We start from the raw sequence: 57671 nt of genomic DNA on the forward strand, positions 1-57671 counted from the left end.
CAACGACTCCGGCCACGACGTCACGATGACGATATCGGCCCAGTCGACGGTGCTGGGACCCGCGATTTCACCGATCGGAAACCCCTCCTCGGTGCGGATCGCGCCTGGTTTGTCGGACCATACTCGCGTCTCCCAATCCGGGGCGAGTCCGAGTCGGGTCACCTCGCCGAACACCATCAGCGGCGCGGCGAGGTGAAACATCGTGATGCCGTCGAACACGTAGAGCGCTATTCGCATGGCCGGCTCCGATCTCGAACGTTGGCGCAAATCAATCGAAAGTGTGCATCCGTGCCACTCGTGAATGCAAGGTCGGTGCCGAAGTATGAGTCTCGACCGAGAACGCCACTTGAAGGAGAACGCCCATGACTGCACCGCGTAGAGCCCTCATCGTCATCGATGTCCAGCAGGAATACTTCGAGGGAGTGCTGAAGATCCAGTACCCGCCTCGCGACGAGTCGTTGGCCAACATCGTTCGCTCCATTGAAGCTGCTGTAGCGCACGACGTTCCGGTCGCAATCGTGCAGCACGAGATGCCCGAAGGTTCGCCCGCGTTCGTCAAGGGCACCCCGACCTACGAGCTGCATCCCGACATTCAGGACGTCGTGCAGCCCTCGTTCGAGCGAGTCGAGAAGCAGTACAGCAGCGTGTTCGTTGGAACCGGTGTCGCGAAGTGGTTGCAGGGCAACAACATCGACACTGTCACGATCGTCGGCTACATGACGAACAATTGCGACCTTGCCTCCAGTGCCGACGCCGAAGCGCTGGACCTGACGGTCGAGATTCTGTCCGACGCCACCGGTGCGATCAACCTCTCCAACGAGGCGGGCACCGTCTCTGCCGAGCAGCTACATAAGGCGCTGATGGTGCTCTACCAGTCGAACTTCGCAGCAGTGGCGTCCACCGACCAGTGGGTCGACGCAGTCAAGGGCGGAAACGAGCTGACAGCAAGCAATCTGGTGGTTTCGGCAGCGCAGGGCAACGACGCAGTGGCCTGACGCTCGGTACGCTGGCTGCCGTGACGGCACGGGTGATTACGGACCAGACACTCGGTGCGTGGGTGATCAAGTGCAATCCGCACAAGACCGATCTCGCACCGATGGTCGAAGCCGGACGTGCGCACGAGAACTGGTGCGTTGCCGACAATTACCGAACACGTCTGATGGCACCCGGGCAGCCAGTGCTGTTCTGGGTCAGTAGCCATCCGCGACGCGGGATCTGGGGTGCGGGTCGGTTGAACGGCACCCCGGTCTCCGGCCCGCAGTGGAAGGTCTCGACGAACATCACGCTGTTCGATGAGCCGATCCTCGCGTCGAGCATCCAGTCCATCGCAGCACTGTCGACACTCGAGGTGTTTCGATCACCGCAGCAATCGAACCCGTCTTGGGTCGACGCGTCCGCGTGGGAGATCATCAGAACCCTGCTCCCGGACTGACGGCCAGTGGTGCATGATCGAGAGGTGACTTCTTTCCCGATTGTCGATCTGACTCCCGACGAGCTGCTGACCACGACGCGGACCGTCCGCAAGCGTCTTGACCTCACGCGGCCGGTTCCAATGGAGCTGATCAAGGAATGTCTGGAGATCGCTCTGCAGGCACCGTCCGGCTCGAACAAGCAGGGGTGGCAGTGGATCGTCGTCACCGATCCCGATCTTCGCGCCCGAATCGGCGCGATCTACGGCGAGCTGTTCTCGGCGTACCAAGCGTCCAAGCATTCGGCATCGGCTCTCTTCGCCGACGATCCGGAACGCGCATCGGTGCAGAAGCGCGTCGGCGACAGCGCAGGCTGGCTCGGCGAGCACATGGGTGAGGTGCCGGTACTGCTGATTCCGTGCATCCAGGCCGGTAAGACGCTCCCGGCAGGGAATCAGGCCGGACTGTGGGGCTCACTGCTGCCGGCGGTGTGGAACTACGCCCTGGCCGCACGCGCCCGTGGCCTCGGAACAGCCTGGACGACAATCCATCTCGCCCGTGAGGCAGAGATCTCCGAGCTACTGGGTATCCCCGAGGATTTCCATCAGGGTGCGCTGATCCCCACGGCGTACTACACGGGTGAGACGTTCAAGGTCGCTCCGCGGGATCCGATCGAGACCGTGCTGCACGTCGATCGCTGGTAGTCGAATCGGCCCGGCGCATCGGCTAGACAATCGTGTCCACGTGGATAATTTCAGTCTTGGCCACTGCACTGCGATGCACCTCGGCGAGCGCGAGACGCTCCGGGTCCACCATGTAGTCCTGCAAGGCCGAATCGTCCGGCAGGTGGATGACCTGCACCTCGAGCGGTCCGTCGCCCGGGTCGACCCGGCGAACCCGGCTCACCACTTCGCCGCCATACTTCGGAATCAGGTCCAGCACCGTGTCTTCGTATCGGGTGAGAGCTTCTTCCTGTCCGGCCGTCGCCCACAGCAGCACACACAGTTTCAGGTTCATGACGCGCGAGAGTACCGGGCGTTCGACGCTGCAACCCAGACCTGCTCGGTGGCGGGTACGTTAGCCGCATGTCCCCGATCGACATTCAACGATGGACGGCGTTCTCCAGTGAGCCGTCAGGCGGTAACCCTGCAGGAGTCGTTCTCGACTCTCGCGGCCTGGACGACATCGAGATGCTGAGGATTGCGGCGGACGTCGGCTATGCCGAGACGGCTTTCGTCACTCCCGGAGATGGCGACCGGAACCGCAATATCCGATACTTCTCACCGGTCGCCGAGGTGCCGTTCTGTGGGCACGCAACGGTCGCAACAGCCGCAGCGATCAGCGCGACCGAGAGCGTCGGCTCGATACGCTTCGCGACACAGGTGGGGGACATCGAAATCGAGACGAGCATCAACGCGAATGGTGCTCCGCTGGTGTCGTTCACGAGCGTGGAGCCTCGGACGGCCACGCTGTCCAGCACTGCCCTCGCCGACGTCCTCGGTGCCCTCGGCTTGACCGCGGACGACCTGCACCCCGACCACGTTCCAGCTGAGGTGTTCGGTGGTAACTGGCACCCCCTCCTCGTCCTCGCCGATCGGGGCGTCTTCGACGGGTTCACACCCGATCTCGGTCGCGCTCGTGCAGTGCTCGACGAGCACGGGTGGCCCGCGACGATCATCGTTCTCTGGCCGCAGGGCACCGAGCAGTGGCACGCACGCAACGTGTTCCCGGTCGGGACCATCAGTGAGGACCCGGCGACGGGTGCGGCAGCGGCGGCGACCGGCGGGTACCTTCGTGGCTCGCACGCGGTTCAGCCACCTGCGAGCATCGTCATCCACCAGGGAAGCCATGTCGGCAGGCCAAGCACGCTTCTGGTGGACATCCCACCGTCCGGCGGGATCATCGTGTCGGGTTCGGCTGCCCGCATCGCCTGATCACGTACGCAGGTAGGCCACCACAGCCATCACGCGGCGGCTCATACCGGTGGAGTTCGCCAACCCGAGTTTGTCGAACACGGCGTTGATGTGCTTCTCGACCGAGCTCACCGAGATGTACAGATCGGCTGCTATTCGCGCGTTGGTGAGACCTTGCGCCATCAGCTCGAGAACATCGCGTTCGCGCGGCGTGAGTCGTTCGAGGGGATTGGATCGGGTCGTGCGAGACAGCAGCGCTCGCACCACTTCCGGGTCGAAAGCGGTTCCGCCGTCGGCAACCCTGTTCAAGGCGTCCAGGAATTCTTCGACCTGCGCGACGCGGTCCTTGAGCAGGTAGCCGACCTTGCCGCCGGATCCGCTGATCAGCTCTGCTGCGTAACGGTTTTCGACGTACTGGGAGAGTACGAGCACCGCCACCTCCGGCCATCGAGCACGAATGGTCAGTGCCGCTCGCAGTCCCTCGTCGCTGTGATCGGGAGGCATGCGGACGTCCGTGACGACAATGTCGGGACGATCCTGTTCCACCGCGGCGAGGAGCGCGTCGGCGTCGCCCACGGACGCGATCACGTCGTGGCCCTCGTCGACGAGCAGGCGCACCAGACCCTCACGCAGCAGCGTGGAGTCCTCGGCGACGATCACCCGCACGGGACGCTCGCCTTCACGACAGTCGGCCCGCCGACTGGGCTGTGTACGGTCAGGGTGCCGTCCATCGCCGCGACACGACGGGACAGCCCGGACAAGCCGGTGCCGTACGGGTCGGCCCCGCCGGCCCCGTCGTCGGTGATGGTTGCCAGAACGCGGTCGAATCTCTGATGGGTGACGGTGACCTCCACCAGACGCGGGGAGGCGTGCTTGGCTGCGTTGGTCACCGCCTCCGAGATGACGAAATAGAGGACCGTCTCCACAGGCGGACGTAACGTCTCAGTCAGTTCGTACGTGAATCGGACAGGGACACTTGCCCGTTCGGCCATTGTCTCGACCGCTGTGTGCAGACCTGCCTGATCGAGTGCGATCGGATACACCCGGTTGGCAACCTCGCGCAGCTCGCTGATCGCCTCTTGGGATGCGACGTGTGCTTGTGCAAGGAGCTCGTGCACCTTCTCGGGCTCCTCGGCGCGGCGAGCCCGGCCGATCAGCATCCCCACCGCAACCAACTGCTGCTGGACACCGTCGTGCAGGTCGCGCTCGATGCGCCGGCGTTCGTCGTCGATGGCGTCGACAACGTGATCGCGGCTGCTCGTCAATTCGGCAACCCGCTGGTGCAGCAACCGATCCGACTGCCGGCCCAGTACCTGGACGACGAACCAGCGGTCCAGCGATCCCACCCCTGCCACCCCGACGATCGCGACGAAGATCAAGAGGATCCCGGGCAGCGCCGCCATCGCGATGAGTCCACCGTCGACCCGGTCGGAGTTCTCGATCAAGCCCCAGCTGCCGTCGAGGATCCATGCCGAGACCATCGAGCCGGCCACGACGAGACACAGAGTCAGGAAGAGGACCACGCCGGTTCCGAGCAGTCCGATCGTCCACCGCAAAGCGAGATACCAGCGACAGCGGCGAGGGGTCAGTACATCCGTATGGAGCGTGCCGTGGAAGTGGGTGATACGTCGAATATCCCACTCGCTCAAGCGAAGTGTACCTTCATCGACTGAAGCCCTCAGTGGCTCTCCCCACCGGCCGAGGCGGCGCGACGAGGCGAGAACGAGGAGCGCCACGACAGTGAACAGCACGGCCGAGACTGCCGTGACGCTGCCGAGTAGAACTCCGGCAAGTGCCATCAGCCAACGCCGAACAAGCGAGCTGACGGCAATCCGATCCGCCAAGTCAGGTGGATGTACGACGTCGTTTCCGGGCACTCGAGCAGCGTAGCGGGGAATGCGGCCTCTGATACTGCGGTAAACCGCAGGGTTTCGACGGGGTAGTCCCTATGAATGGTCGACGGCTTTCCTCGATGTCCCCGATTCGGGAAGTTCGTAGCGTTTTCAGCGTCCGTCCGGACAATTGACACCAGCGAACAGGGGAATTGCAATGTCCGACTTACTGATTGCTGCAGCTGCCGAGACCGAGCAACTCGACGGGCTTGCCGGGTGGGCGGTCGGCATCATGGATGTGCTCAACGGCCCCGGTGCCGCCGTCGTCGTCGGTGCCGACAATCTGTTTCCGCCGATCCCGAGCGAACTCGTTCTGCCCCTTGCCGGGTTCTCGGCCAGTCAGGGAGTGTTCTCCTTCGCTGCCGCGCTCTTCTGGACCACACTCGGCTCGGTCCTGGGCGCGGTCATCGTCTACGCGGTCGGAGCGCTCATCGGACGCGAGCGCACGCGGGCACTGGTGGCGAGAATCCCTCTGATCAAAGCCACTGACTTCGACCGCTCGGAGGCGTGGTTCGCCAAGCACGGCTCGAAGGCGGTGTTGCTGGGCCGGATGGTCCCGCTGTTTCGCAGCTTCATCTCCCTGCCCGCCGGAATCGAGCGGATGGGAATGACGAAGTTCCTGGTACTCACCACGATCGGAAGTCTGATCTGGAACACCATCTTCGTCACCGCGGGATATCAACTCGGCGAGAACTGGCACCTGGTCGACGCGTATGCCGAAATCCTGCAGAAGATCGTGATCGTCTCGGTCGCAATCACTTTCGTTGTGTTCGTAGCGATGCGGCTGCGGTCTCGCCGCCAGGCCGGTCGAACCGATCACACCGGACACCGAGCGCGATGACGAGGGGGCCAAAGATGAACCAAGCGAATTTCGATCAGACCACCAGTGAGCAGGCCGCAGTCCGCGTGCGTGCCGCGCGTCGCCGATACGACCTGGGCGACGAGACCGTCAACGCCCTGAACGATCTCAGCGTGGATTTTCATCGCAAAACTTTCACTGCGGTGATGGGCCCATCGGGATCGGGCAAATCGACTCTGTTGCAGTGCGCTGCGGGGCTCGACAGATTGGACGGCGGGGAGACCTTCATAGGCGACGTGGAGGTGGGATCCCTCAGCGAGCAGGCACGGACCCTCCTGCGCCGATCCAAGGTAGGTTTCGTCTTTCAGTCCTACAACCTCATCGATTCGCTGACAGCGATCCAGAATCTCGAGCTGCCTCTGCGGCTTGCCGGCCGCAAGCCTGAGCGTTCCAGAATCACCGCAGGACTGACGAGGGTCGGTCTGGGGGATCGGATGCATCATCGGCCGTCTCAGCTATCCGGCGGCCAGCAGCAACGGGTGGCCGTCGCTTGAGCCCTGGTGTCCGAGCCTGAAGTGGTATTCGCGGACGAGCCCACGGGCGCATTGGACTCTGCCGGCTCGCGGTCAGTCCTGGAGCTACTGCGAAGCGTCGTCGATCACGAGGGCCAGACCGTGGTGATGGTGACCCACGATCCGACCGCGGCTTCGTTCGCCGATCGAGTGCTGTTTCTCCGTGACGGGAAAGTGGTCGACGATCTACAGCACCGCCGGGGCCTGCCGGGCGACAACCGGACCGCCGCCCAGATCGCAGCTCGGATGGCCGAGGTCAGAGCATGATCACCTGGGCATTGGCGTCGTTCCGACGCCGGATCACGGCCGCACTGGGGGTACTGCTGGCGGTGTTCGTCGGCGTTCTGATCACCACTGCCACAGCACAAGTCATGGGTTCCGCGCGGCCGCAGCCACCCGAGCGGCTACAAGGGGCGTCGTTGGTGGTTGCCGGCGAGCGAGCTACGAACGTGCTGGGACAGGCGGGTGACCGCAGCGCGTGGGGCGGAGACCGGCTCGCCCAGCTGACGCAGCAGATCCGCTCGATCCCGGGCATCACCGATGTTGTGGCGGACCGCAGCTTCCTTGCGCAGATCGTCACCCCGTCCGGAGCGCTGCCGAGTGCTGATCCCCAGGTCGCCGGGCATGGGTGGTCGAGCACGTCGCTGGCTCCCTACCGACTGACTTCCGGCGAGCAACCGCAGCAGGCGTCGGAGATCGCGCTCGGGCCCGAGTTCGGTGCCTCGGTTGGCGAACGGGTCACTCTTCGGACCGCACAGGGCGACATCGAGGTGACAGTCGCCGGTACCACTGACGGTCCTGGCGTCTACTTCGACGACGCCACCGCCGCGCAGGTGGCCCCCGCCGCCAGCCTCCTCGGTATCGAGGTCGCCGATCAGTCGGCAGAAGCCTCGGTGCAGGCGGTCGCGGCGCAGCTCGGTGGTGAGGTGGTGACCGATCGCAGTGCCCTGCAGGATGACTCGATCGCGAAAGGCCGCTACCTGAGCAGTCAGTTCCTGACGGCGCTGGCGCTGGCGTCGTTGGTTGTGAGTCTCTTCGTCGTTGCGGTCACCTCGAAGTTCGCGGTCGACGAGCGCACCCAGGAATTCGGTCTCCTTCGCGCAACCGGAGCGTTGCCGAAGCAGTTGCGCCGCGTGGTGCTGCTGGAAGCCGCGCTGCTGGGAACGGTGGGATCGGTCGCGGGAGCTGCGGCCGGGGTGCTGGCGACGGTGCCGTTGGCCGCCATGTTGCGATCGTGGGGGATTTTGCCGGCCGAGCTCAGCGTGACGGTCGACGTGCCCACGGTCTTGGCAACGACCCTGGGCGGTATCGCGATCGCCGTGATCGGGGCCGCCATCTCGGCGGTGAGCGCTTCGCGGGTGAGCCCGCTTGCCGCAATGCGCCCCGAGTCGACTCGTCCACGCAAAGGCCACGGGCGCTTACGAACAATCAGCGGAACCGCATTGGCCGCACTCGTCGTGATCGAAGTGATCGCTGGCCGCACGGTGCCGGGTCTGGACTCGGTATTGATGGCGATCGTCATCACTCTCACTGCTGCTATCGCTGCCGCTTGTCTCGCTCCGGTATTGGTGCCTCGACTGGCACGAATCTTGTTGTGGTTGCCGTGGCGGATCCGGCCGTCCGCCCCTCTCATGGTCGGCAGCGCCGAGGTCACCACCAACCCGCGCCGGTCTGCCTCGATCGCTGCTCCGGCGATCATCGCGGCCGCTCTCGCCATCCTGACCAGTGGATTCATTCCTACGATGCGAATCGCCTACCCTGCGGAAACCGCAAATCAGATACAGGGCCAGTCCGTGGTGGTGGCCGATGGCGATTACCTCACGGCTTACCAAGTGTCCCAAGCGTTCGAGAAGTACGACGTCATCGAGGTCGGGATCTCCAGTCGCGCCCGTCTTGTCGTTCCGGGATCGACTGTCGCGCTTCCCGTCACGGCACTTCCGAGTGCGGCCGAGCCCTCTGCCTTCGAGGTGCCCAGATATCTGGCCGACGAGAACGGCTGGCAAACAGGGGATTCCGTCGCGCTGGTAATGACGGATGGGACCGACCTCAATCCGACGATCACGTCGATAGTGGACGAACCGAGGGGTGAGCATCCTGGCGTGGCCCTGTCCGAAGGCATCATTCGTCTCCATGACCCCTCGGCCGTGGCGGACGAGGTGTTCGTGCGTTCGTCATCTGTCCAGACCTCCGTCGAGCCCCCCGCAGGCACCCGCGTCACGGATGCGATCACCTGGTCTTCGACCCGCTACGACAAGGACCTGACTCTGCTCAACCGCTACGTCATGACCTTCATCGCAGTCGCTGTCAGCTACGCCGTACTCGCAGCCACCATCACAATCGCGATGTCCATGCGGCATAGACAGACCCAAGTGCGCACACTGGTGCGCTCCGGTGCCACCACACGGCAAGTCAGCGGAATGGTCGTCATCGAGGCGATCGTCGCTGGCGCGTGCGGGGTGCTGCTCGGTGCGCTATGTACGCTCGTGCCCCTGCACGAGATGGCGGCCGGTCTGTCGAACACCACTGGTAGCCCGGTAGGTGTTCACCTCGACTGGGCGCAGGCCCTGCTGGTGCCGCTGGGAATTGCATGCATGATGGGCGTGACTGCATTGGTGGTGAGTTTCCGGCGCGGCCCGACGACCTGACATGGAACTACCGCGGCAGTCCTAACTTGTACTGCAAGGCATATGCCAGCTTGCCCGGCTTGTCGCCCGAGTACGGCGCCGAGAGCTTTCCGAACTCACCCTTGGTGGCTGCCTTCCCATCGTTCCAGGCGTCCAGAGCCCCGAGTTCCGCTGCGGTACGGCCACTGTCGATCACAGTGTCTTTCGGGACTGCGACCTGAGCGCGCGAGACCGACTCGACGGTGCTCAGGTAGCTCGTCAGGTTGTTGCTGTCCCATCCGCTGATGTCGACTTCCGCCGAGTCGCGAACCCATGCACCCCAATAGAATTCCTGGAAGGGGATCGTGCCGGGGGTGAAGCCGATGTCGCGGGCGAAGTACATCAGGCTGCGGTACTTGTCGTTCTGGAACTTGGCGAGGCCGACTCCCGACGGGAGTTGCTCCACCGGAACCTCGTTGCCGTCGACGTCGTAGTTCCACACCCACTTCTCGGCCTTCATTCGCGCCCAGAAATCGGCGGTGCTCAGGTCACTGAGGTTCGCGACCACCCGCAGACGGAGATGCAGATTCGGTCCACCGTCGGCTGTTTCGTAGAACGAGGTGAGCGTGTGGTGCCCGTCGGTCAGGTACGGCACACCACCCGGCCCGATGACGACCGTCTTCACGGGCGCGATGGTGTCGGGCGTTTCCTGGCCGACGGGAACGGTGCAGGTGAACGACGACGGATTGTCCAGTCGTGCATCGGGTAACGCGGAGGCGGCCTTCTCCTGGCCGTTGGCCTCGCACCAGTCGTCGAACTTCTTGTTGATCTCGTCCTTGCCGAGGGTGTATCGACCGAGCTTGTAGTACACCTCGTCGTACCCGAGCGACGGTTGCGTCGCGTGTACATCACCGATTGGGAGGTCGAGAAGCTCACCCGCTTCGGCACATTGGTAACCGAGGCCTGCGGACGATCCGGTGGGGAGCAGGTCTGCGACCTGACACAACGGCGACGCCGTCCGTGCCGGCGCGGCAGTGGCAACGCCGCCCATCGACGCGGACACGACAGAGATCAGAGCGAGCGTGCCCAGCAGGGCTGCTCTACGACGCGAGGTCATCTGTGAAACTCCTATGAATTCGAGTGAGGTTCCCCGGAGACTGTCGCACTCCGGTCACCGGCCGATGTCGCAGAACTGAACCGAAGGTGTTCGAGAGGTGAACGCAGTATGCGGGTCAGCGAGCTTCGCGCAACATCGCGAACACTAGGGTGTCGGTCCATTCACCCTTGCACCACCAGTTTTGGCGAAAGTGCGCTTCCTGGCGCATTCCGACCCGCGCTGCCAGACGAGCGGATGCGTCGTTGCGTCCGTCCATCTGTGCGGTGACTCGGTGGATCTGGGGTAGCGAGAAGACGTGCTCGATCAACGCGTCGACCGCTTCGGTCGCGTAACCGCGGCCGGCCACGGCGGGGGAGAACGTCCAGCCGAGTTCGACGAGGGAGGGTGAACCGTCGATCAACCACGCCTCGACGTTGCCCACTACAGTGCTCTCGTGCTCGACGACCATCGCGAGTGCCTGTGTGTGCAGCCCTGATCGCTTCATCCGTTTGCCCACCGCTGCCACAGCGTCGGCGTGCGTCCACGCTTTGTGCAGAAGGTAGCGGCAGACTTCGGGATCGCTGTAGTACGCGAGAATCCCGTCCGCGTCGGCAGGTTCGTACAGACGCATCGTCAGGCGTTCGGTATGGATGGGCTCGACCGTCATGAGACCAATCTTGCCCGACCTAAATTCACGCTGATTCGAACCCTGGTCTCGGACCCGCATCGTGACAGATGGTGGTGAGTCGAACCAGCTCGTCATCAAGTGGAAGGCACGTGAACATGGTCGTGACGTCGTACGCCGCTCCTGCGGGACCCGTTGACACGCGCGTCAGCGACGTCCAAGGCGTCGGCCCGGCACCCGTTTCACCGAAACAGTCGGCGTGGCAGCGGTACCAATGGACCGTCCTGCGCGCCTTGTCGCCAGTCTTCCTCCTCGTCCTGTGGCAGATCGCCAGTGCGGCCGGAGTTCTCTCCGAACGAGTGCTGCCCGCACCATCCCTGATCTTCGACGCGGGTCTGGAATTGCTGCGCAACGGTGAATTGGCCGACGCGCTAGCCATTTCGGGAACACGCGTTGTTCAGGGGCTCGTGCTGGGCGGGGTGATCGGGGTGGCGCTCGGAGCACTCGTCGGACTGTCGAAGCTCGCCGAGGCAACCGTCGACCCACCGCTGCAGATGCTGCGCGCCATTCCGCACCTCGGCCTCATCCCGCTGTTCATCCTGTGGTTCGGGATCGGCGAGACGCCCAAGATCCTGCTCGTCGCTCTGGGAGTCGCGTTTCCGCTGTACCTCAACACGTTCTCGGCCATCCGTCAGATCGATCGCGATTTCCTCGACACGGCCGTCGTACTCGGTTTCTCGTGGCGTCAGCGGTTCACCACGATCATTCTGCCGAGCATCGCCCCGCAACTGCTGGTGGGACTTCGGCAATCGTTGGCGATCGCGTGGTTGTCGTTGATCGTGGCCGAGCAGATCAACGCCGAATCAGGCCTCGGCTACATCATCAACAATGCCCGGGACTTCCTGCGTCTGGACACCATAATCTTCGGACTCGTCGTCTACGCGCTGATGGGTATCGCCACCGACGGCATCGTGCGAATCCTGGAAAAGCGTGCGCTACGTTACCGATTGGATGCTTGATTCATGACTTCGACGACGACGTCCGTCGCCTCCCTGCACGGCATCGACAAGTTCTACGGCTCCAGCCACGTGCTGCAAGGCATCAACCTGTCCATCGAACGTGGCGAAATCGTCTCGCTGGTCGGACGATCCGGCTCCGGCAAGTCGACCATTCTGCGTGTCTTGGCTGGACTGTCCACGGACCACACAGGTGAGCGGCATGTCGCCGGACATCCCGCGGTGGCGTTCCAGGAACCACGTCTGTTTCCGTGGCGGTCGGTCCGCCAGAATGTGTCCTATGGTCTGAACACTGCGGGCGTGACGGGCAACGAGGCACTGATCGCCGCGGATGCCACCCTCGACGAGGTAGGTCTCGCAGAGAAGCGGGACGCATGGCCACTCACCTTGTCGGGCGGTCAAGCTCAGCGCGCAGCACTGGCGCGGGCGTTGGTGGGGGAGCCCGAACTGCTGCTCCTCGACGAACCGTTCGGCGCGCTGGACGCACTCACGCGGCTCACCATGCAGTCGCTTCTGCTCGATCTGTGGGGACGGCACGGCTTCGGTATCCTGCTGGTCACCCACGATGTCGACGAAGCGATTGCGTTGGGGGACAGGGTGTTGGTGCTCGACGGGGGTGCCGTGGCCGACACTGTCACGGTCGACCTGCCTCGTCCACGCGACCGGGGAACACCGGGCTTCTCTCGTATCCGAAACCACCTGCTCGGTGCCCTCGGCGTTCACTGAACTATCAATTCCACTGATAAGAAGGATCTTTCACGCATGTCGTCACTCGCTCGCCCCCGATCTCTGCGCGCTCTCGGCGTTCTCGCTGCCCTGTCGCTGACCGTCGTCGGCCTCACCGGTTGCGTCTCCCGCGGCAGCGACACTGCAACCTCCGAAGCTCCTGCACTCGTCTCCAACGACGAGCTCGCCACCGTGACACTGGACGTCGGCGACCAGAAGGGCGGCACCGAAGCTCTGCTTCGTGCGTCGGGTGAGCTCGACTCGGCTCCCTACGATGTCGCGTTCTCCACCTTCACTTCCGGCCCGCCGCAGGTGGAGGCAGCAACGGCCGGCCAGATCGACTTCGCGGTTACCGGTAACACGCCGCCGGTGTTCGGTGTGGCAGCCAATGCCCGTATCAAGGTCGTCTCCGCCTACACCAACGATGCGAGCGGGGATCAGATTCTCGTGCCGGCAGATTCGACTCTTGCGTCGTTCGCAGACCTTCGGGGCAAGAAGATCGCAGTGGGCAAGGGAAGTTCCGCGCACGGCCATGTGCTGCTGCAATTGCAGAAGGCAGGCTTGACCACCGACGACGTTCAGCTGATCTTCCTCCAGCCCGCCGATGCGCTGACGGCATTCACCTCGGGCGAGGTCGATGCCTGGGCAATCTGGGATCCGTTCACCGCGATCGCTCAGGTCCAGAACGGATCGAAAACGCTGACCACCGCCGAGGGTGTGGCCAACGGCTACGGCTTCGGTATCGCCTCGCAGCAGGCGCTGGACGATCCCGCGAAAAATACTGCTCTCCAGGACTTCGTGGTTCGTCTGGCCAAGGCGTCTGCATGGGCGGACGCCAATCCGGCCGAGTGGGCGGCGGCGTACTCCGCGGCCGTCGGAATCGACCCGGCCGCGGGTGAATTGGCGCAGGGGCGAAGCCAGCGACCCGCAATTGCCCTGGACGACACAGTGATCGAGTCCGAGCAGGCGCTCTTCGATGCGTTCGTCGAGAGCGGAAGCATCCCCGGCGGCAACACGTTCGCAGACTTCGTCGACACGCGCTACAACGACGCCATCGCCGGCGCGACCGCCTCGACCAACTGATCACCCACCGCGTCGTAGGAGTTCACTCGTGACCGCACGCATCTTCTGGTTCCTTCCCACCGCAGGCGACGGCCGCTCCATCGTCGGCGCGTCCCACGCATCCGGCAACCTCCGCGAACCGGCCGGGTTTCGACGCCCGTCGTTGCGTTATCTCACCGAGGTTGCCCAGGCCGCGGACCGACTCGGCTACGAGGGGGTGCTGACTCCCACCGGAACATGGTGCGAGGACGCATGGTTGACCACGGCCGCTCTACTGCGGAGCACCCGACGGCTGAAGTTCCTCGTCGCCTTTCGTCCCGGCCTCACGCCGCCCACATTGGCGGCGCAGCAGGCCGCGACGCTGCAGCGGTTCTCGGAAGGTCGGGTGTTGTTCAACATCGTCACCGGGGGCGACGACGTCGAACAGCGTCGTTTCGGGGACTGGATCGACCACGATCGGCGCTACGCCCGTACCGATGAATTTCTCGGACTCGTCCATCGGATCTGGACCGAGTCGTCGGTCGATCATGAGGGTGAGTTCTTCAAGGTCGCCGATGCGCGGGTGTCCGAAGCACCGGACCCGTTGCCGGAGTTCTGGTTCGGTGGTTCGTCCGATCCCGCTCTTGCCGTCGCGGCGAAGCACGTCCAGACGTATCTGACGTGGGGTGAGCCCCCGGCCGACGCTCGCGCCAAGATCGAGAAGGTGCAGGCGCTCGCGGACGCCCAGGGCCGCAAGCTCACCTACGGCATTCGCCTGCACACCATCAGCCGCGACACGTCCGAAGAGGCCTGGGCCGTCGCGCAGAAGCTCCTCGACGAGCTCCCCGAGGAGCAGGTGTCTGCGGCACATGCGCTGCACTCGTCCTCGCAGTCCGAGGGACAGCGTCGGATGGCCGCACTGCACGGTGGCAGCAAGGATTCCCTCGAGATCTACCCGAACCTATGGGCCGGAGTCGGACTCGTTCGCGGCGGCGCGGGAACCGCTCTGGTCGGTTCGCACGAGGAGGTCGCGAACCTGATCGGCGAATACCACGACGCCGGGTTCGACGAGTTCATCCTCTCGGGCTACCCGCATCTGGAGGAGGCGTACCACTTCGCCGAGGGAGTGCGTCCCATCCTCGACGCGCGTGGAATCACCGTTCCCGCCAGATAGGTTCGCGCGCCATCGCCGGTTCGACATCGCCTGCTGGATCGACAGTGCGAATTCCGACCACCACCACTGCCCCGATTACGCCAGTGGCCCTCCCATACTCTGAACACGCGCACTACGAGAGACGAGATGGCATGAAAGCACTGGTATTCCGCGAGTACGGCGGCCCCGAAGTCCTGAAGATCGAGGAGCTTCCGGATCCGATTCCGGGATTCGGTGAAGTGGTGGTCGATCTGAAGGCGACCGCACTCAACCACGTCGACATCGATGTGCGCGAAGGCGTCTCGCGGTTCGACTTCGCGATGCCGCACACCTTGGGCCTCGAGGGTGCCGGCGTGATCTCCCTGGTAGGCGATGGCGTGGACCCCGCTCGGATCGGCGAGCGCGTAGCCGTCTCGTACATCCGCACCTGCGGCCACTGCGAGTGGTGTCAACGGGGCATGGAGAACATCTGCGTCAACCGTAAACTGCTCGGCGAGCACATACCTGGCACGTACGCGCAGAAGATCCTGACACCCGCCGACCATTGCCTGACACTTCCCGACACCGTCGACTTCGGTGAGGCGGCGGCCTCACTCAGTGCATTCGGCACCGCCTGGCACGCACTCATGATTCGCGCCGAGGTGAAGCTGGGAGAGACCGTGCTGATCCATTCGATCGGGGGTGGCGTCGCATCGGCAGCACTCCAGATCTGCAAGGCTGCCGGCGCGACCGTGATCGGTACGGCCAGTCGAGACGACAAGTTGGCTCAGGCGACCGCTGACGGTGCCGATCACGTCATCAATTACACGACAACCAATGTGCGCACCGCCGTCGACGAGATCACCGAAGGCCGCGGGGTCGAGCTGGTCTTCGACGGCGTAGGAGGGACAGCCTTCACCGACTCGATGTTCATGCTGCGCCCGTACGGCCGTCTGGTGTCGATCGGTGCGCACGCAGGGGAGGTCGTCGAGTTCGACATCATCGAGTTCTTCCGCCGCCAGATCTCCTACATCTCCTCGCATACCCAGACGCGCGATGAGATGCGTACTGTGCTCGATCTCGTCGGCAAGGGGGTGCTGCGCCCGCGCATCAACTCGCGTTATGCCTTGGATCGCGCCGGGGAGGCTCACGAGGAGCTGGCTGCGCGCACCTCCTATGGGAAGATCATCCTCGACATCGACTGAGGAGAGCGCTGATGGGTGTGGCCGGTCCTCGTTAATGTCGTCCGGAGGAGGCTCGCTGATCAGTTGGACGTCGCCTGCTGCATCGACAACACGAAACCGTGTCCGCTGCCCGCGTCGCAGACCATAGCGTCGACTCGGGAGTAACAGGTGTAGCCGAGGTGCGAGATCGATGTGTTGTAGTCCAGCGATTGCGCGTTCTCGACCCCGAAAGCGCCTTGGTTGAAGCACATCGGCGTCACCTTGCCCGGGTCCAGGAAGAAGCCCTTGCTCAACTCGTCCGCCGAGAAGGGTGGCTTGTCGCAGTCCGCGCCGTCGGGCACGGGTGCGTCCGTGGCTTGGCAGCCGGACGAGAACGCGGTGGAGCCGAGCTTGCAATAGATGTTGCCCGACGGCGACTTCCATCCGACCTCGTTGTTGACAGCGACATATCGGGCCGGGTCGACGGGAGTGATCGGCGCGGAGTCGACCGATGGTGTTGTCGCAGAATCGGACTCGGGCTGGCTGCCACCCGTCTGCGGAGCCACAGTGACCTGCGGTGCCGCCGCGGTCGATGTAGCCGGTGCACCCGCGACCACAGTGGGGATGACCGACGGCACCGCATCGGTCAGGTCGTCCGAACTGCTGCATCCCGTCAGCAGTACACCGGTAAACGTAATGGCGACGAGGGCCACGCGCCTGCTGTGTCCCGCCATCAGTTGGACGTCGCCTGCTGCATCGACAACACGAAGCCATGCCCGCCGCCCGCGTCGCAGATCATCGCTTCGACGCGGGAAAAGCATGTCATCCCATTGAACGTGATGGAGGTGTTGTACTCCAATGTCTGCGCGTTCTCGACGCCGAATTCGCCTTGGTTGAAGCAGGTCGGCGTCACCTTGCCCGGCGTCATGTAGAAGCCCTTGCTCAGTTGGTCGATGGTGAACGAGGGAGTGACGCAGTTCGCGCCGTCCGGTACCGGAGCATCTCCTGACTGGCAACCGGACCCGAATTCGGTGGAGCCGATCTTGCAGTAGATCTTGCCGGACGGCGACTTCCAACCGACCTCGTTGCCGTACGCGGTGTAGCGGGCCGGATCGACGGGTGTGATCGGCGCAGTGTTGTTCACCGGGTTCGCGTTGCTCTGCGATGAATCGGCGGTCTCCGGTGCGGTGGCAGTGTCCGTGGTGTCGACCGGGGGGTTTGCGATGGTCACCTGGGGCGGTGCGGGGATTTGCGATGCGGCGCTGGGAGCGGGGCTCGGGGCGGCAGCAGGGGCGTCGTTGCTCCCACAGGCCGTCAGCGCGACAGCGAGGCCAGCAGTGGCTGCGAGCAGAGCAGTTCTTCGAAACATTCGGAACTCCTTCATCAGAACGCGGTGTTGACGTCGCGGGAGATCATGAAGCCTCTGTCGCCGTCGTAGCAGGTAATGCCGGCTTCGGTGGACCGGCAGAAGTTGCCTGTCACTCCGATGACCTGGCCGTATTCGAGAACTCGTGGGCCGGGATTCCCGCCGAAAAAGATTCCCTGGTTGGTGCAGATCTGTTCGACGGTGCCGTCCTGTTTGATCTGCACGCCGTAGGTGTTGTTTGCGGTGTTTGCGCACTCGCGCCCGGTGTTGCCCGGCACCGAGTAGCGGACCTGACAGCCCACGATCGTTTCGGGTGCATTGGATGAATTGAATGCGCAGAACACATTCCCGCTGGGGGATTGGAAGAAGTACTGGCCATCGTCTACCTCGAAGTCGCGTGCGTCGACGTTGACGTCGTCGCGGTTCGGGGCAGGTGGCACGGCAGCAGGTCCCGCTTCAGTGGGCTGCTTTGGAGCCGGAGTCACGACCTCGGAAGTCTCTATGGCCGGCCCGTCCGTACCGGTGCCGCCTCCTGTGTCGGGAGAGCCACCCGCCGACGGAGCGGGAGCGGCATTGGTGGTCGGCGCTGCATCCGTGCTGGTCGATTCCTCAGACCCGCAGGCCGTAAGAGTCAGGGTGGTAGCAGCGACCAGGGCACACATGGCCACGATGTTGCGGACTTGCCTCATTCGTTCGTCCTCACCGGTGGCTGCAGAGTGCATCACCTCTTGGCAGGTAAATCGAACGGTCCGATCGGTCTGTTAACGTCCGTCGGGTCACGACCCCGTCACGAATCGGTATACGGATGGAACAACGGACATTTCGCCTGAGAGGGTGAAGGGAAGAAACACTCAACAGCCAGTTGATGTTTCAGCTTCAACCTGAAGCGCTGGGTGCGAATTCTGTTTCGACTCGGAATCCCATTGCGCGACATCGACGAAAGGCATGAGGTATGCGAAAGGCATTGCGGCAAGCGGCAGTAGCGACGGTCCTCACCGTCCCCTTGATGTTCGGAATCGGAGCAGGCACGGCAGCGGCCGACCCGCAGGTGAGTAACCTGCAGGTGCCCATCGTGACCGGTTTCCAGATAGCTCCCGGTGCCGTCCCCGGCGGCTTCTTCCAGACCATTCCGATGAAGGCCACCGTGGGCGACGAGCCCGGTGTTGCTAGCTTCTCGGCCGCGAACATTGCCCCGTTCGCCGACCAATATCCCTACCGGTATCTGAACCTGAACTGGCGAAACCTCGCGACAGGTGCGACGGGTGCCGCCGATCTACGGCATTGGCAGGACGATCCGACGCCACCGGCGGACAACTCTTTCAGTAAGCAGTACCTTCCACTCGAGGTGGTGGCGAACACCGGTTCGGGGCCCGTTGTGGTGACGGTGACGCATTCTCGCGACTGCTCGTATGGTGCCGAGTGGGGCTCGCCGTACCTCGACACTCTTCTCCCCGGTGCCGGCGTGGTGCTGGTTCCCTGATCCGGTGAGGCTTCAGGTACCCAAGTCTCCCGCGATGTCGGCCGCCGTGAGCATCGAAACCAGAAGCGGCACAACCCGTTTAGCGGCGATGCGGTAGTCACCGCGGCCCTGTTGTTCGACGATGTTGGCCGAGCTCAGCGTCTTCAGATGATGGTAGATCTGGCCGGAAGAGCCGACTCCTACCGCGGCATGCAGATCAGCGGCGTTCGCCGGACCGCGCAGCAACGTTCGCACGATCTGCAACCGGACCGGATGCCCCAGTGCAGCAAGCACTTCCGACATCGAGGCGATAGGCAGGTCGACGATGGCGTCGGCGGAGTAGGTGATGTCCCAACGGACCGTTCCGTGCAGACGCACGTCGCCCTGATAGGCGACGATGCCGCCGGTCGACGGGGCGGCATCGACCTGCTCGGGAGCGTCGCGTCGTTCCAGCTCGGCGACGCGGGCTTCCAGCTCTGCCAGTCTCGACTCGAACTTTGAACTCACACCACGCAGGCTATCCGGTCGAGTACGTCCGACGAGAGCATGGCCTCGAGGATGAGTTGCTGCTGCACGCCGGCTCCGGCCATTGCTTGCTCGAATCGATCGGCCGGGAATCCGTCGGTGAGCCACACCGCGGTCGCGACTGTTCCGTCTGTGCGGCGCACCTCGAATCCCTGGGTCAGCACACCGGGGAGGCTGCCGCCTTTGAAGCCGACACCGAGAACGCCGTCACCTGCGGGTTGCCATTCCAGTTGGCGCAGAATGGTATCCGACGCGGTACCGAAGGTTCCATCCGTGAAGGCGCGATACATCCCGTTGAGTTGTGCGGCCGAACCGCCGCGAAAGCTGCTCTCAACTCGGGTGGCCTGGTCTTCGTAGGTCGGTTGTTGCGCGGCTGCGTCGACCTGGGCTCGGAACTGCGGATCGAATGCCCACTTTTGCGCGGTCTCCCAGCGGTCTTCGTCGGCGAGTGCCGGGTCGAACACCGACAGCATATCGGCGACCAGGCTCGGGACCTCGAAGTTCTCCCACCCGCCAGTCGCTGCCGCGTCGATGATTGCTTGGCCGCCGAGTCGGTATCGGAGAAAGTCGGGGACGGAGTTGTCGCTTTCCTGAATCATGGCCGTGACGATGTCGTCGATGCGGACCGTGGTGTTTGGGTCGGTTGCATTGGTGCCGGTGTTTGAGATCCCCAAGCGATTCAGGGCATTCGGGTGGGCACCGCCATCGGTGTTGGGTACGTACCACCGCTCCCAATCTGCGAGCGACACTTGCTCGTTCGGGTCGATGCTGCCGTCGGCGACGGCCTGGGCGTATGCGGCGAGATGCACCACCTTGATCGCCGATGCGAGGACCTGCTCCTGATCGGCTCGATGCTCGACGGTTCTGCCGCGGCCGTCGTCGATCACGAGGCCGACGGTGTCGGGTGCCTGATCGATCAGTCCGATCCACCCGTCTTCGGTGGCGAGGTCGGTCGAGGTGACGGGTGCGCAGTTCTCAGGTGTCGGAGTGGCGGCCTCGGCTGTGTCCGAGTCGGTGGAGGCGCATCCGCTCATCAACAGGACCGTCGCGCAGGCTGCCGAAACCAGGGTAAGGCGTCGCATCTCGAGCTCCTTGGTTGTTATTCCGTAATTACGGAATAACAGTAAAGCGGATTGCTCGTCTCGGCAAGCCCTTCCCGGGGCGTTCGGAAGCGGGCTCGCCGTAACAGCTGTTACGCTCGTCCGTAACAGGTGTTACGGCGAGCAGGGAGGTGAGGAGGAGTGACTCTCGAATCGGACGATCCGCGGCACCGCATTTCGCAGGCCGTGTGGGACACGATCGCGGAGTTGGGAATCGAGGCGACGACGGTGCGCGCGGTCGCGACTCGGGCGGGCTGCACTACCGGTCTGATCATGCACCGCTTCGGCTCCCGGTCGGCGATGTTGGTGCACGCGCGACAGACCCTCTTCGAGCGCACGGCAGCACGGGCCGACGAGTCCGGTACCGTTGGCACACACTCCGCGGCGGAGCGGCTGTATTCCGTTGTCTGCTCGGTGCTTCCGCTCGACGAGGAGCGCATAGTCGAGGCCAAAATTTTCACGGGCTTCGCGGCGGCTGCGATCGCGGATGATGAGCTGCGGAACCCGCACGTGACCCACACGCGTCAGTGGCTCACTCGCATAGCGGGTCTCGTTGCCGACCTCGGCACTCACATCACCGATGCCGAGGCCGCGGAGTGCGCCCTGCAGATCGCCACCGCGGTGGAAGGCATCGTGGTTCTGGCGGTACTCGATCCCGAGACGTATCCGCCGGCGACGCAGAAGCGACTGGCCCAGCGCGCGATCACCGACGTGGTCGACCGCAGTGCCGCAACCGACCGGTGACCGTGCCCCTACCTTCGACAGAACGGACCCCCATGCCTACCCTTCATCACGCCCCGCTGGCACGCGTCGACCAGATCACCCTGTACCGCATCATGGCGCTTCGGGTCGCGGTATTCGTGCATGAGCAGCGCATTGTCGACGACATCGAACTCGATGGCACCGACCTGCTTCCGACGACGGAGTTGTTCTGGATGCAGGACGACGACGGTGAGGTGCTGGCGACCATTCGAGTCCTCGTCGACGACACGATCCACATCGGCCGAGTCGCGACTGCCGCCAGTGCGCGGGGACGGGGCCACGCCGGAGAACTCGTGAAAGCTGCACAGGCGGCATATCCCGGAGTCGTTGAACTCTCTGCGCAGGCGCACCTCGAAGAGTGGTACGGCCGCTTCGGATTCGTCCGCGTGGGGGAGAACTACCTGGACGCTGGAATCCCGCACGTGCGCATGGTGACTAGCGGATGATGAACTCTCTTCTGTCCTGACCAATGCCGTTGAGCTGCAATGGTATGTCGAGTGGCTCAGAACAACGTTGGTGCGGTGTATCGGCCGTGTCGTGCTTCGTTCAGTCGGGCGCTCCAGCGCTGCACGAGCCACATTTCGACGAGCTCGGGGCTGGTGCCGATATCGGTGGCCCATGCGGTGATGAGTTCGACGTAGCGGTCGTATCGACGACGAGTGAATCCGGTGACCGACGGGTCTTCGAGCCACCCTTCGTGGATGAGTGTCGAGACACCGTATTGGTCGATCAGCTGCGCCGGGCCGCCGTAGACCGAGGCTGTCACCGCCCACAGGAACGTGGCCATCAGGGACATGCCGACGCCCGGCGCATCGGGCCAGCCGGACCAGGTCGAGTTCGGATGGTCGGGCACTACGCGGTTGCGGACGCAGCTGTCGAGCACAGCGAGGGTCTTCGCGACGGGGTTCTCGTCGGGACGGCTGAGGTGCGGGTTCATGACGTCCGGGAAGCGCCGCATCGCTCTTCGGTGCCGATGGCTGCCCTGCCACGCCGCGCAGAGAAACAACAGGCCGAGCGAATCGTGTTTGCCTACAGCCAGATCGGTGCCGATCCGTAGATCGTTCCGCTGAACGGTGGCACCGCCGTACTCGGCGATTTCGCCGTCGAGGTTGCGGCCGCGGAGCCGGAGATCGTGGCCTGCCCGGTCGAGGTGGCCGTTCCACCAATCCAGGTCCACCTCGACACCGTCGTCGAGGACGTGTAGGTCGTAGCTGCGGTGCTGACACCACTGCACACAGGCCGTGGGCGGCGGGAACCCCTCGTCGAGTCGTGACATACCGCCATCGAAGCATCGGGTACCGACAGAAACAGCCTTTGTGTCCACGTCTCTACGCGTGGGTGGAGCTGGTTGCGAGTAGTTTTCGCGGATTGGAAAAGGCTCATGTTCAGGCTCCTGGGTCCCGGTTGTCCAGCAAGACTTCGGCACCGGGGTCAGTGCATCGTGGAAATCGTGAACAGCAGTATTCCGTGGCAATGCGGAACATACCGGATCGCGAGTCGCCCATCTCCACCCCAACAGCAGTACCCGTGGAACCGCAGTCTCACTTGTCGCCGAGCATGATCCGTCGATGTACGACCGAGCTCGCGGGACTGCAGGCTTACGGAGCATTGCCTCAGCAGTTGGTCACATTGTCCGACGGGCGTACGTGAACCGGTGCAGTCACTGCTCGGCGAGCGCTGACAGCAGTTCGCTCAGGTCGACAATTTCGATTGTTTTTCCCGGTCCGTTCGTAAACTCCGCAACTGTCATGACATCCGTGCCGAACGCCGCATCGAACCGAGTGCGCAAATGTGGGGACGATCTCGCCAACGCCCATTGCGCGGTGGTTGTCGATGTCCTCAGAAACTTCGCTGGTCGATTGCCGACCACGAACATCTGGGCTTTGCGGGTCGATTCGTCCAGAGCAAGGTGGACCAGGTCAGCAAAAAGACCTCGCTTACGCATCGTGTCGCCGCCCTTCCACTGCGCGACCTTGAACTCAGCGATTCGCCTATCGGTCTCCAGATCGTACGGCCTGCTGGGGTCGTTGCCTGCCCCGAGAGACGGACGCGCCGTGATGATTTCGCCTTCCTCCAAGATGAGCGGCAGACACCGCGTGATGGTGGTGGCGTGGATGACGTCGGACAGTCGACCCACGTGTCTGCGGACGGACAGTGCGGCATCGAGCAGGTCCTCGCTGAATTCGAAATCGGCGATGATGCGTGCGGTCGCAGCGGCATCCGCACCCGCGAGCGCGGATTCTGCGTGTGCAAGGTGACTGGTCAGCATGTTGCTACTCATGAACGCCGCCAACTTGGCGAACGATTCGGCTGATTCGTCGCCGGCTTCCGGCGAAACGTCAATGTGCGCATCCCGTGACGCTGCCTTTGACTTCGCCGTGTAGACACTTGTCTCGAGTCCGAGCGCTCTGAGATGCGACAATGCATGATGGGATGTGAAAGTGGCCCGCGGTCTTCCGCTGAACAGTTGATAGACCTGCTTGGGTGGGTAACGTCTGCCCTGTAATTCCACCCAGTGTTCTTGTATCGGCTCCGGTGCAGTCTCCGCGATCGCTGCCAGCCGTAGCTCGACGTCTACACCTTCAGCGTTCAACGCGGTCGCTCCTCTCTGTTCACAAGTTGAATTGACAGTAGGCGTATTCGGCCGCGTCCTCGGTGCCCGGGTCCCTCCACAATGTGCGAAGGCGCGTGTGGGTAGAGGGAATCCGGCTTCGCAGTTGCGATGGAGGAGCCGAACCTGCTCGAAGTTCGAGCCTCTCGGTGTCCGATTCTCCGCGAACTGTCGGTCCCATATGGAACTGTGGGGTCTGATTAGCCATCAGAACGAACAGGGGAGTGCCGGTGACCGTTGCCGACAATGCTGTCGACAGGCCACTCGTCGACGTGGTGATCGACGCCATCGACGCGGACAAAGACCTGTCCGACGAGGCCAAATACTACGTTTTGGCCGCACTCGAAGGGCCGACAGCATTACAAGAGTTGCTCGACGGCATCTCGACCCCGCGCGTTCCGGAGCCGTCAGCGAGCCAGCTCGTCGAAGAGCCGGTCGGTGCATTTCTGACCTCGATCACTGTCGCGGGATTCCGCGGCATCGGGCCCAAGGCAGCGTTGGAACTACACCCCGCGCCGGGCATCACGATCGTCAGTGGCCGCAACGGATCGGGCAAGTCGAGCTTTGCCGAGGCGCTCGAATTCGCGATCACCGGTTCGAGCTACCGCTGGGAGAACAAGGCCAAGCTGTGGGCCGACACCTGGCGCAATCTGCATCAGGGAGACCCGTGCGAAGTACGGGTAGGGCTCACGATCGAAGGATCCGAACCGACGGTTGTCGGTGTCGACTGGACCTCCGATGCCGCGCTGAAGGGATGCTCCACCTGGACTCAGGTGGGAAAGCAGAAGCGCAGCACCGGTACCGATGCACTTGGGTGGAAGTCTGCCGTCGAATTACATCGCCCGATCCTGTCCTACGACGAAATCGGGGGACTGTTCGACGCGACGCCGTCCACCCTGCACGACGCCCTGGCCAAACTCCTCGGACTCGACGAGATCACCGATGCCGAGAAGCGACTGGCAGCGGTACTCAAGGAGATCAAGGGACCCCGGCAACGAGCAGCGGAGAGCCTGCGCCAGCTCAAGACCCTGTTGTCGGATGCGTCGGACGATCGTGCGAAAACTGCTGCAGACCTGATCAAGAAGCGGGTTGCGGATCTCGACGCGGTGCTCGCGCTCGCCACCGGAGCCGACGCATCGGCCTCGCCCGCGCTCATCGGTTTGAAGCGGCTCGCAGCGTTAAGTGCCCCGACACAGCAGCGTGTCGACGAGGTAGTGGCGGAGCTCCGGGCAGCTGCGGCCGATACCGCGGATTCCGCTGATGAGGCACTGTCGGTGGTGGAGCAGCGCAACGATCTGCTCGATGCGGCACTGCGACTGCACAGTGAGACGGGCACTATCGAGTGCCCGGTCTGCGCGACGGGGACGCTCGACGATGCGTGGGCCGAGCACTCGCGGGCGCAGCTTGCCGAGCAGAGCCAGAAACTGGCCGCCTACAAGCACAGCCGCCGCCGACTCGACCAAGCGCAGCGCGCCGCAGTCGAACTGGGGAACGGAATCGCTGACGCCACCGCGGTGGAGGGCGTCGACTTGCCTTCCTTGTCCGAGTATCAAGAGTCCGTCGCCGTGGCGCGAGAGCAACCGTCGAGTTCTTCCGGTGTGGCGGATCACTTGGCTACGGCGCTCCCCGCGGTTATCGAGTCTGCTGATGCGCTGCGCACCGAGGCCGAGGAAGCGGCGGCTCAGCATGAGGACACGTGGGCACCGATTGCTGGACGTCTGGCTGCGTGGGCCACTCTCGAATCCGCGGCGCGAGAGGCGGATGAGGCCGTCAAGAACGTCGACGTGGCCAAGAAGTGGATTGCCTCGCATGCCAAGCAGTTGAGGGATCAGCGGCTTGCTCCGATTGCCGAGCAGGCGCGCGACATTTGGGCGGAGTTGCGGCAGGAAAGCAACGTCGACATCGGTGCCATCAACTTGGTGGGCCACAACACCAGCAGGCGAGTGGTGATGACCGGCTCGGTCGACGGCGTGGAGTCCGAGGCGCTGTCGGTGATGAGTCAGGGCGAGCTGCATGCGTTGGCATTAGCACTGTTCATTCCCAGAGCGACTACGCCGAACAGTCCATTCCGATTCATCGTGCTTGACGACCCGATCCAGGCGATGGATCCGGCGAAGATCGATGGCTTCATCAAGGTGCTGTCGACGCTCGCGAAGACCAGGCAGGTCATCGTGTTCTCGCACGACGACCGATTGGCCACTGCGATCAGGCAACTCGCAGTCGACGCTCGACTGGTGGAAGTGATGCGCGAACCAGGTTCCAACATCAGTGTTTCCGAGACACAGAATCAAGCGACCCGCTATTTCAACGATGTGCGGGCCTTGGTGTTGGACGAGAATGTGCCGGAGGACGTCAAGCGGCGAGTTGCGCCGGGCTTGTTCCGACTGGCTCTGGAATCGGCCGCGCAGCAGGTGTTCTACGCAAAGCAACACAGGGCGGGGGAGTCGCGGATGGTGACCGAGGAGCGGTGGTCGGCGGTGCACAAGACTCGTAACAAGATTGCGCTGGCCGTGCATCAGGATTCCGAACGAGACCTATCGCAGTGGCTGGGCTTACGCACCGAACGCTTCCCGACACTCCACATCGCGAATGCCGGCACTCACAAAGGTGCAGATCGGCCGATCACCTGGGAAGTGGTGAACGATCTGAGGAAGATGGTCGAGGGGATCCTCGCCGAATGACTATTTTAACGTCGCCGGCAGTAGCGCTGAGGAACGCGGAATTGCTGCTCGACGGAAGTCACGGCGCTGCAGGCGGTTCGGCGCGTCTGGCCGCGTTCCTCGCGCGCCAGGCGTTGGAGGAATTGGTAATCGAGCGTTGCGTAGCGCTGGGCGTAGATATCGAGCGACCGAGTATGCGATCGCGCTTGGTGATCTTGAGGTCGTTGGACACCACGGAACGCGCCGACGCTGCTGCGATGGCGTGGAACAGACTGAGCAACGCGTGCCACCACCATGCGTATGAACTGGCACCCACGGTCGCCGAAGTGCGCCACCTCTGCGGTGTAGTCGCGATTCTGTTGGAAGGCGAATGACTACCGATTCAATGAGCTCCGGCGTGGCGGCGTTCATCGACCCGACCGACGACATGCTGCGACAGCAGTGGCTATCGGTTCTCGCTCGCGAACATGTCCCCGCGGGTACCAATCAGAAAAATTTCGTTCAGTGTGAAGTTGTGCTGTGCTTCTGTGCCTCTCTCGTGATGGACTACAGCAGATACGGAAGCGCATCTGCCTCTCGTGCGCCATTCCCGGTTCAGGACTTGGCCCAGATATTCAAACGTCCACCCACGTCGATCATCGCAAAGATGGCGAATCTTTACGGGACTCGAGCACACGGTGGCAAGCATGACCTCGAGGTAGCTGAGCGGCTGCGAGATCTCGATCTGCTGAGGGGTCTCTACTTGCGCATATTCGATGTTGCTCGGTCCCTCGGCATCGATCAGGTCGAGTTGCCAGATTTCCTTCACCTTGAGGATGGCTTCGCTTTACAGCTCGAGGGTCAGGCTGAACTCGACGTCAGTGTCGTCGAGAAAGAATTCGAGAGGAAGCTGGAGCAGCACAGGCGAAAAGGTAGTGGAATGGCCGTCCTGCCGACTCAGAGAATGTTCACGTTCGCCGTACGCGTCGGCCAGCATCGGTTCGCTCAATCGGTTCTGCAGAATCACCAAAACTGTTGTGTCTTTTGTGGATTGAGTGGAACTATTGCGGGACGGCGTCGGCCGAGAATGATGGTTGCGAGTCATATCAAGCCGTGGCGTGATAGCTCGGATGATGAGCGGCTCGACTTCCGGAATGGACTCACCGCGTGCCCCACGCACGATGTTGCGTTCGACTCCGGGCTGATCACCGTTAACGAGGACCTCAGTGTGAGCTATGCGCCGGGTGTTGCGAGCGACGTGAAAACGACCCCGGCACTTCGGCATGCACTGGGCAAGCCGCCGCTGGGAGAGCGGATCTTCCTAGGCCCGGACTCGGTCGCTCCGGAAATTTCTTATCTGTCCTGGCATCGGGAAAAGATCTACGTCGCTGTTTAGAACAGACCGCTGGTCTCGGCAACGTCCCCCGTCCAATGATGTGCGGCGCTACAGCTTGCCGCAATTGTCGTAGCGAGGAAATCTGCGACCAGCCTTGGGCATCCGTGACGGCGACTGATGTCGTTGGGGTCGAAAATCGTTCGTCCCGAGCTGGGGTCCTTGACTAGCTGACACCGATCCAGGACCCAGTCGACGAGCGTGAGCTGCCCGAGCCGGACGGTATGAGCGTGTTCGGGGATCGCCGAGAACTCGATGTAGTCGTTGAAGCGAATCGCTGATCGGTCAGATCTGGCGTACTTCATCTTGTTTGTGCGCCATATCGTCCAATCGTCGGTTTGCACGGGTGCCGAGATCGTTTCCACGAGTGATTCTGGCTCACTCCGGTCGAACGCATCGCTGAACACTCCGAGTTGCCACACAGCGGTCGGAGTCAGGTCGAACTGCGGCGAACGCGGGATGCGGTCGCGGAAGATCACGTTGAACAGGTCGTCGAGGGCCTGTCGAGTCGATGGTTGCGGCATAGCGGCGAACAGTAGTCAGCCGGTGTGCACAGGCACGCTCAAGAGGCTGTGGATCATCGGGTAGCCCGAGTTGCCCGGTATGCCTATGAACTCGCGCCTACGGGGGACGATGTGCGGCATCTGTGTGGAGTCGTCTCCACACTATTGGCGAGCAGCTGGCTATGGCCTCAAGGAGGGACGCGATCTCGCGGTTCGGGTTGGTACCCGGCGTCAGTCGGCACGTTCGGCTGCTCGGTAGCGAGGGGGAGCAATGCGCTCGCTGCGCCATCACCATAACCGGAGTCAGCCCTGTGGCGGGCACGCGATCGAAGTCGTCGAACCTGGTTGCGGCGACCGATCAGGAGTTCGATAGTTGCAACTGCGCGATGTCTTTTCCGCGGCCGAATTCTTGCATGAGAAAACGAGTTTCCCAGCACGACAGCATATTCAGCGACCGATACTCATGTTTCCCTCTCGTCGAGTAGGTGCAGTCAGGCTAGAAGAGCGTCTGGTCCTCAGGGAGAAGTTGGTCGGCGAATCGATAGTTGCAGCCGATGTCGATTTTCTCGTCCGGGCCTTGGCTGTCCCGAAACCACGTGACACAGGTTTCCGCGGCCAAGCGACGATCCTTGGTGAACAGGTAGCCGTCGGTGCAGTCGTCGAAGTGTTCCTGCAGGTACCACTTATCGAGAGTGATTGCTGCAGTCGAGTAGTCGGCGAGCGGTAGATGCCCGAGCTCTGTACGGGAGCGGCGAACAAGGAATACCTCGTCCTCCATCACCTGAAGTTGAGCACACGGGACGTCGTCGGACTCGTGCTCGCTGGGGATGTAGTCGTTGGGGCCGAGGTCGATGATGAGTGCCACCGGTTGGTCGACAAGCGATTCTGCCAACCATTCTCGGGTGTAGACCCAAGGATCGATCGCGAGACGTGTGCCCGCAGGGGTGAAGAACGCGGTCAGCAGTGCCCCGCCTTCGACAGGTGCGCCCCAACCGTCCACAGAGTCTCTGAGACCGAGCAGGTTGAAATCAGTGTCGTCGTCACGCCACAGGGTTTTCGACATCACCTGGCCGATGTGAATGTCTCCTTCTTGCTCGACTTCCACCGACCATCCGGCGTAGTCAAGATCGAGGTCGGTAATGACGGCATACCGATCCCCATCGATCGTCGATGCGAAATGCCATTCCGGAGCGGCGTAGTCGGATTGCTTCATGTATGTCTCCAAGTCTTTCGTCGGGTCGGGCTTCGTGTTTATACGGAGGGCTCAAGGTCGGACGCGAGCGTCTGCAATTCCGTCGCCAGACGTTGGTACCCGTCTTGGGGCAGGCCGGGTGCAACGTGTTGAGCGTGGGCTACGGCTACGAAGACAGGCGCGAGCGGTGCGTACATGGTGCGCAACCCGTTTCGCTCTCCCCGGGTCTCGGCGCGATACGACTGACTTTATCGAACGGGTCTGACACAGCTCACGGCGACGGCCGGTCGCCAACAGCTTGTCGTAGGCGTGTGCGATGATCGAAATGCAGAACGGATCAAGTTCTGCGTCTCCTGCGGTGTCGATGTTCCCGCGACTTCTTCCCTGACAGCGCACCGCGATGGTGCACGACGAAAGGTGCCCGATGGCCAAGAAAATTCTCTACGTAGACCTCGACAACACCCTCGTGAACTTCCAGTCGGGCATCGACCGAGCAGACCCGGCCGATATCGCGAAATACCCGGACGATCTCGATGAGGTACCGCACATCTTCTCGCTGATGGATCCCATTGACGGCGCGCTCGACGCTTATCGCACGTTGGCGGCGGTGTTCGACACCTACATCCTCTCCACCGCCCCCTGGAAGAACCCCAGCGCCTGGCACGACAAGGTGCTGTGGGTGCAGAAGCACCTCGGGTTCGACGAAGGATCCGTCGCGTACAAGAGACTGATCCTGTCCCACCACAAGAATCTGAATCGCGGTGACTTTCTCGTAGACGACCGACGCAATAATGGTGCCAGCAAATTCGAAGGGGAATGGCTGCGGTACGGCACCGAACCGTTCGAGACATGGGACCAGGTGAAGGCCTACCTGCTGGAACGTGCGTGACCGTCATAGCGCAGTTCTTGTCGGTACCCCTCGGTATGGTTCGGCCATCATCTTCACCGCGTCCATTCGGCGCACTTTCCATCAGGAGGTTCTTTTGACCAATACACAGCTCTCTCTCGTTGCTGCTCTGCTCGACCGTTCGGGTTCGATGAACGCCATCGCCGACGACACCCGCGGCGGGTTCGATTCGTTCATCGCCAAGGAACGTGAATCCGACGGCAATACCGTCGTCACACTGGCGCAGTTCGACGATCGTTACGAGTCGGTCTACAGCTCGAAGCCGATCGCGGAAGTACCGAACCTCGTGCTGGAGCCACGCGGGATGACTGCCCTCTACGACGCCGTCGGCCGGCTCGTCACCGAGGTTGGTGCCGAGCTCAGTGGGTTACCGGAGGACGACCGCCCTGGCTCGGTCACCGTACTGGTGATGACAGACGGGCACGAGAACGCGAGCAAGGAGTGGACCAATACTGCTGTGCGCGAGCTGATTGCGAAACAGGAGCGTGTTTTTCAGTGGGACTTCGTTTTCCTGGGTTCCAACATCGACGCTGTCGAAGTGGGTGCTGATCTCGGGTTCGCGCGGGAGAAGTCGATGACGTACGTATCGACGACGGTCGGCGTCACGGCTGCCTTTGATTCGGTGGCGAGCTACCAAAACCGCAAGCGTGCACAGGTGCACGGAGCGCCTGCGGCCCAGGGGTTCTCCGAAGCCGATCGGCGCAGGGCGCGCGGCGAATGAGCAAGAAAGGCGGCAGCGGTGCGGCGGAGGGGATGATCGAGCTGATCTTCTTCCTGTGCATCGTTGCTGCACTGATCGGTTGGGTGTTCAGTTGAATCGCGATATTCGCGATTGAATCCTTAGTAGTCACGGGCCACGCCGTCCCTTAAGGCCGGCGAACGGGCGTGCACACCCCTTCGGCGCTGTGTCTGAACCACTGCAGTGCAACAAGTTCAGCAAGAACTAATCGCGCTGCGTCACGTAGTGGAAGCTCGTCGATGTCATCAGGACCGCGGGTAGCGTCGTTTGCCCGGTAGGCGTCGACTTCCAAAAACTGTCGGTCGATGGGTCGCGACACGGAGGTCTGCACGCTGCCAGGAAGTGTCTGAGCAGTCGAAGGTAGCGGCCCTCGAAGCCGGATGCCGGGATTGTGTCCTCGACGAAACCCCCGAACATAGGGATGAATACGGCGCATTCCTCGGCTACCGTTCGCGACACCGTCACCGGAACCCCTTCTGAACTTGGATCTATGACCCGGCCGACGTTCGGCGGACTCATTCAACTGAATGAATTTGCAGTGGATCTTGGCCCGCACCGGAAATGTCGTATTCGGTTGCGGGCCACAACACCGCAGATAGAGAGCGTGGATGACCTCGAGCCACGCTGCAACCAGCGCTCAGTCGCTGCCAGTCCGCTGAGCACTGTCTGTGCCTGCCTATAAGTTGAGGTGGTTGCAAGTTTGATCGAGCGTGAGGATTTCATGTCGGGTGTAGAGGACAGCGAGCTGCGCGGACGCGTACGTCGCCTGTTGGAGTTTCTGCGTGAAACCGTCGGTACGCAGTCCAAGCCGATGCGGACTTACGGCAGCGATGCCCGGGTCGAGTGGCTCTTCGACGATTCACGACCACTCGACGTCAATGTCGACGTCGTGCCCGGCGAAGTCGCAGCACGCATCCCACGTCGCGGTATCGAGCCGTCACCGGCGCTTCCTGAATTTCTCAAGGCGTGGGTCGACGAAACTGCAACGCCACCAATCCTTCCCGCGCAGGCCCCCGCAGCTCTGCGGTCCGAGTTCAATGGGTGGCTGGAGAATTGGAGCGCCTGGGCAATCGATGACCACAAACGCAGGCCCTTCGCTGAGTTGTTCCGCTCCGTTGACCTCATGCTGCACGACCTCGACACCCAGCCCGAGTCACTCGAACTCGTCATCGCCTCCGGCTACCTGAATGCCACGGTCGGCGAACAGCAGATAGCCACCCACCTGGTGACTCAGCAGGCCAGTATCACCCGTGACGATTCCACCGGCGATCTCCTGGTCACCCTCGCGCCGGCCAGCACGCCGCGCCTCGAAGACGTTCAGGTGCTGCTCGAACTAGCAGGCTTCGACCGCTCCGACTCACTGAAGTTGCAGCGCAAGCTGGGGGAGACGGTCACCTCGTCTCTCTCATCGGCCGTGCCGGCGTTGCTGCGTAAATGGGCATCGAGTGCGCTGGCGGACCCCGTCACGATCATCGAGGACCACGACAAGCCTAACCCCGCAGGCGTCAACTCGTTGCGCATGTCGCCGGCCTTGGTGCTGCGTAAGCGCGGAGCATTCGCGCTGCTGTCCTACTACGAGGCAATGCTTGCCGCGCTCGACGACGGCGCGCCGCTGCCCGTCGGGCTTTCACAACTCGTCGAGACACTCGACGACAGCAGTCGCTACGACTGGCTGTCCTCCGGAGCCAGCGCGACTCCGAGCGCCGAACCACTCTTTCCGTTGCCGGCGAACCGAGCCCAGCGGACCATCATCGACAAACTGATGAACGACACCGGGGTTGTCGTCGAGGGACCGCCAGGTACCGGCAAAACACACACCATCGCAAACCTGATGTCCGCGTTGATGGCTCAGGGGCAGCGCGTGCTCGTCACCAGCGAGAAGGCGCAGGCGCTGCGCGTCCTGAGGGACAAGCTCCCCGTCGAGCTGCAGGATCTCTGCGTCTCCATCACCGACATGGCTCGGGGCGGCTCAGCCGAACTCGATGCGAGCGTGTCGACGATTGCAGCGCGCAAAGCTGCCTTCGACCCCACCTTATCGGCTCGTAATATCAAGAATCTTGCCGGACGACGCTTCGGTGCCAAAGAGCGCCGCTACAAGCTCACGGAGCGCATCAAGGTAGCCCGGATATCCGAGACGATCGTCCATTCCCCGACTCCGACCTACACAGGTACGCTGGCCGCGATCATCGACAAGCTCGATGCGCGACAATCACAACTGGGGTGGATCCCCGGCCCATTGCACGCGGAACAACCACCGTTCGACGCATCTACGTTCGCCGAGCTCGTCCGATTGATCAGCACCCCAGACACCGATGCATCGGGTCGACCTCAGATCGGCCACCTTCTGCTGTCGGTCGACGAAGTTCGATCCCTCAGTGCCTTGGCCGCGACATCGACGACGGTTGGGATGTTACCGAACCTCGTTGGCGTGGATCATTCCCAGCTGCAGTATGTTTCACCATCCGCGCACTCGTTGGCGGAACGGGCGCGGGCAGTCGAAGGCTTCGGACCCCAGTACGTGTCTCTCGCCGACGGGTTGCTGGCAGGAACCCTGGGGCCGCTGTGGTCCCGAGTTCAGACGGTCTCGGCGATGCTTTCGGTGGCGGTGAACGCCGATGCAGCTGTGGGTTCACATCATGTAACTACCGAGGTGGCCAATCGCCCCGCACTCAACGCATTCGATGAACTCGCGAAGCTGCATGAGAACGGGCCGTTCGACCGGATGCGCTGGTTGCGTGCGCCGCATGAGGAACGCGAGGTCGCCAAGCTCGAAGCCAATGCAAAGGTCGACGGGGTTGTTGTCACTCACGGGGCCGACCTCCGCATTGTCACGGAACACATCCGTGCGCTGGTCGCCGTCGACGATGCTGCGAACTTACTGCGCGGTATCGGCATCGAACTGCCCGATGATGCCGCCCTGTCGCGCGAGCAGCGAGTGAATGCGCTGCACGTCGTGTGGAATCAAGTGTTGGCCACGGGTGCACTCGGAACTGCGCGGGACGAACTGGTTGCAGCCCTCGGTGCTTTTGTACCGACCGTGCCACCGGTGACTAGCCTGCCTCAGGCTGCTGCACTCGCGACCGAAGTTGCGGGCTTGGCGAATCAAGCACGCGCCACAGCCGCGCGCACCGCCCTGAACGCCGGAGCCGAACGTCTGTCGGCACTCGAGCAGAACGCCGACATCAACGCCTTGATCGCCGCGCTACGGTCTGCCGATGCAGAAGCCTATGCTTCGGTTGCCGCCAGCTACACCGCCCCAGAACCGAGTCGTGACGACGGACGGCGCCTCGATGAGCTGATGCAGCAGCTCGAAACTGCTGCGCCGGCACTCGCCCGCAATCTCACCGAAAATGAGACCGCCGAGTGGCCTGCACTCGCTGAGAACTTCGGTAACGCATGGGTCTGGCGTTGGACTCGCCAATGGATCGAAAAGCATCAGCGCGGCCGTGACACCGGCGACGAGTCGAAAGACCAGCTTGCGCCGATCGCGATGGCGGAGCTCGATACCGAGCTCGACTCACTCGACGAGGAAATCTCGGAATTGACTGCACAACTGGCTGCCGAGCAAGCGTGGCAAGCGTGTTTGCAGCGGATGACCGGGCGTGAGGTCAATGCACTGCGTGCCTACCAAGAGAACATGTCCAACGCGGGGCTGGGGACGAGTGCGCTGTCGCAGCGCTACCGCGTCGCAGCCCGATCAGCCATGCAAGATGCACAGACTGCCGTGCCTGCGTGGATCATGCCGATCCGCCAAGTACTCTCGTCGATTCCGCCGCAGCAGAATGCCTTTGACGTCGTAATCGTCGACGAAGCAAGTCAAGCTGAGATCACCAGCATGTTCCTGATGTGGCTTGCGCCGCGCGTCATCGTTGTCGGCGACGACAAGCAGTGCGCGCCAGCATCCATCCAGAGCTACACGCTCGAGACGGTCGTCGAGCGGCTGGATGCGTATCTGCCCGATGTCCCGTTCGCGACGCGCATGACCATGACCCCGCGATCGAGCCTGTTCTCGATGCTGCGCACCAGGTTTGGCAACGTCGTGCGGCTGCGTGAGCACTACCGCTCGATGCCCGAAATCATCAAGTGGTCGTCGACCCAGTTCTATGGCGACCAACCGCTCGTGCCGGTTCGGCAGTTCGGCGCGGATCGCATAGCACCACTGCGCAGTATGTTCGTCGAGGATGCCTCGAACACCGGCTCCAGCACACGGTTGACCAACACGGGAGAAGCGAACGCGCTCGTCGATCAGCTTGTTGTCTGCCTTGCCGAGCCCGACTACGAGGAGAAGACCTTCGGAGTTGTCGTGCTGCAGGGCGCGGCGCAAGCAGACCTCATCCGATCCTTGATCTTCGAGCGAGTGCCGTCGGAACAGATCGACGAGCGGCGGATTCGCGTTGGGACACCGCCGGACTTTCAGGGCGATGAGCGCGACGTGGTGTTCTTGTCGATGGTTATCGCGCCGGGATCCAAGTCCCGTGCGTTGACGACAGACATGTTCAAGCGACGATTCAACGTAGCCGCTACCCGCGCGCGAGATCAGCTGTGGTTATTCCATTCCGTTCCAGCGGAGAATTTGTCCGCGAATGACCTTCGACGCTCACTGCTTTCGTATGTCGAAGCCGCACCGACCGTCCCGGTCCCGGCTATGCCGGAAGGCGTCACGCCGAATAACCGCCACCCGGACTTCGGATCGCTTCTCGAACAACGGGCCTTTTTGGGTCTCGTCGATCGTGGCTATCACGTCAACCCTCGGGTGGACGTAAACGATATATCGATCGATCTGGTCGTCACAGGTGCGGCCGCTCGAGTCGCGATTGAGTGTGACGACGACAGCGACGTCGACGGGTCTGAGTTGCTGCATCGCATGGAACGCGAATTCGAGCTGCGGCGCTGCGGCTGGACGTTCCACCGCGTGCGGGCATCGGATTTCGGTCTCAATCCCGAACTGACCCTCGACGCCATTACCGAAGTACTGGATTCGGTGGGCGTGCTGCCGGACGAGGTCGCGATCTCCGTCGAAGGCAAGTCTGAATCACTTTGGGCTCCGATCGCTTTGGTGGGTGATGAGGAGGATGCCGAGCCGGACGACGAAGTTATCGAGCTCCTCAACGTGGAAGCCCCCGCGCCGTCGCAGAATGTCGACGTCGAACTTGCGCCTTTGCCAGAGGTCATCGAAACCCCGGAGGAGGTGCTCGACGACGAACCCGACGCCGTCGAGGATGACGACGACTATGTCACCGGAGATGACCCTCCGAATGCCGAAGCAGCGGAAGCTTCGCCCGAGGTAGCCGTGGAGCAAGCTCCAGTCCGTTCTATGCCGCGTGAAGATCTCATCGCCGCTATTCGGTATTCGTTGCAGCGCAACAAGTTCTCTGTTTCGCAAACGGTTCAGGATTGTGAGGTCACGGCCGAGGCCGTGCTCGATGCGATCGCGGAGATCAAGTCTCGTGATGCTGCGTTGAAGGCAGCGCAAGTTCGGCCGTCTGGGCCTGCGCCCGAATCGATGCCGCGTCAGGTCCGTCGAACCACAGTGCCTACGGTGGCGGCAGAGAGCGTGTCTTTACAAGCGCAACTCGATGCTCTGCCGGCTGCATCTTGGGCGGGAGCGCGGGAAATTGTTGTCGCTGCTGCGAGGCCGGACTCACCGTTGACGGCCGAACGTTGTCAGCGAGTGACAGGACTGTCGCGGGTTAAAGCCGAGGAGCTGCTCTCGGATTTGGTGTTGCTGAGGAGACTGTCACTGCGCAAAAGCGCAGGTGTCGAAGAATGGGTACGACCGGAGTCGGCACGATGACACAGGTAGCAAACCGCACCGATGGATTGCGGGAGTGGCAGAGGGAGGCCTTCGAGGCCTGGAAGTCCAATGGCTACCGGGCAATCGTCGAGGCCGTCACCGGCACCGGCAAGACGCACGTCGGCTTGGCTGCCGTGCTGGATTCGGTCAGCCGCGGGCGGCAGGCGATGGTCGTGGTGCCGAGTATCGATCTGCTCGAGCAGTGGTACACCTCGATGGTGTCGGCGTTACCAAGTGTGCGGATCGGGCGTCGCGGCAACGGCCACAGCGATGTGTTCCGGCAGTATGACGTCATCATCACCACAATCCAATCTGCTGTCCGTGCCGGTGCCCCGATGCCGCGTTCCGGCTCACTCCTGGTGGCGGATGAGGTGCATCGTTACGGTGCAGGGTCGTTCGCGAAGGTGCTCACGAGCCGCTTCGAGGAGCGGCTCGGCCTGACGGCCACCTTGGAGCGCCAGGACGACGGTGTCGACACGCATCTGTTGCCGTATTTCGAGAACCTCGTAAAGGGCTGCGACACGGCGCGGGGGAGGCGAGACAAGATTCTGGCACCGGTACGCGTCATGACGGTCGCGGTGCCGTTCTCCCCGGCGGAGGTCAATCGGTTTCAGGAACTCGACGATCAGGCGAAGTCGCTGCGAAACAAGCTGATCTTCGACTACGGCTGTACATCAGACCCTTTCGGCGAGTTCATGAAGACCGCCGTCGAGCTGAGCAAGGAGCGACACTTGCCGGCAAGTCGGGTGGCGAGTAAGTACCTGTCCGCCTTCAGCAAGCGGCGAGCGTTGCTCGCGGATTGTGAAGGCAAGCTGCAGGCTCTCGCAGCGATCACGCCAGGTCTGGCGAAGTCGGAACGGTCGATCGTCTTCTCCGAGACCAAGGAGTCTGCGCTCGCGGGCGCGAACGTTCTCAAGGCCGGAGGCATTGCTGCGCATCAGTATTCGAGTCAGCTGGATCGGGTGGGTCGTACGCGAATCCTCAAGCAATTCCGCAGCGGCGAGCTCACGAGTCTGGTTGCTCCGCGGGTGCTGGATGAGGGAATCGACGTGCCCGCCGTCGATGTCGGCGTCATCATCGCCAGCAGTAGCTCGAAGCGTCAGATGATTCAGCGAATGGGCCGCATCCTGCGTCTCAAGCCCGACGGCCGGCCGGCGGCGTTCGTCATCATGTATGTCGCGGGGACGATGGAGGACCCGAACCTCGGCGCACATGAAGCGTTCCTCGATGAGCTGATCGGTGTGGCAGAGGAAGTCGTCGATGTCGATCTCGCCGACGCGGCTGCAGTGCTGGGGAATTGGTTAGACCAGTCGGTTCCGACCGTGCCGACGCCGGCAATCGCACTGAAACCGATCGAGCCCATTGTGGTGCCGGAATCGACCATGATCCCGACGACAAGACCGTCCTCGTCGGCTGTCTCGAAGTCGTTGACTGTGAAAGAGATTCTGACCGAAGCGCGGTACGCGTCACCAGACATGCTCGACGGAATCCTGCGCTGCATGGCTGCGATCGACGTGCGGGAGTCGATGGTGCTCATCAAGCGATATGGCGTCGATGGTGCCAAGCCTCGGTCCCTGTCTCAGGTCGCGGTAGAGACGAGAGTGAAGCGGGCAATCGTGGATCAGCTGGAGAAGCGAGGTCTCCGATCCCTCGAGCGCGAGGCTGGCCGATTGCTCAACGAACTTGCACGCTCGATGTAGACGTAGCGTTCACTTTCCCACTCGCCCCGATCCGTTTCTGCCGCACCGAAGGATGTCAATGAGCTCACTGCAGCTGACCGACGACGAATACTCCCTGTACCTCGCAATACCGGAAGATGGATCATCGATCGGCAACAAGGCCGCGCGCACCAAACTTGGGAACTGGGCCAAGCCGCGATACTGGGCTGCGCGTGAAGGCTTGGTCAGCAAGCAGTTGGTGTTGATAGGTGGTGGCGGAGGTGGCAGCGTGAGGCGAATCGTGTCCGATGATGAAGTCTCTCTGGTCGGTGAGCCCGCCCGGCAGACAACGGATTTGCACGCGATCGTGGTCCGGCCACGGTCGAGGGAAAAGAGCTTGTACGGCCCACTGGTCACCACACTCGCTGACTCATGGAGCGCTCAGCGTAGGTCCGTGGCACTCGCAGTTGAAGACACCTCGAGTCAGGGCAGTAAGAAGACCGGCGGCACGTGGACTCGACCGGACATCGTCGCTGTAAATCTCAAGAAGTACGACTATCTGCCGGGGAGCTTTTTGGAAGTGACGACGTTCGAGGTGAAGCCCGCAGACTACATCGGCATCACGGCTGTGTACGAGGCACTGGCACATCGCCGTGCGGCAACACATTCATACGTCTTACTCCAGGTACCAGCTATGCGGTCCAACAGCTTGAGCGCGGCAGTCGAGGACGTACGTGTAGTCGCAACCGAACACGGAATCGGCGTCATCACCTTCGCCGACGAAGCGGATTTCGATACGTGGGACGTTCTCGACGAGGCGGTACGCAACGATCCGGATCCCGAGAAACTGAACGACTTCATCGCCACACAACTGTCATTCGATGCGAAGATCAACATTTCGGAATTTGTTCGCTGATCACGAATCGACGAACCGAACCGCCTCGTTTGTGGCGAATCGCGGGCCTACTGCTTCGCTACGTTCTTTCACTGAACCAACATGCACTTGATGGTCGGCACGGGGCTTGGATTCGACTGGGTGGACGACACGGTATCGACAAAATTTTCGGGCCTTCTCGTCAGGATTCAATCGACTTCCGCTCCTCGATAGGCTTCTTCTCTTCGAGCAGGAGTCGATCTGTTTCCGACTCCGCGGCTACGAGTGCCTTTGGGCCGAGACCCTTTTCGAGCATGAACGCGAGCAGGCGCGAGACGGTGAACTTTCCTGAGTGCAACGCTTCGAGTGCTGGGGATTTCGGGTCGCTGTAGACGGACAAACGGTTGATCCGTGCAGAGAGCTGCGTCTCCAGGTCCGTGATCTGGTACCAGAGATCCTCGTCGTAGGGTAGTTCCAGAATCCTTCGAGCGTGCTCCACGGCTACGCGCAGTACCAAAGTGTTCGAGTCGTTGATCGGTTGGGCCGGACCTCCGCCCGCCGTTGCCGCTGTCGTCGCAACGGCGGCTCCCGTTCCGGCGAGTCCACCGAGCATGGCAAGGCCGCCTACCATGCCACCTGGGCCGAGAGCGGCCAGACCACCGGTCAGTGCGGCGGCACCGAAAACGCCGGCGGGTGCCGCAACAATCAGCCCGACGGGTCCAGCAGCGACGATTGCGACACCGGCTGCCGCGGTGAGTACACGTCCCCACGGCACCCCTCCTTTGCGGCTGACGTAGCCCTGGACATCTTCGATTGCACTTCCGATCTTGGTGCCGGTTGAACGCTGGAACCCCAATTCGACGGTCAGGTCGGCAAGTGCATCTTTCGGCGCGCGCTCTACATTGATCTCGTACGGTTCGATCAAGTTGGTCATCGCGAGCACAACGAGCTCGCTGACTGCTTCATGTAGTTCCCACCGATGGGGAAGCGTCGGAACTGTGCCTCGCGCGAGTTCGTACAACTCGGGTGCGACAGTCGTATCGGACGCTGCGGCTGCGGCTTCGATCTGTGCGACCACTTCGTCTTGCTGCGCGCTCAGCGCGTCTGCATATCGGGCGGCGGCGTTCTTGTCCTTGATGTGCCGCTGAACTGCATGTCCGAAGTGAAGTGACAACAAAATGCTGGCTTCGTTGTCCCCTAGTCGAACAGCGATGCCTGACTCCCGAAGGGCCACTGCCTTTGTCGGATACAGCACATCTGCTATCAGGCCGGACACCGAAGGGTGCCCGAGATACTTGCTTGCTCCGTGCTGTCCGCCGATATCGATGGTGAAATCCTGCGCGCCCGGAAACGTCGACGCGAGCCCGCGCCCACCAGTCACGACGTCTCGTCTGTCGAAGAAGTTGGTCCAGTCGTCGACTCGCGCGTAGGGGAATTTCTTGAGAAGCCGGTCGCTGTTCTCGTGCAGCGGCCGAGAACTTGCCGGACTACCGATTGTGATGAAGCGGCGAACGTGTAGTCCTTCATGCAAGTTGTCGAGTAGGTCGATTGCCACGACGCTTCCCAGGCTGTGGCCGACGAGGATGATGTCGCCGCTTCCCGGAAGGTTGTCGAGAATCAGCTGGAGAATCGCCCCGCGGGTGCCTTCGCTCTGCATGTACCGCTTGACTTGCGGGAGGTCGTACCAGGGAATGGCGTTGATGGCAGCTTCCTGGAGGATGGAAAGAGGGGCCTCTGGAACTCTGTCGAAGCCGAACGATCGGACGCCCGACTCCGACCCCAGCTTGCGCTGGACCTTCGCCTGGCGTCTCTCGAATTCACGACGTCCGGAAGCGTCGTCCTTGGGCTTGTACGTGACCGGAGGTACCTTGGCCGAGACACCCGCAGTGTTCAGGAGCGACCGGTACCGAGGCGCAATCACGCGTTCCTTTTCCACCGGCGGATGACCTGCCTGCATCAGGCCTCGGTTGAGCCCGTCGAGCCAGCCCATTGTCGGGTCGCCGTCGCCAATGCCGTGCAGGAAAACAATTCTCATCTCACGTGCCTTCTGTAAGTGCTTGGTCTAATTCATAGCCATCAGGGTCTCGGGTCACTTTGCACTATCGGTCCGACAGCGTTGACGCCCCCTAGCTCACGTTCATCCAATCGAATGAACGTCGGCACGAAACCGCAGGACGCTGTGATCATCTCCGATTTCCTCTTCGGCTTGCGAAACAAATGTCCGATTCAACCGATACATTGACGGCAGGGCGAGTACGTCGCCTCGGAGTTCGGTTATTGGAGTAGACATTGGCTGGTCGCGAGCACGACGCAGAGCTCAAGAGTCGGGTGAAGCGCCTGATGCAGTTTCTTCGCGAGATCGTGAAGTCCCGAACCAGCCCCATTCTTCGTGTTCACGAGCATGCTCAGGTCGAGTGGTTGTACCGCTACGACCGCGTCACTCAGATCGACGTATCGGTTGAGCAAGGTGGAGTAGCTGTTCGCGCTCCGCGTGTCAGCGTCGAAGATCCTCCGCAGGTTCCGGCATCACTCACGGGCTGGCTGGACCCGAAAGAAGTCGCAGACAGCCGCACGCCGTCAATAGCTCTAGCAGAAACGGGACAGGTCTCCGGCGGACTGGTGTCTCGGGACTCCGCCGAAGCATCCGGATTACGTCGAGAGTTCTCGCAATGGCTGCCGAAGTGGCAAACGTGGGCAGCATCAGACCGCATCCGTCGGCCCCAAGCGGAGCTATACACAGCGTTGCAGATGATGATGCAAGAGCTCGCAGCTCGCCCGGAGTCCATCGAGCTCGTGCTGGCTTCGGGGTTGTTGAATGTCAGCTCACCAGACCCCAAGCTGTCGATGCGAACGCACATCGTGACGCAGAGTGCCGGTGTCGAGAGGGACGAAGCGTCGGGTGACTTGGTCGTGCGTCTGACTTCGCTGAGCTCACCGAGGCTCGAAGACACGCAACTTCTCACCGGCCGAGAAGAATTCGACCCGTCCGGGTCACTGGGACTGCAAGAGGTCCTGCGAGAGCATGCGACGTCACCGCTGAGCGAGGGGGTGTTGAAGTTCTTGAAGGAGTGGGCACCGCGCGCGCTGAATCAGACGATCGACGTGAACGACGAGAACGAACAGCCGGCCCCGACTGCAAACAGGACCCTCACACCATCGCCAGCGCTGGTCTTGCGTAAGCGTGGTGCATTCGCCTTGGTCGAGTACTACGAGAAAATGATCGTGGACGTTGAGCGCGACGACTCGCCGGTTCCGCTTGGTCTCGCACAGCTTGTCGAAGCCATCGAGCCACACGACCGTCTCGACTGGCTGGAGCGGCTGGGTGCATCCGCATCATCGACGCTTGCTGACGATCCGCTCTTTCCCCTACCTGCCAACGCCGAGCAGTCGCAGATCCTGGAACGCCTGGGCCGCGACAGCGGAGTCGTCGTAGAGGGCCCGCCGGGAACCGGTAAGACACACACCATTGCGAACCTCGTCTCAGCACTCCTCGCACGCGGACAACGAGTGTTGGTCACCAGTGAGAAGTCTCAGGCACTACGCGTGCTGCGCGACAAGCTCCCGGCCGAGATGCAAGAGCTGTGCGTGTCCATCACCGATCTGGCGCGCGGGGGATCCCACGAGCTGAACAAGAGCGTTGCGACGATTGCAGAGCGCAAGTCTTCGTTCAACGAACGAGCCGAAGATCAACGCATCGACGACCTTGCGGTTCGACGGCAGCGGGCCCGTCAGAATCGGTCGACGATCCTCGAACGCATCCGGTCACTTCGCGAATCCGAGACGTACCAGCACCCTCGGATTGCCCCTGGTTACTCCGGTACCGCCGCTGCAATCGTGAAGGAGGTCAGGGCAAACGAAGAAGCCTTCAGCTGGCTACCCGGACCATTGCTCGCGAACGAGTCGCCCCTGACCGGTGCCGAAATAGATGAACTGCGTGCGCTGATCAATTCCGCTTCCACGACCAGCGATAGCCGCCCGCCGCGGCCGTTGCCACCGATCGACACGCTCCTTCCCGATAGTCAGACGCTGGAGAAGTTGTTCCGCCGAGTCACTACCGAGATCGCTACACAGGGAGCCGAATCCGCTCAACTGATCCAGATTCTCGACGGTGTAGATCCACCAACAGCACAACGTGTTCGCGAGCTGTGCGAAACATTGGACGGCCGAGTCGATGACGTGCGCGAGCTCGAACCTCACTTTCAGCAGCTCGCCGACGAGGTCCTGTCCGGACAGGCCGACTACTTGTGGGCACGTGTTGCAGGACTGCCTGCGCTGCTCGACGCGGCTGTCCAAGCCGATTCAGTCGTGGGTCATCGCGACGTCCACAGCTCCGATACATCGGGTCAAGCCCTCTCCGTGCTCGACCAACTCGCAGCAGCACTGGAAGCCGGCTCCGAATGGAAACCTGGTCGCTTCTTCAAGAGTGAGCAGCAGAAGGCCTTCGAGCAATCCGGAATCACGGCAACGATCGATGGCTCGCCCGTGTCGAGCGCATCGGCGGCCCGCGCAGCCGCCGAACACGTCAGGGCTTTGGCTGCGATCCGGAACGCCGGAACGCTTCTCGCTGATTTACGCATTCCGGTCGTCACAGACGGATCGCGCGGCTTTCAGGTCAACAGCTTGCAGTCCACCCTCCGGGCTCTGGATCAGTTGCGCGCGGTGGCGACCGCGAGGGATGAGCTTGCGAGTACCCTCCGTTCGATCTCGCTGAGCTATCCGCGTGTTCGGTCTCTGACCGAAGCATCGTCGATTGCAGGTGCCGCCGGTGCGATCGCAACCCGTGCCGATGTCGAGGATGCACGTCGGGAACTGGACGCCTTGGTTCGCGCCGTGTCCATCGAGTTCGATCGCGCACCTTCGCCGGAGGGCGATGCGCTCATCCGTACCTTGGCAGCGGCCGATACGGACCTATTCGCAACGGCCGGCGAGCTTTACATCCTGGCCTGCAACGAAACACGTGATCAGATACGGCTGAGTGAGCTCGAATCACGGCTCAGCAACGTTGCGCCGAACCTTGCAAAGCTCGTGCGGAGCACGGCGAACGACGAGCAATGGGACGGCATCGGCTGGGGCCTTGAGAAGGCGTGGGCATGGCGACGTGCGCAAGAGTGGGTCATCGATCAGCATCGGACCGGACGCGAGCAGGAACTCGACGCTGACCTCAATGCACTCGACGCTGATATCGCTCAGCTGACCTCCCAGCTCGCAGCTGCCAGCGCCTGGCGAGACTCCTTGAAACGAATGACCGCCATCGAGGTTCAGGCCTTGCAGACTTACCGGGACCACATCTCGAATCTCGGTATGGGCACAGGAAAATATGCAGAAAAGTACAGCAGCGCAGCGCGTTCGGCCATGATCGAAGCGCAGAGCGCGGTGCCGGCCTGGGTCATGCCTCTGCAGCAGGTTCTTGACTCTATCCCCGCCAAGCCGAATTCCTTCGACGTCGTCATCGTCGACGAAGCAAGCCAGGCAGATATCACGAGCCTGTTCTTGCTGTGGCTTGCTCCGCGCGTCATCGTCGTCGGGGACGACAAACAGTGCACACCGAGCGAGGTGTCGAGCGGCGCGTTGGACGTAATTTTCGACCGACTGGATCTCTACTTGCACGACCTGCCCGAGCATGTGCGCACCACCCTGACTCCGCGGTCCAGTCTCTTCTCCATGTTGCGCACCAGATTCGGCCAAGTTGTGCGCCTTCGGGAGCATTTCCGCTGTATGCCTGAGATCATCAACTGGTCGAGCAACCAGTTCTACCGCGACTCGCCGTTAATTCCCGTGAGGCAGTTCGGAGCCGACCGTCTCCCCCCGCTCGCTCATACATATGTCGAAGGCGCGATCAACGCAGGCAAAAGCGCGACGCTGAGAAACGAAGCTGAGGCAGCAGCCCTCGTCGATCAAATGATCGAATGTTTCGACGACCCTGCCTACGACGACAAGACTTTCGGTGTTGTTGTGCTGCAGGGACAATCGCAGGTCGACGTGATCAGGAACCTGCTTCTTGCCAAAGTCAGCACTGAAGTATGGGAGGAAAGGCGTCTCAGAGTAGGAACCCCGCCCGACTTCCAGGGCGATGAGCGAAACGTCATCATGCTGTCGATGGTCGTTGCACCAGAGCACAACTTCGCATCCCTGACCAAGAGCGAGTTTCAACGACGTTTTAATGTCGCGGCGTCGCGTGCTCAGGACCAGCTCTGGCTGTTCCATTCGGTGACCGCCGATCGCCTGAGGTCGACCGACCTTCGTCAGTCGCTTCTGACGTACGTCAGTTCGACATCTCCGGCCCCCGCTGCAGCGATGCCGGAAAACGTCAGCCGTGATGTTCGGCAGGCACCCTTCGACAGCCTCTTCGAGCAGCGGGTGTTCAATGACATTGTCGCCCGCGGTTACCACATCAACCCTCAGGTCGAAGTGAACGGCCGGCGACTAGACCTCGTCGTCACCGGCGGTGCATCGCGCATCGCAGTCGAATGTGACGGCGACGCCTGGCATTCGACTCCTGAGCAGGTCCGCGCAGATCTCGAACGCGAGCAGGAGATCAAGAGGGTCGGGTGGACGTTCTGGCGGGTTCGTGAGTCCGAGTACTACCTGGATCAAACAGCTGCCCTGTCGACGCTGTGGGAAACGCTCGACGATTTAGGTATATCACCCTATTCCGTGGCTGCAGCTGCAGTGGATGAAGCGGTGCCGGCATGGTCGCCGGTTGTACTGACCGCGGACGAGTCGATCGTCGAGGAAGTAGCAGAGGAAGAGGCGCTTGCAGCATTACCCGTGGTGCCGACGCCGCGCGTTGTGGCTGTCCCGACACCAGCGCGGGAAACCGCGGCACGAGCAAGCGATCGACCTCTTCCCGCGGCGGTTGGCCAATCAGATCGAGAGCCTGAACACCGGGGAGCTGCCGCCGATTCGTCGGTAAGGCTTCAACCGCGCGTCTTCGAAGCGGGTGTAATGAAGGAGCTGCAGCGAGGACGAGCGACTCAATCAGAACTCGAAAGACGCTTGATAGTTGGTGAGGGTGCTCTCGACGACACTTTGAATCACCTTGTATTGAAACGCCGGCTAGTGACGCAGGGGAGCGGCGCCGAACTTCACTACAGTGTCCGACCGCTTCGAGTCGAGTCCGAATCGAACGTGCAAGACGCTGCGCCGACGCGAGACCCGCAGGCTCACAAGATTGTGTCGCGCAAAGACATCAGAGAGCAGCTGATCGCACGTGCTGCCGAAGCAGCCGTGACGGCCCATGAAATTACTACCGAATTAAGCGTCTCAGATGACATTGTTCGCGCGGTCGGGCGAGGGTTGGTGAGCGAAGGACTGCTCGAAGAAGACGATGGCACCTACACGCTGGCGAGACCGTCGACCTCGGTTGCCACCGAGCCCGCAGCTGCCGAGTCCAAGAATGCAAGAAGCAAAGAATTACCCAAACCCGAAATCGCCGTCGCTAAACAGCTGCTTGTAGCTGCGGCGTGGGACGTCGGAACGAAGCTGAACATCTCACGCGCGTGCAGGGTCACGGGATTCACGCCTGCCGAAGTCCAAGGTGTTCTTGCTGAACTCGTCCAGGACCGAAGGCTGGTGAAGCAGACCGACGGAAATACATCGGTGTGGATCAAGAATCGTCATCTATGAAGACGGCAAATGCAGTGCGTCCGCTCCGACAGTGGCAGGCTGAGGCTCTGCTGCAGTGGCAGCGAGCTGGCAATACCGGCGTGGTGCAGGCAGTGCGAGGTGCAGGCATGACCGAGGTGGGTGCCACCGCCGTCGTTGCAGCGTTGAACCGTAGGCTGCAATCGGTTGTGGTCGTCCAGGATTCGGACGCCGCCGTGGCATGGATTCAGATGCTGGCGGAAAGGGCACCGACCGCAACGATCGAAAATTTGGACGCACAGACTGACCAGGATGCGGATGTGATTGTCGCGGAGGCCGGATCGTTGAGGCGGCTCCGGCATGCTGGGCGACGCACAGGTGGTTTGCTTGTAATTGACGACGTTCATCTCTTGGTTGCGGCCGAGCGCAGTGAGCTGTCTAGTCACCGGTTCCAAGAACGCCTGGGGTTGGCGGACTATGCTGCGGGTTGGGTACCGACTTCACTCGCAAAAGAATTCGATGCAGTCATTGTTGGCTGCGACTACAAAAGAGCTCGACGAGACGGCCATTCAGCGCCTCTGCGAGTGCTGATGGTTGGAGTGCCGTTCAAGGCTGAAGAGCTGAAGCGCTACACCAAACACGATGAAGCCGCGAGTCGTACGCGTTCGGACCTTGTTCGGCGATACCGATGCCGCACGAACAGCGAAGACAACTTTGAGTCGGACGTTCGACGATTGGCGGACGGGCCCTCGTCGGATTCCGGCACGCAGGCCGCCCGCCGCTATCAGGCGTCGATCAATGAACGCCGGAACTCTGTCGACGGCTGCATCGGTAAAATTTTCGCTCTGCGTGAACTCTCGCAAGTGTTCAAACGCAGCGGACATACGCTCGTCTTTACCGAAACCAGTTCGTTGGCAAGCCGACTGGCAGAAGTTCTGTTGGAGGAGAGGATCCTTGCAGCGCCTTTCTCAGCGAGACTCGACGCAGGTGACCGCAAAGACTTGGAGTCGAGCTTCGAGGAAGGCGTGATGAGCGTGTTGACTGTGCCTGCCGAACTGGATGCCATGACAGCAATCCCCGGTGCAGATATTGCGGTGCTTGCGTCGTCCAGTCGCACCCGTCATTCGCTGTCGCACCGAATGGGTCGGGTAGTGGGAACTCGCGATTCGGCGTGCCCGACCAACGTTGTCGTCCTGTACATGGAAGGTACCATCGAGGATCCGAAGATCGGCACTCGCGGTACGTATCTCGACGAGCTTATATCCGCGGCGACTGAGGTCGTGACCGTCGACGTTGAGGGTGCGGTCGAGACGCTGGCCCGTTGGACTGTTTCGATGAATCAGATTGCTGCTCTTCGAAACACGGATAGACGCGACGATCGATCATTAGAGGAACTCGCCTTCAGGATCGTCGACGACGAGCCGCCAGCGGTCGGCCTCGACAACGACAGGTCCGGCATCCGAGAGCTTCTGCGACGAACGACTGCCAGCCCGACGATGGACGAGGTCGACCAGGTGCTGCGGGGTCTGGCGATTCTCGAGGAGCGAGAGGTTGCCGTCGTCATCGCTAGATACGGCCTGGACGGAGATGATCGGCGGACTTACCCTCAGATCGCGGCGGGCGTCGGGGTGTCTGCGGGGCAGGTCAGTCAAATCGAGAAGGAAGCGATTTCGAAGGTCCTTCACGCGCGGGACGGGAGTGCCAGCTGAATCGGATCTTTGTACTGCCATCGCGGTCCCCGATTGAAGGATTGTGGTGTGGAGAGCGGCCGCAATCAAATTCTTACTAAGATAGGACAGAAAATCATGGGTAGCATTACGCCGCATTATCGAACTGTCACACAGTTGCTTCAGAGTCGATCTTTTTCCATAGATGAATATCAGCGCGAGTATAAATGGAGCCAACAGAATATCGAGGAATTGATTACTGACCTTCAAGGTAAGTTCGAGTCTGCCTACCGGGCTGGTGACACCCCCAAAAATGCTAGCGAGTATCCGGACTATTTTCTTGGCTCGATCATTGTCACCAAGAGGGTAGGTAAAAATTTTCTCGTCGATGGGCAACAGAGAGTCACTTCGTTGACTCTCTTTCTCATATTCTTGTATCGCGAAGCGAAAGAGCGCAACTTCGCAGTGGCTTCGACAATTGAACCGCTAATTTTCTCCGACAACTATGGCGAGCGACAGTTTAACTTAGACGTGACGGAGCGTGTTCCGGTGATTCGCGCACTTTTTGGTGGCGAGGAGTACAACCCGGACGGCAAAGAAGAATCTGTGCAAAACATCATCGACCGGTACCGGGACATTGAAAACATCGGATTGATCGAGGGCCTTGGTGACGGATTGGAGTCATTTATATACTGGCTTCTTAATAATGTCGGACTGATTGAGATTGCCACCGACTCAGACGCGCATGCCTACTCGATCTTCGAGACTATGAACGATCGCGGAAAGCCGCTAAGTCCGGTTGACATGCTGAAAGCGTACCTTCTCGGTTCGATTGCGGACACAGCTCAGCGGGCAGATGCCAATGGGAAATGGAAGAAGACTGTATCGGAACTGATCTCATGGGCATCGGAGCCGAACCCGGAACGCGATTCGAGCTTTGTTAAAGCATGGTTGAGAAGCCAGTATGCCGAGACCATTCGAGACCGCAAAGCTGGAGCGATTGATATGGATTGGGAGCTGATTGGCACAGCGTTTCACAGGTGGATTCGCGATAACGCTACTGTTGTGGGCGTGGGTTCGTCTGCAGACAATTACCTTCTAATGACTGAGAGCTTTCCATTTTTCGCACGTGCGTACCTCAAAATACAAGACGCCAGCCGCAATTACACGTCCGGGCTGGAGTCTCTATTCTTCAATGCACACAACGACTTTACTTGGCAAAGCACTGTCCTTTTGGCGTCTCTTGATCCGATGGACGACGACGACACGGTCAATCGTAAATTGGCTGCGACTGCTACATATCTTGATATTTGGATAATGCGTCGAACGGTCAACTACGTCCGGGTGGGATACTCGGCTGTGAGTTATGCCATGTGGATTCTCTGCAAGGAGATAAGGAGGAAGTCAGTAAATGAGCTCGTGGATATATTGGTCGCGAAGCTGTCCAGTGACGATGTTTCATTTGATGGTAGCCAATCGAGGGGACGTGGAGGCGTAACAGAATTGCGGCTAAACCAGTTCAGTCGCAGGTACATCTATCACCTACTTGCGCGTCTGACCGCCTTTACCGACGTACAGTCCGGGAAGCCCGACATCTTCGACAAGTATGTCGACCGGAAGCAGAAGAACGCCTTCGACATCGAACATGTTTGGGCTGATAAGTATCGTAGGTATGCTGACGAGGTAGCAAACGAGCAGGAGTTTGACAACGTCCGAAACAACGTAGGCGGACTTGTGCTTCTACCCGCAGACGTCAACCGCAGCTACCAAGATCGCACCTTCGAAGAAAAGTCGCCTCATTATGCGAAGCAGAACCTGTACGCGGCGAGTCTCACCAAAGCCGCGTACCAGCACCAACCTCAGTTCAGAAACTTTATTCAACGCGAAGGCCTTGGGTTCAAAGCCTACGACGACTTCGGTGCCGATCAACAAGCGGAGAGGCGCCAGCTTGTCCTTGAGCTGGCGAAACGTGTCTGGTCGGTTGAGCGAGTTTCCGCATTTCGAGTTTGAACGACCCGCGGTTTTGACTAGACTCAGCGAATTTCCAACTCATCGTTGGTTTCACTGCAGTGGTTGGCGGGTTCCGGTAACGGCTTTGCGGAGCTTCTTCGATCTGGCGTTGTGGTCCCGCAGGCGTTAAGAGTCGCCGTCAAGGTTGACCATGAGGAAGTGAACCGGAACTGTACGTGGCTTTGACTTGAGAATCGAAGTCAGTCACGGTCATAAGCGACACCCCAGTGCTTCCGCCTGCAAAGATGGCAGTTTGAAACGCAACGTGCGGTCGGCTGAAGGAAGAATAGGTGAATCGCACCTGCAGCCTTCACGGTCAGCATGAACGAATTGACTGACGGCTGTTTCAGGCAAGATTGATTTGTCTGGACAGTTGCGCGCTGTGCCCGGCGACGATCGTGTGCGTCACAACCTGGTTAGACCTTGGAGGCCGACTCCTTCGGCGACGCATCGATGACGATGACTTCCATGGTGTCCGGCTTGTTCAGGCTGAGGGCCTGTACCGCTTTCTCGGTCTTCCCGATCTCCTGCTGTGAGTACGCGATCACGACGAACAGAGCCGAGTCGGTGCCGTTCGCCTTCTTATAGACCTCCACCTGGTTCTCCATGTTGCGCTTGAGCGAGCTGCTCTTGGCGAGCTTGAACTCGATCAAGGTCTTGTCGAGCCCCATCGAGATTTTGAAGTCGACTGGGCCGCGCCCGTTGTTGACTTCCCGGTTGATGTCGAATCGGGACGCCTGGAGCAGCAGCCCGAAGAAGATCTGGACGTCTTGTTCGCTTGATAGTCCCGTGCCGTTGCCCTTGTTGATGTTGCGCCAGCCGTCCTGGTTCTCGACGTAATTCTTAAAGATCTCGACGGCTCGCCGCGCTTCCTGCTGCGAAGTCCAGAGCTTCTCATAGAGCGGGGTTTTTTGCGCGATGTCGTGCGCGGCCCGCTGCACCTGGTCGCGGAGCGCCTGGGTGTCGTCAACTTTCCGGCGGCTCTGGGCGATGGCCTGGTCGCCGGTGTCCTCCTTGGCCTTGATGTAGCAGTCGACGAGCTCAGGAAACGAGCGGAGCGCAAGTGCGCGTGCCTCTCGCTGTTCCTTGGCAGACGACTTGCTGGTGAGTCGTTGGCCGAGGTAGTGGTTGACGTCCGCGCGGAGCTGATGATTCTCCGTCGCTTCGAGGACCATGTCAAACGACCGCTCCAGGTCGGAGCGATTGATCCACGTGTCGTCCTTCGTGAGGATGTCCACGGGTGTCAAGATTACGAAGTCATCCTCGGTGAAAGGGAGGTCGTAGGTCTCGGCAGCCCACGTCTCGGTCCGGTAGTTGAACTTCGCTCGTGCGACTGGAATTCTCTTTCGGCTTTCCGGCGGGAGGTGAGTCATCGCGAACTCGCTGGTGTAACGGAGCAGGAAATGCTTGATCAGGTTCGTAGTCAAATCCGAGATGGTGTCTCTGCCAACGCCGTTGCTCACGAGCGCGAGCTTTTCGACGTGGCTCGAGCTGGTCAGCGGCTCGTGGCCGACGTTCTGCAGGAGGTTGCCGAGCGCCCCGTGTAGCGCGACCGCAAATTTCTTGCCCAAACCGTGGCCGCGATTGCTGCCGACGGTGAAACCGAGCCAGTTCTGTCGGACCTCTTTGAAGGTGTACCAACTCTTGATGCGACCTGGATCGAGGTCCTCATCCGCGTGATCGCGAAGGAAGCACAGATAGCTGACGATTTGCTCGTGCAACGCTCGGTACTCTTCCTTGTCGCTGTTGAACAGCAGGAACGGGTCGATGAAGACAGGAAGGTCAGAGACGACGGAGATGTCAAATGCGCCCCAGTCCTCGAGCACACTGGGAGATACGTTGAATCGATCGCTGAAGTAGATGCCGGCAGGGTCGGCAACCCACGCAGACTGCTGCTCAGCCACGCTCGACCAGCTTCTCCCGCTCATTATCGTAGACGTAGTCGGTGATCTCGCCGGACATGATCATCGCGACCGCCTGGTTGATGACGTGGAGCGGCACCAAGAACCATTCGGAAGGGTCGTAGTCGCGACCTTCCTTGCTGACCTGAGTCAGATCTAGCCGCACATCGGCGAAGACGCGGTGCAGCAGGTGCTCGAGCCACGACGCTCGGACGTTGTAGAGCCGGTAATCCGCCAGCACCTCGACCGGAGCCATGAGGTACGTCGGCGACTTCTGGGCGTTCTTCAGGCGGGTTTCAACGCTTGTGGTCGAGAAGCCGATCTTGTGGAGGTTCTGCATGTTGGCGATCAGAGGGTCAGTACTCAGCGACTTCAGGACGTAGATGTGGCCACTCTCCACGTCCGGGTCGAAGATCTCGTTCGTGCCGTATCCGGTGCGCGTCAAGACTTGTCCCTGCGCTTCGTACATACGGGTCATCAAGCTCTGCTTGTACATCGCCGACTCGGTGCCGTTTTCGAACACGACTTTCAAGCGCTGCTTCTGCCTGGGCTTCCCGCCGACGACCAGGTCCACATCCTCACCTACCTCGGCGACGAAGCACATCACTCCGTTAAGTACGAAGAAAACGCCCTCGCGGATCAGATCCAGTCCGCTGAAGGGCATCAGCGTGTAGGTGCCCTCGGTGAGCTCCGCGTGCTTCGCCTTGAACAACGGCTTATAGCGCTCGAAGTCGTCGGACTTCACCCGCTGGGCGACTGACTCCGGTGACTCCGGGCGCTTGATCACCGGCAGATCCGACACGTCGAGGATGCCGCTCTCGTCGCTGAGCAGGTCGTCGAGGTCGTCTCCCTCCAGCAGATCATCGATCGATGCCGGCGCTTCCCGCGTGGCGAGCAGCCCAAATTCGTCCAGGTGTTTGACCGCTGAGGCCCGTTCGTCGTTCGCCAGGAGTCCGTCGAGCCGCGCGCCCAGCTTGCGCTCCGCGATCTCGTGAGTGCTTGAACTCGGTACCCGCCCGTAGGACCGATAGAACTCGACTATCTCCAGGAAGGCCCGCTCGAGGCGGTCCGAGGAGGTGACCTTCTGCGGCTTCTCAGGAGCGTTCAACAAGTCGTCGTCGAGGATGTCGTCCAAGCTCAGCGGACCCGATGCCTCGACGATCTCGTCCTCACTCATGCGTCGGTCTCCAATTCCGTTGCGCGCCTCTGAGCATCACGCTGCTGCTTGAGCTTCTGCAGGTACAGGAGGGCCTCGGCCATGCGCTTCTCCTGCGGATCCTCCGATCGCACGTTCGGTCGCTTGCCACCGTTGACCTGAACCCAGGTCTTGATCTTCGGGTAGAGCGCGAGCGCCTCTTCTTCGGTGAACTCGACACGGGTGGCGAAGATCTGGTCCTGGATGATCCGCAGCACCGACGGAGTGACCGACTTCGACATGACCTCGAAGGCGCGCTGGAAGGGGTTGACCGAGTCGATCAGGTTAATGCTGAGTTCGTCGATGTTGACGAACTTCTCGGCCATCTTGATGAAGCGCTTGTCGCCGACTGGGCGCACCTCGCCGTTCTTGATCACAGAGTCGACGACGACCTGCTGGCGCACTTCCTCGACCTGCGCATCGGTGAGGTCAGGGTACTTCTCGCGGATGATCTTGGGGATCAGGACCTGGTTGGCGGTCTCGGCATCGATCGCGCCAGCGGCGGCGCGTGCGAACGTGTCGTCCTGGAGGATGGTCGCCTTCAGATCGTTGAGGTCCGTCTCGACGATTTGCTTGACGCGCTCGGTCGAAGGTTCCTTGAAGCCCTTGATCTTCAGCTCGCCAGGGGACTTCGAGTCATCACCGTCGAATTTCTTCGTTTTGAACTGGAAGTTCTGCGCCAGAACCTGCTCCATCAGCAGCGACGCGGTGATCGCCTTGAGCATGTTGTTGACCGAGACCTTCACCTCGCCCTGCGAGGCGTCAGGCTCGGCGATGAGGTTTGTGAACTGAGCGTGGGACTTTCCCACGGAATCTCGTGTGACCCGGCCGATGATCTGGATGACTTCAGTGAGCGATGCTCGGTAGCCGACCGTCAAGGCGTGCTGCGCGAAGGGCCAGTCGAAGCCCTCCTTCGCCATGCCGAGGGCGACGATGATGTCGACGGCGTCGCGGTCCTTCGAGGCGGTGTGCGCCAGGTAATGGAGTGTGTCGCCGCGTTTCTTCTGATCGGTGTCATCGACCAGGTCGGCGACGCGCACGATCTGGCCGGTGTCCTTGCGGCGCACGTTGATGACGCCCGTCTCGGGGTCGGTGCTTTCGACGAGCCCGATGGCGTCGATGATGAAGCCGACCTCTTCGAGCTTGTCCTTTGTCGACTCACCGGAGTTGACGTTCGGGATGTGCACGATGGTCTTCTTGTCGAGATCGAGGACCTCGCCGATCGCGTCGGTGTAGCGGCCTTGGTAGAAGTGGTGGCCGATGCCGAGCGAGCGCAGGTGCTCGTAGCCATTGAGCTGGTCGTAGTAGTTAAAGGTGACTGGGGTGAACTTCGCTTCGTCCTCCGGCGAGAGCACCGGCACTGAGTCGCCGCGAAAGTAGGAGCCGGTCATTGCCACAATGTGCACGTCCGAACCGTTCATCACGTCTCGGAGCATCGCGCCCAGGCGTGACGTCTCCGTATCTGCAGAGACATGGTGGAATTCGTCGATCGCCAGCACGGTCCCGTTGAAGGCTTCCGGTGCGAGCTTCTCGAAGGCGAACCGCAGCGTCGCATGCGTGCACACCAGGGTTGCGTCGAGTCCCTCGAGGAATTTGATGAACGCGTCGACCTTACCAGCGGACGAACCTGCGTCGCAGAGGTTGTGCTCGTACTTGATCTCCCAGTCGGCGAAGAAGCCGAACTTTGTCAGTTTGGTCGGTGCGAAGGATGCGCCGATCGAGCGCTCAGGTACCGCGACGATGACCTTCTTGCGGCCTTGGTTGTAGAGCTTGTCGAGCGCCACGAACATCAGCGCACGGGACTTGCCCGAGGCCGGCGGGGCCTTCAGCAGGAGGTGCTGTGCGTCGCGCTTTGCGAAGACCCGCTGCTGCATCTCACGCATGCCTAGTACGTCTGTGTTCACCGACGCCTTTGTCTGCGCGTAGGTGACGTTGACTATGTTGACGGGCTTCTTGATCGAGTTCACTTAGCGGACCTCCGGGTCTTCTTCGCCGGGACCTTCGTGGCTTCTTCGGCGGTCATACGCTCGTACATACCGAAGAGGTCTGACAGTCTCTGCTCGTCGGTCTCGTAGGGCTTCTTGGAGTAGATCGAATCGACGAGCGCGTCTAGATCGGCGTGCGCCTCGCGAAGGTCGTCCGGCATCTTGTCCGGATCATACAGCTCTGCCAGCGTTCGTTCGCACTGGTATTCGCGGACATCCAGTACGCGCAGCGCGGAAACTGTTAGCTTCTCCTTTATCGCGTCGGAGAGCGGCGGAACGGGGAAATTGTTGTAGACGATCGTGTTCGAGTAGCGATAGTCGGTCTTCATTTTTCCGCCGACGGCCCTCGTCCAGATCATGTGCGTCCGCGAAGCGAGGAGACCGAATAGCCATAGCTCTGCGTCGTACACCGCGAACGCTAGGTCGGAGATCACCGTCTCAGGTCCCATAAATCCGATGGGGATGTATGCGCGGCGTTCTGAAGAAGTCTTCGGCACTAGGATGAACTGCGTTTCCTGGTAGCTCCGGTATCCGAACCGCCACGGCACCGATGCAAGGTCCTGGGTTGCCTTACGCTTGCTTCTGGAGCGGAACTCACTAACCCGGCCGATGCGAGCAGAAACTTCGAGGACGTTGCGGGCAGTTTCGCGGTCTCGGTCCGGAATCCAGAGGGCGAAGCGTTCCTTTCCTTTGATGAACTCGTCGGAGCCAAGGAAGGGTCTAATGAATTGTGCTGCGGTCGCGTTATTTCGGAGACTGTCAGCCTCCTCGGAGGTAAGTACGAGGTTGCCGTCATCAATGGGCATGCTTCCAGACCCCATCGTCGGAAGGCTATTCCGCGGCTTCATCGATTTTGATACATAGATCGTTGCTGCATCTGCTAGGTAACCGTTTATGTTCTGTGCTGAGATCTTAAGATCATCGGTATACAGATACTTCGGACCCGACCGAATCGCGCGCAAACTAATGACAGCGACAGTAACTCCAGCGTTCCGCTTGGCGTTGTTTTCCCACTTGAACGACGTGTAAGCGAAGCTGATCTCAATGTTCTTCGCGAAGATCCTGGGAAACATCAATCCAACGTGCTCGCCCTGCGCGACCGAGTTGGTCGTCACGAACGCCAACTCAGCCCTGGTGTCCTCGATGTAATCTGCGCCTTTGGTGAACCAGATTGCAATGTAGTCGAGATTCTTCGAGTATTCGCGTGCACCGAACGCTTGCAAGAAGTCGGTTTTCATTTCTGGCGTCTGATACTTGGCACCCTTGTACGGCGGGTTTCCGATCAGATAGATTTCCCCGCCGTCGTTGGGGCAGACGTTATTCCAGTCGACATATGCGGCGTTGCCCTGCTCAATCCGGCCAGTCTCTTTCAGAGGAATCAGTGGGATCGCCAGGTTGAACTTCTCTTTGAACTCAGTATTCATCTGGTGTTTCGCGATCCACAGCGACAGGATTGCCACCTCGGTAGCGAAGTCGGCGAGTTCAATACCATAGAAGCTTTCGATGCTGATCTTCGACTCGGCAAACAGTACCTGGTGCCTCTGGTCGAGGTCGGCGAGGCGTTCAAGGATTGCATGCTCGAGTTTGCGTAGTTCTTTGTACGCGATAACGAGGAAATTACCGGATCCACAGGCAGGATCGAAGACCTTGATGGCGCTGATCCGCTCCAGCAGCGCCTCGAGCCGGCGAACGGAGTCGAAGTCAGCGTCGAACTGCTCGCGCAGGCCATCGAGGAACAACGGCTCGATGGCCTTGAGAATGTTCGGCACCGAGGTGTAGTGCTGCCCGAGGTTACTGCGCTCATTAGGGTTAACGACCGC

The 57671-nt window shown here is 61.4% G+C and carries 45 protein-coding genes and 2 pseudogenes (2 of these 47 running past the window's edge); 26 read left to right on the forward strand and 21 right to left on the reverse strand.

The features are described 5' to 3' along the window. On the reverse strand, positions 1-237 hold the beginning of the coding sequence (locus O4220_RS20585; protein WP_269607336.1) for a GlxA family transcriptional regulator. It extends 744 nt beyond the left edge of the window; 237 of the gene's 981 nt are visible here — the first part of the coding sequence; its start codon is at positions 235-237; its stop codon lies beyond the left edge, outside the window. Between the two features lie 125 nt (positions 238-362). Here O4220_RS20585 and O4220_RS20590 point away from each other — a divergent pair, with 125 nt between their 5' ends. The 3 genes from O4220_RS20590 to O4220_RS20600 are packed head-to-tail and all read left to right on the forward strand — an operon-like array spanning position 363 to position 2113. After that, the gene (locus O4220_RS20590; RefSeq protein ID WP_269607337.1) at positions 363-995 is read left to right on the forward strand and encodes an isochorismatase family protein; all 633 of its coding nucleotides are present in this window, start codon (positions 363-365) and stop codon (positions 993-995) included. 20 nt (positions 996-1015) lie between these two features. Beyond that, positions 1016-1432 carry a hypothetical protein gene (locus O4220_RS20595; RefSeq protein WP_269607338.1) on the forward strand — a complete coding sequence of 139 codons (417 nt, stop codon included), beginning with the start codon at positions 1016-1018 and terminating at the stop codon, positions 1430-1432. A 24-nt stretch (positions 1433-1456) separates the two neighbouring features. Next, positions 1457-2113, forward strand: a complete 657-nt coding sequence (locus tag O4220_RS20600; RefSeq protein WP_269607339.1) for a nitroreductase family protein — start codon at positions 1457-1459, stop codon at positions 2111-2113. 22 nt (positions 2114-2135) lie between these two features. Here the strand turns inward: O4220_RS20600 and O4220_RS20605 are convergent, their stop codons facing one another. Beyond that, positions 2136-2426: a hypothetical protein gene (locus O4220_RS20605; protein WP_037148476.1), complete on the reverse strand. Its 291-nt coding sequence runs from the start codon at positions 2424-2426 to the stop codon at positions 2136-2138. 68 nt (positions 2427-2494) lie between these two features. Here O4220_RS20605 and O4220_RS20610 point away from each other — a divergent pair, with 68 nt between their 5' ends. After that, entirely contained in the window at positions 2495-3343 is an 849-nt protein-coding gene (locus O4220_RS20610) for a PhzF family phenazine biosynthesis protein (protein ID WP_269607340.1), read from the forward strand. Here O4220_RS20610 and O4220_RS20615 read toward each other — a convergent pair whose 3' ends face one another. Together O4220_RS20615 and O4220_RS20620 are read right to left on the reverse strand one after the other, a co-directional pair. After that, entirely contained in the window at positions 3344-3988 is a 645-nt protein-coding gene (locus O4220_RS20615; RefSeq protein ID WP_269607341.1) for a response regulator, read from the reverse strand. It abuts the gene before it with no gap. Then, positions 3979-5199, reverse strand: coding sequence for a sensor histidine kinase (locus O4220_RS20620; protein WP_269607342.1), 1221 nt, complete (start codon positions 5197-5199; stop codon positions 3979-3981). The genes O4220_RS20615 and O4220_RS20620 overlap by 10 nt, the downstream gene beginning before the upstream one ends. 172 nt (positions 5200-5371) lie before the next feature. Between O4220_RS20620 and O4220_RS20625 the strand changes: the two genes are divergently transcribed. From O4220_RS20625 to O4220_RS20640, 3 genes and pseudogenes are all read left to right on the forward strand, one after another. Beyond that, positions 5372-6055, forward strand: a complete 684-nt coding sequence (locus O4220_RS20625) for a DedA family protein (protein ID WP_269607343.1) — start codon at positions 5372-5374, stop codon at positions 6053-6055. Positions 6056-6069: 14 nt separating this feature from the next. Next, a pseudogene (locus O4220_RS27945) lies at positions 6070-6852 on the forward strand (ABC transporter ATP-binding protein). Next, complete coding sequence (locus O4220_RS20640; RefSeq protein WP_269607346.1) at positions 6849-9230, forward strand: ABC transporter permease; 2382 nt, start codon at positions 6849-6851, stop codon at positions 9228-9230. The pseudogene O4220_RS27945 and the gene O4220_RS20640 overlap by 4 nt, the downstream one beginning before the upstream one ends. A 7-nt stretch (positions 9231-9237) precedes the next feature. Here O4220_RS20640 and O4220_RS20645 read toward each other — a convergent pair whose 3' ends face one another. Both O4220_RS20645 and O4220_RS20650 read right to left on the reverse strand, forming a co-directional pair. Further along, positions 9238-10305: a ParB/Srx family N-terminal domain-containing protein gene (locus tag O4220_RS20645; RefSeq protein ID WP_269607347.1), complete on the reverse strand. Its 1068-nt coding sequence runs from the start codon at positions 10303-10305 to the stop codon at positions 9238-9240. A gap of 115 nt (positions 10306-10420) precedes the next feature. Next, positions 10421-10951: a GNAT family N-acetyltransferase gene (locus tag O4220_RS20650; protein WP_269607348.1), complete on the reverse strand. Its 531-nt coding sequence runs from the start codon at positions 10949-10951 to the stop codon at positions 10421-10423. 116 nt (positions 10952-11067) lie between these two features. Between O4220_RS20650 and O4220_RS20655 the strand changes: the two genes are divergently transcribed. From O4220_RS20655 to O4220_RS20675, 5 genes are all read left to right on the forward strand, one after another. Continuing rightward, positions 11068-11928 carry an ABC transporter permease gene (locus O4220_RS20655; RefSeq protein ID WP_269607518.1) on the forward strand — a complete coding sequence of 287 codons (861 nt, stop codon included), beginning with the start codon at positions 11068-11070 and terminating at the stop codon, positions 11926-11928. A gap of 3 nt (positions 11929-11931) precedes the next feature. Next, entirely contained in the window at positions 11932-12651 is a 720-nt protein-coding gene (locus tag O4220_RS20660; protein ID WP_269607349.1) for an ABC transporter ATP-binding protein, read from the forward strand. Positions 12652-12687: 36 nt separating this feature from the next. Continuing rightward, entirely contained in the window at positions 12688-13734 is a 1047-nt protein-coding gene (locus tag O4220_RS20665) for an ABC transporter substrate-binding protein (protein ID WP_269607350.1), read from the forward strand. A 28-nt stretch (positions 13735-13762) separates the two neighbouring features. Next, entirely contained in the window at positions 13763-14866 is a 1104-nt protein-coding gene (locus O4220_RS20670; protein WP_269607351.1) for an LLM class flavin-dependent oxidoreductase, read from the forward strand. 131 nt (positions 14867-14997) lie between these two features. Further along, positions 14998-16029 carry a zinc-binding dehydrogenase gene (locus tag O4220_RS20675; RefSeq protein ID WP_269607352.1) on the forward strand — a complete coding sequence of 344 codons (1032 nt, stop codon included), beginning with the start codon at positions 14998-15000 and terminating at the stop codon, positions 16027-16029. 59 nt (positions 16030-16088) lie between these two features. On the opposite strand, the gene O4220_RS20680 is transcribed toward O4220_RS20675, so the two are convergent. The 3 genes from O4220_RS20680 to O4220_RS20690 are packed head-to-tail and all read right to left on the reverse strand — an operon-like array spanning position 16089 to position 18042. Continuing rightward, positions 16089-16721, reverse strand: coding sequence for a DUF6636 domain-containing protein (locus O4220_RS20680; protein ID WP_269607353.1), 633 nt, complete (start codon positions 16719-16721; stop codon positions 16089-16091). Continuing rightward, on the reverse strand, positions 16721-17356 hold the full coding sequence (locus O4220_RS20685) for a hypothetical protein (protein WP_269607354.1): 636 nt from the start codon (positions 17354-17356) through the stop codon (positions 16721-16723). Before O4220_RS20685 ends, O4220_RS20680 begins: the two co-directional genes overlap by 1 nt. A 14-nt stretch (positions 17357-17370) precedes the next feature. Continuing rightward, positions 17371-18042: a hypothetical protein gene (locus O4220_RS20690; protein WP_269607355.1), complete on the reverse strand. Its 672-nt coding sequence runs from the start codon at positions 18040-18042 to the stop codon at positions 17371-17373. 263 nt (positions 18043-18305) lie between these two features. Between O4220_RS20690 and O4220_RS20695 the strand changes: the two genes are divergently transcribed. Next, positions 18306-18833, forward strand: coding sequence for a hypothetical protein (locus O4220_RS20695; protein ID WP_269607357.1), 528 nt, complete (start codon positions 18306-18308; stop codon positions 18831-18833). Positions 18834-18845: 12 nt separating this feature from the next. Here the strand turns inward: O4220_RS20695 and O4220_RS20700 are convergent, their stop codons facing one another. Together O4220_RS20700 and O4220_RS20705 are read right to left on the reverse strand one after the other, a co-directional pair. Beyond that, the gene (locus O4220_RS20700; protein WP_269607358.1) at positions 18846-19319 is read right to left on the reverse strand and encodes an ArsR/SmtB family transcription factor; all 474 of its coding nucleotides are present in this window, start codon (positions 19317-19319) and stop codon (positions 18846-18848) included. Further along, the gene (locus O4220_RS20705) at positions 19316-20419 is read right to left on the reverse strand and encodes a serine hydrolase (RefSeq protein ID WP_269607359.1); all 1104 of its coding nucleotides are present in this window, start codon (positions 20417-20419) and stop codon (positions 19316-19318) included. The genes O4220_RS20700 and O4220_RS20705 overlap by 4 nt, the downstream gene beginning before the upstream one ends. A 159-nt stretch (positions 20420-20578) precedes the next feature. Between O4220_RS20705 and O4220_RS20710 the strand changes: the two genes are divergently transcribed. Together O4220_RS20710 and O4220_RS20715 are read left to right on the forward strand one after the other, a co-directional pair. After that, complete coding sequence (locus O4220_RS20710; RefSeq protein WP_269607360.1) at positions 20579-21181, forward strand: TetR/AcrR family transcriptional regulator; 603 nt, start codon at positions 20579-20581, stop codon at positions 21179-21181. A gap of 32 nt (positions 21182-21213) precedes the next feature. After that, on the forward strand, positions 21214-21645 hold the full coding sequence (locus O4220_RS20715) for a GNAT family N-acetyltransferase (RefSeq protein ID WP_269607361.1): 432 nt from the start codon (positions 21214-21216) through the stop codon (positions 21643-21645). Between the two features lie 56 nt (positions 21646-21701). Here O4220_RS20715 and O4220_RS20720 read toward each other — a convergent pair whose 3' ends face one another. Together O4220_RS20720 and O4220_RS20725 are read right to left on the reverse strand one after the other, a co-directional pair. Continuing rightward, positions 21702-22475: a hypothetical protein gene (locus tag O4220_RS20720; protein ID WP_269607362.1), complete on the reverse strand. Its 774-nt coding sequence runs from the start codon at positions 22473-22475 to the stop codon at positions 21702-21704. Positions 22476-22859: 384 nt separating this feature from the next. Next, positions 22860-23480: a hypothetical protein gene (locus O4220_RS20725; protein WP_269607364.1), complete on the reverse strand. Its 621-nt coding sequence runs from the start codon at positions 23478-23480 to the stop codon at positions 22860-22862. Positions 23481-24040: 560 nt separating this feature from the next. On the opposite strand from O4220_RS20725, the gene O4220_RS20730 reads away from it, so the two are divergent. Genes O4220_RS20730 through O4220_RS20740 form a run of 3 tightly spaced genes read left to right on the forward strand, consistent with a single transcriptional unit; the run spans position 24041 to position 27845 of the window. Then, the gene (locus O4220_RS20730) at positions 24041-26491 is read left to right on the forward strand and encodes an AAA family ATPase (RefSeq protein ID WP_269607365.1); all 2451 of its coding nucleotides are present in this window, start codon (positions 24041-24043) and stop codon (positions 26489-26491) included. After that, positions 26488-26844: a hypothetical protein gene (locus O4220_RS20735; protein ID WP_269607366.1), complete on the forward strand. Its 357-nt coding sequence runs from the start codon at positions 26488-26490 to the stop codon at positions 26842-26844. Before O4220_RS20730 ends, O4220_RS20735 begins: the two co-directional genes overlap by 4 nt. Then, positions 26841-27845 carry an HNH endonuclease gene (locus O4220_RS20740; RefSeq protein ID WP_269607367.1) on the forward strand — a complete coding sequence of 335 codons (1005 nt, stop codon included), beginning with the start codon at positions 26841-26843 and terminating at the stop codon, positions 27843-27845. The genes O4220_RS20735 and O4220_RS20740 overlap by 4 nt, the downstream gene beginning before the upstream one ends. On the opposite strand, the gene O4220_RS20745 is transcribed toward O4220_RS20740, so the two are convergent. Then, the gene (locus O4220_RS20745; RefSeq protein WP_269607368.1) at positions 27842-28366 is read right to left on the reverse strand and encodes a type ISP restriction/modification enzyme; all 525 of its coding nucleotides are present in this window, start codon (positions 28364-28366) and stop codon (positions 27842-27844) included. The two genes, O4220_RS20740 and O4220_RS20745, sit on opposite strands and share 4 nt — an antisense overlap. A 475-nt stretch (positions 28367-28841) precedes the next feature. Then, a complete protein-coding gene (locus tag O4220_RS27840) occupies positions 28842-29558 on the reverse strand; it encodes a hypothetical protein (protein WP_332112855.1) in 717 nt (238 codons plus the stop codon). 403 nt (positions 29559-29961) lie between these two features. On the opposite strand from O4220_RS27840, the gene O4220_RS20755 reads away from it, so the two are divergent. The 5 genes from O4220_RS20755 (at position 29962) to O4220_RS20775 (ending at position 39551) form a co-directional block, all read left to right on the forward strand. Beyond that, entirely contained in the window at positions 29962-30426 is a 465-nt protein-coding gene (locus tag O4220_RS20755) for a 5' nucleotidase, NT5C type (protein ID WP_269607369.1), read from the forward strand. Between the two features lie 94 nt (positions 30427-30520). After that, positions 30521-31165, forward strand: coding sequence for a VWA domain-containing protein (locus tag O4220_RS20760; RefSeq protein WP_269607370.1), 645 nt, complete (start codon positions 30521-30523; stop codon positions 31163-31165). A gap of 739 nt (positions 31166-31904) precedes the next feature. Then, a complete protein-coding gene (locus O4220_RS20765; RefSeq protein ID WP_269607371.1) occupies positions 31905-36977 on the forward strand; it encodes an AAA domain-containing protein in 5073 nt (1690 codons plus the stop codon). Beyond that, the gene (locus tag O4220_RS20770) at positions 36950-38677 is read left to right on the forward strand and encodes a DEAD/DEAH box helicase family protein (protein ID WP_269607372.1); all 1728 of its coding nucleotides are present in this window, start codon (positions 36950-36952) and stop codon (positions 38675-38677) included. The genes O4220_RS20765 and O4220_RS20770 overlap by 28 nt, the downstream gene beginning before the upstream one ends. A gap of 58 nt (positions 38678-38735) precedes the next feature. Further along, positions 38736-39551 (forward strand): hypothetical protein, encoded by an 816-nt coding sequence (locus O4220_RS20775; RefSeq protein WP_269607373.1) that lies wholly within the window; start codon positions 38736-38738, stop codon positions 39549-39551. A gap of 160 nt (positions 39552-39711) precedes the next feature. Here O4220_RS20775 and O4220_RS20780 read toward each other — a convergent pair whose 3' ends face one another. After that, positions 39712-41544 (reverse strand): hypothetical protein, encoded by a 1833-nt coding sequence (locus O4220_RS20780; protein ID WP_269607374.1) that lies wholly within the window; start codon positions 41542-41544, stop codon positions 39712-39714. A 305-nt stretch (positions 41545-41849) separates the two neighbouring features. On the opposite strand from O4220_RS20780, the gene O4220_RS20785 reads away from it, so the two are divergent. The 3 genes from O4220_RS20785 (at position 41850) to O4220_RS20795 (ending at position 50770) form a co-directional block, all read left to right on the forward strand. Further along, a complete protein-coding gene (locus O4220_RS20785; protein ID WP_269607520.1) occupies positions 41850-47135 on the forward strand; it encodes an AAA domain-containing protein in 5286 nt (1761 codons plus the stop codon). A 107-nt stretch (positions 47136-47242) separates the two neighbouring features. Beyond that, the gene (locus O4220_RS20790) at positions 47243-48802 is read left to right on the forward strand and encodes a sigma factor-like helix-turn-helix DNA-binding protein (RefSeq protein ID WP_269607375.1); all 1560 of its coding nucleotides are present in this window, start codon (positions 47243-47245) and stop codon (positions 48800-48802) included. Between the two features lie 48 nt (positions 48803-48850). Further along, positions 48851-50770, forward strand: a complete 1920-nt coding sequence (locus O4220_RS20795) for a DUF262 domain-containing protein (protein ID WP_269607376.1) — start codon at positions 48851-48853, stop codon at positions 50768-50770. A 51-nt stretch (positions 50771-50821) separates the two neighbouring features. Here O4220_RS20795 and O4220_RS20800 read toward each other — a convergent pair. The 5 genes and pseudogenes from O4220_RS20800 to O4220_RS20820 form a co-directional block, all read right to left on the reverse strand. Beyond that, positions 50822-50926, reverse strand: a pseudogene (locus tag O4220_RS20800) (AAA family ATPase); the annotation flags it as partial. Between the two features lie 260 nt (positions 50927-51186). After that, a complete protein-coding gene (locus O4220_RS20805; RefSeq protein WP_269607377.1) occupies positions 51187-52674 on the reverse strand; it encodes a hypothetical protein in 1488 nt (495 codons plus the stop codon). Continuing rightward, a complete protein-coding gene (locus O4220_RS20810; RefSeq protein ID WP_269607378.1) occupies positions 52667-53848 on the reverse strand; it encodes a GIY-YIG nuclease family protein in 1182 nt (393 codons plus the stop codon). Before O4220_RS20810 ends, O4220_RS20805 begins: the two co-directional genes overlap by 8 nt. Further along, complete coding sequence (locus tag O4220_RS20815) at positions 53845-55833, reverse strand: DEAD/DEAH box helicase (protein WP_269607379.1); 1989 nt, start codon at positions 55831-55833, stop codon at positions 53845-53847. The genes O4220_RS20810 and O4220_RS20815 overlap by 4 nt, the downstream gene beginning before the upstream one ends. After that, a protein-coding gene (locus tag O4220_RS20820) for a DNA methyltransferase (protein ID WP_269607380.1) crosses the window boundary here: on the reverse strand, positions 55830-57671 show its 3' portion. It continues 870 nt past the right edge of the window; 1842 of the gene's 2712 nt are visible here — the last part of the coding sequence; its start codon lies off the right edge, out of view; it ends in the stop codon at positions 55830-55832. The genes O4220_RS20815 and O4220_RS20820 overlap by 4 nt, the downstream gene beginning before the upstream one ends.

It is taken from the genome of Rhodococcus ruber (assembly GCF_027270735.1).
Classification (GTDB): Bacteria; Actinomycetota; Actinomycetes; order Mycobacteriales; family Mycobacteriaceae; genus Rhodococcoides; species Rhodococcoides rubrum_A.

Bases quoted from the DNA above. Each gene is read 5' to 3' on its own strand.
- O4220_RS20590 (WP_269607337.1), top strand. From the start codon at position 363: ATGACTGCACCGCGTAGAGCCCTCATCGTCATCGATGTCCAGCAGGAA.
- O4220_RS20605 (WP_037148476.1), bottom strand. From the start codon at position 2,426: ATGAACCTGAAACTGTGTGTGCTGCTGTGGGCGACGGCCGGACAGGAA.
- O4220_RS20610 (WP_269607340.1), top strand. From the start codon at position 2,495: ATGTCCCCGATCGACATTCAACGATGGACGGCGTTCTCCAGTGAGCCG.
- O4220_RS20625 (WP_269607343.1), top strand. From the start codon at position 5,372: ATGTCCGACTTACTGATTGCTGCAGCTGCCGAGACCGAGCAACTCGAC.
- O4220_RS20640 (WP_269607346.1), top strand. From the start codon at position 6,849: ATGATCACCTGGGCATTGGCGTCGTTCCGACGCCGGATCACGGCCGCA.
- O4220_RS20645 (WP_269607347.1), bottom strand. From the start codon at position 10,305: ATGACCTCGCGTCGTAGAGCAGCCCTGCTGGGCACGCTCGCTCTGATC.
- O4220_RS20650 (WP_269607348.1), bottom strand. From the start codon at position 10,951: ATGACGGTCGAGCCCATCCATACCGAACGCCTGACGATGCGTCTGTAC.
- O4220_RS20655 (WP_269607518.1), top strand. From the start codon at position 11,068: ATGGTCGTGACGTCGTACGCCGCTCCTGCGGGACCCGTTGACACGCGC.
- O4220_RS20660 (WP_269607349.1), top strand. From the start codon at position 11,932: ATGACTTCGACGACGACGTCCGTCGCCTCCCTGCACGGCATCGACAAG.
- O4220_RS20665 (WP_269607350.1), top strand. From the start codon at position 12,688: ATGTCGTCACTCGCTCGCCCCCGATCTCTGCGCGCTCTCGGCGTTCTC.
- O4220_RS20675 (WP_269607352.1), top strand. From the start codon at position 14,998: ATGAAAGCACTGGTATTCCGCGAGTACGGCGGCCCCGAAGTCCTGAAG.
- O4220_RS20680 (WP_269607353.1), bottom strand. From the start codon at position 16,721: ATGGCGGGACACAGCAGGCGCGTGGCCCTCGTCGCCATTACGTTTACC.
- O4220_RS20685 (WP_269607354.1), bottom strand. From the start codon at position 17,356: ATGTTTCGAAGAACTGCTCTGCTCGCAGCCACTGCTGGCCTCGCTGTC.
- O4220_RS20690 (WP_269607355.1), bottom strand. From the start codon at position 18,042: ATGAGGCAAGTCCGCAACATCGTGGCCATGTGTGCCCTGGTCGCTGCT.
- O4220_RS20695 (WP_269607357.1), top strand. From the start codon at position 18,306: ATGCGAAAGGCATTGCGGCAAGCGGCAGTAGCGACGGTCCTCACCGTC.
- O4220_RS20705 (WP_269607359.1), bottom strand. From the start codon at position 20,419: ATGCGACGCCTTACCCTGGTTTCGGCAGCCTGCGCGACGGTCCTGTTG.
- O4220_RS20715 (WP_269607361.1), top strand. From the start codon at position 21,214: ATGCCTACCCTTCATCACGCCCCGCTGGCACGCGTCGACCAGATCACC.
- O4220_RS20720 (WP_269607362.1), bottom strand. From the start codon at position 22,475: ATGTCACGACTCGACGAGGGGTTCCCGCCGCCCACGGCCTGTGTGCAG.
- O4220_RS20725 (WP_269607364.1), bottom strand. From the start codon at position 23,480: ATGAGTAGCAACATGCTGACCAGTCACCTTGCACACGCAGAATCCGCG.
- O4220_RS20735 (WP_269607366.1), top strand. From the start codon at position 26,488: ATGACTATTTTAACGTCGCCGGCAGTAGCGCTGAGGAACGCGGAATTG.
- O4220_RS20740 (WP_269607367.1), top strand. From the start codon at position 26,841: ATGACTACCGATTCAATGAGCTCCGGCGTGGCGGCGTTCATCGACCCG.
- O4220_RS20745 (WP_269607368.1), bottom strand. From the start codon at position 28,366: ATGCCGCAACCATCGACTCGACAGGCCCTCGACGACCTGTTCAACGTG.
- O4220_RS27840 (WP_332112855.1), bottom strand. From the start codon at position 29,558: ATGAAGCAATCCGACTACGCCGCTCCGGAATGGCATTTCGCATCGACG.
- O4220_RS20755 (WP_269607369.1), top strand. From the start codon at position 29,962: ATGGCCAAGAAAATTCTCTACGTAGACCTCGACAACACCCTCGTGAAC.
- O4220_RS20765 (WP_269607371.1), top strand. From the start codon at position 31,905: ATGTCGGGTGTAGAGGACAGCGAGCTGCGCGGACGCGTACGTCGCCTG.
- O4220_RS20770 (WP_269607372.1), top strand. From the start codon at position 36,950: ATGGGTACGACCGGAGTCGGCACGATGACACAGGTAGCAAACCGCACC.
- O4220_RS20775 (WP_269607373.1), top strand. From the start codon at position 38,736: ATGAGCTCACTGCAGCTGACCGACGACGAATACTCCCTGTACCTCGCA.
- O4220_RS20780 (WP_269607374.1), bottom strand. From the start codon at position 41,544: ATGAGAATTGTTTTCCTGCACGGCATTGGCGACGGCGACCCGACAATG.
- O4220_RS20785 (WP_269607520.1), top strand. From the start codon at position 41,850: ATGCAGTTTCTTCGCGAGATCGTGAAGTCCCGAACCAGCCCCATTCTT.
- O4220_RS20790 (WP_269607375.1), top strand. From the start codon at position 47,243: ATGACCGAGGTGGGTGCCACCGCCGTCGTTGCAGCGTTGAACCGTAGG.
- O4220_RS20810 (WP_269607378.1), bottom strand. From the start codon at position 53,848: ATGAGTGAGGACGAGATCGTCGAGGCATCGGGTCCGCTGAGCTTGGAC.